Annotated in this window: 60 protein-coding genes and 1 riboswitch (2 of these 61 cut by a window edge); of the genes, 29 read left to right on the forward strand and 31 right to left on the reverse strand. The window is 41.0% G+C overall.

Going from position 1 to position 57,671, the window contains the following annotated elements:
- Positions 1-1,017, forward strand: the 3' portion of a protein-coding gene (locus SD427_RS13320; RefSeq protein ID WP_320558296.1) for an endonuclease/exonuclease/phosphatase family protein. It extends 72 nt beyond the left edge of the window; the window shows 1,017 of its 1,089 coding nt (coding positions 73-1,089); its start codon lies off the left edge, out of view; its stop codon occupies positions 1,015-1,017.
- Positions 1,018-1,164: 147 nt separating this feature from the next.
- On the opposite strand, the gene SD427_RS13325 is transcribed toward SD427_RS13320, so the two are convergent.
- From SD427_RS13325 to SD427_RS13385, 13 genes are all read right to left on the reverse strand, one after another.
- The gene (locus SD427_RS13325; protein WP_320558297.1) at positions 1,165-2,220 is read right to left on the reverse strand and encodes a diphosphomevalonate decarboxylase; all 1,056 of its coding nucleotides are present in this window, start codon (positions 2,218-2,220) and stop codon (positions 1,165-1,167) included.
- Between the two features lie 108 nt (positions 2,221-2,328).
- Positions 2,329-4,098, reverse strand: a complete 1,770-nt coding sequence (locus SD427_RS13330; protein WP_320558298.1) for a long-chain fatty acid--CoA ligase — start codon at positions 4,096-4,098, stop codon at positions 2,329-2,331.
- On the reverse strand, positions 4,095-5,108 hold the full coding sequence (locus SD427_RS13335) for an NAD-dependent epimerase/dehydratase family protein (protein ID WP_320558299.1): 1,014 nt from the start codon (positions 5,106-5,108) through the stop codon (positions 4,095-4,097). Before SD427_RS13335 ends, SD427_RS13330 begins: the two co-directional genes overlap by 4 nt.
- A gap of 269 nt (positions 5,109-5,377) precedes the next feature.
- On the reverse strand, positions 5,378-6,382 hold the full coding sequence (locus SD427_RS13340) for an MvdC/MvdD family ATP grasp protein (RefSeq protein ID WP_320558300.1): 1,005 nt from the start codon (positions 6,380-6,382) through the stop codon (positions 5,378-5,380).
- The gene (locus SD427_RS13345; protein ID WP_320558301.1) at positions 6,375-7,334 is read right to left on the reverse strand and encodes an MvdC/MvdD family ATP grasp protein; all 960 of its coding nucleotides are present in this window, start codon (positions 7,332-7,334) and stop codon (positions 6,375-6,377) included. The genes SD427_RS13340 and SD427_RS13345 overlap by 8 nt, the downstream gene beginning before the upstream one ends.
- Before the next feature lie 84 nt (positions 7,335-7,418).
- Positions 7,419-7,622 carry a microviridin/marinostatin family tricyclic proteinase inhibitor gene (locus SD427_RS13350; RefSeq protein ID WP_320558302.1) on the reverse strand — a complete coding sequence of 68 codons (204 nt, stop codon included), beginning with the start codon at positions 7,620-7,622 and terminating at the stop codon, positions 7,419-7,421.
- Positions 7,623-7,656: 34 nt separating this feature from the next.
- Positions 7,657-7,875, reverse strand: coding sequence for a microviridin/marinostatin family tricyclic proteinase inhibitor (locus tag SD427_RS13355; protein WP_320558303.1), 219 nt, complete (start codon positions 7,873-7,875; stop codon positions 7,657-7,659).
- Positions 7,876-7,890: 15 nt separating this feature from the next.
- Positions 7,891-8,130: a microviridin/marinostatin family tricyclic proteinase inhibitor gene (locus SD427_RS13360; protein WP_320558304.1), complete on the reverse strand. Its 240-nt coding sequence runs from the start codon at positions 8,128-8,130 to the stop codon at positions 7,891-7,893.
- 116 nt (positions 8,131-8,246) lie between these two features.
- Positions 8,247-9,026: an alpha/beta fold hydrolase gene (locus SD427_RS13365; RefSeq protein ID WP_320558305.1), complete on the reverse strand. Its 780-nt coding sequence runs from the start codon at positions 9,024-9,026 to the stop codon at positions 8,247-8,249.
- A gap of 90 nt (positions 9,027-9,116) precedes the next feature.
- The gene (locus SD427_RS13370; RefSeq protein WP_320558306.1) at positions 9,117-9,836 is read right to left on the reverse strand and encodes a pyridoxine 5'-phosphate synthase; all 720 of its coding nucleotides are present in this window, start codon (positions 9,834-9,836) and stop codon (positions 9,117-9,119) included.
- Positions 9,837-9,890: 54 nt separating this feature from the next.
- Positions 9,891-10,121 (reverse strand): hypothetical protein, encoded by a 231-nt coding sequence (locus SD427_RS13375; protein ID WP_320558307.1) that lies wholly within the window; start codon positions 10,119-10,121, stop codon positions 9,891-9,893.
- 11 nt (positions 10,122-10,132) lie between these two features.
- Positions 10,133-10,468 (reverse strand): DUF2085 domain-containing protein, encoded by a 336-nt coding sequence (locus SD427_RS13380; protein ID WP_320558308.1) that lies wholly within the window; start codon positions 10,466-10,468, stop codon positions 10,133-10,135.
- Between the two features lie 85 nt (positions 10,469-10,553).
- Positions 10,554-11,813: a mechanosensitive ion channel family protein gene (locus SD427_RS13385; protein ID WP_320558309.1), complete on the reverse strand. Its 1,260-nt coding sequence runs from the start codon at positions 11,811-11,813 to the stop codon at positions 10,554-10,556.
- A gap of 330 nt (positions 11,814-12,143) precedes the next feature.
- Here SD427_RS13385 and SD427_RS13390 point away from each other — a divergent pair, with 330 nt between their 5' ends.
- From SD427_RS13390 to SD427_RS13400, 3 genes are all read left to right on the forward strand, one after another.
- Positions 12,144-12,290, forward strand: coding sequence for a hypothetical protein (locus SD427_RS13390; RefSeq protein ID WP_320558310.1), 147 nt, complete (start codon positions 12,144-12,146; stop codon positions 12,288-12,290).
- Positions 12,291-12,622: 332 nt separating this feature from the next.
- Positions 12,623-13,114 carry a DUF456 domain-containing protein gene (locus SD427_RS13395; protein ID WP_320558311.1) on the forward strand — a complete coding sequence of 164 codons (492 nt, stop codon included), beginning with the start codon at positions 12,623-12,625 and terminating at the stop codon, positions 13,112-13,114.
- An 11-nt stretch (positions 13,115-13,125) separates the two neighbouring features.
- On the forward strand, positions 13,126-13,644 hold the full coding sequence (locus SD427_RS13400; protein ID WP_320558312.1) for a hypothetical protein: 519 nt from the start codon (positions 13,126-13,128) through the stop codon (positions 13,642-13,644).
- Here the strand turns inward: SD427_RS13400 and SD427_RS13405 are convergent.
- Complete coding sequence (locus SD427_RS13405; protein ID WP_320558313.1) at positions 13,631-14,272, reverse strand: uracil-DNA glycosylase; 642 nt, start codon at positions 14,270-14,272, stop codon at positions 13,631-13,633. The two genes, SD427_RS13400 and SD427_RS13405, sit on opposite strands and share 14 nt — an antisense overlap.
- Before the next feature lie 46 nt (positions 14,273-14,318).
- Positions 14,319-14,831, reverse strand: a complete 513-nt coding sequence (locus SD427_RS13410; RefSeq protein WP_320558314.1) for a GNAT family N-acetyltransferase — start codon at positions 14,829-14,831, stop codon at positions 14,319-14,321.
- 97 nt (positions 14,832-14,928) lie between these two features.
- On the opposite strand from SD427_RS13410, the gene SD427_RS13415 reads away from it, so the two are divergent.
- The 6 genes from SD427_RS13415 to SD427_RS13440 all read left to right on the forward strand — a co-directional run bounded on the left by SD427_RS13415 (position 14,929) and on the right by SD427_RS13440 (position 20,373).
- A complete protein-coding gene (locus tag SD427_RS13415) occupies positions 14,929-17,076 on the forward strand; it encodes an endonuclease MutS2 (protein WP_320558315.1) in 2,148 nt (715 codons plus the stop codon).
- A 6-nt stretch (positions 17,077-17,082) separates the two neighbouring features.
- Entirely contained in the window at positions 17,083-17,574 is a 492-nt protein-coding gene (locus SD427_RS13420) for a YcxB family protein (RefSeq protein WP_320558316.1), read from the forward strand.
- Positions 17,575-17,847: 273 nt separating this feature from the next.
- On the forward strand, positions 17,848-18,126 hold the full coding sequence (locus tag SD427_RS13425) for a hypothetical protein (RefSeq protein ID WP_320558317.1): 279 nt from the start codon (positions 17,848-17,850) through the stop codon (positions 18,124-18,126).
- Positions 18,123-18,785 (forward strand): ATP-binding cassette domain-containing protein, encoded by a 663-nt coding sequence (locus SD427_RS13430; RefSeq protein ID WP_320558318.1) that lies wholly within the window; start codon positions 18,123-18,125, stop codon positions 18,783-18,785. Before SD427_RS13425 ends, SD427_RS13430 begins: the two co-directional genes overlap by 4 nt.
- Positions 18,786-18,815: 30 nt before the next feature.
- Positions 18,816-19,616, forward strand: coding sequence for a hypothetical protein (locus SD427_RS13435; protein WP_320558319.1), 801 nt, complete (start codon positions 18,816-18,818; stop codon positions 19,614-19,616).
- A 63-nt stretch (positions 19,617-19,679) separates the two neighbouring features.
- Positions 19,680-19,867: riboswitch (cobalamin riboswitch) on the forward strand.
- Between the two features lie 122 nt (positions 19,868-19,989).
- Positions 19,990-20,373, forward strand: coding sequence for an acyl-CoA thioesterase (locus SD427_RS13440; RefSeq protein ID WP_056223132.1), 384 nt, complete (start codon positions 19,990-19,992; stop codon positions 20,371-20,373).
- Positions 20,374-20,499: 126 nt separating this feature from the next.
- Here the strand turns inward: SD427_RS13440 and SD427_RS13445 are convergent, their stop codons facing one another.
- The gene (locus tag SD427_RS13445) at positions 20,500-21,090 is read right to left on the reverse strand and encodes an HD domain-containing protein (RefSeq protein WP_320558320.1); all 591 of its coding nucleotides are present in this window, start codon (positions 21,088-21,090) and stop codon (positions 20,500-20,502) included.
- Between the two features lie 169 nt (positions 21,091-21,259).
- On the opposite strand from SD427_RS13445, the gene SD427_RS13450 reads away from it, so the two are divergent.
- From SD427_RS13450 to SD427_RS13490, 9 genes are all read left to right on the forward strand, one after another.
- Positions 21,260-22,600, forward strand: coding sequence for a cytochrome P450 (locus SD427_RS13450; RefSeq protein WP_320558321.1), 1,341 nt, complete (start codon positions 21,260-21,262; stop codon positions 22,598-22,600).
- Positions 22,601-22,810: 210 nt separating this feature from the next.
- Complete coding sequence (locus SD427_RS13455; RefSeq protein ID WP_320558322.1) at positions 22,811-23,140, forward strand: PadR family transcriptional regulator; 330 nt, start codon at positions 22,811-22,813, stop codon at positions 23,138-23,140.
- Between the two features lie 12 nt (positions 23,141-23,152).
- Positions 23,153-24,877 (forward strand): PspC domain-containing protein, encoded by a 1,725-nt coding sequence (locus SD427_RS13460; protein WP_320558323.1) that lies wholly within the window; start codon positions 23,153-23,155, stop codon positions 24,875-24,877.
- Between the two features lie 310 nt (positions 24,878-25,187).
- Positions 25,188-25,784, forward strand: coding sequence for a 1-acyl-sn-glycerol-3-phosphate acyltransferase (locus SD427_RS13465; protein WP_320558324.1), 597 nt, complete (start codon positions 25,188-25,190; stop codon positions 25,782-25,784).
- Positions 25,785-25,854: 70 nt separating this feature from the next.
- The gene (locus SD427_RS13470; protein WP_320558325.1) at positions 25,855-26,280 is read left to right on the forward strand and encodes a PaaI family thioesterase; all 426 of its coding nucleotides are present in this window, start codon (positions 25,855-25,857) and stop codon (positions 26,278-26,280) included.
- 99 nt (positions 26,281-26,379) lie between these two features.
- Complete coding sequence (locus tag SD427_RS13475) at positions 26,380-27,429, forward strand: hypothetical protein (RefSeq protein WP_320558326.1); 1,050 nt, start codon at positions 26,380-26,382, stop codon at positions 27,427-27,429.
- Positions 27,429-28,550: a sigma-70 family RNA polymerase sigma factor gene (locus SD427_RS13480; RefSeq protein WP_320558327.1), complete on the forward strand. Its 1,122-nt coding sequence runs from the start codon at positions 27,429-27,431 to the stop codon at positions 28,548-28,550. The genes SD427_RS13475 and SD427_RS13480 overlap by 1 nt, the downstream gene beginning before the upstream one ends.
- Before the next feature lie 12 nt (positions 28,551-28,562).
- Positions 28,563-29,459, forward strand: a complete 897-nt coding sequence (locus SD427_RS13485; RefSeq protein WP_320558328.1) for an outer membrane beta-barrel protein — start codon at positions 28,563-28,565, stop codon at positions 29,457-29,459.
- 24 nt (positions 29,460-29,483) lie between these two features.
- A complete protein-coding gene (locus SD427_RS13490; protein ID WP_320558329.1) occupies positions 29,484-30,452 on the forward strand; it encodes a chorismate-binding protein in 969 nt (322 codons plus the stop codon).
- Between the two features lie 112 nt (positions 30,453-30,564).
- Here the strand turns inward: SD427_RS13490 and SD427_RS13495 are convergent, their stop codons facing one another.
- The 9 genes from SD427_RS13495 to SD427_RS13535 form a co-directional block, all read right to left on the reverse strand.
- A complete protein-coding gene (locus tag SD427_RS13495; protein WP_320558330.1) occupies positions 30,565-30,762 on the reverse strand; it encodes a hypothetical protein in 198 nt (65 codons plus the stop codon).
- Positions 30,763-30,767: 5 nt separating this feature from the next.
- On the reverse strand, positions 30,768-31,370 hold the full coding sequence (locus SD427_RS13500; RefSeq protein WP_056218868.1) for a MarC family protein: 603 nt from the start codon (positions 31,368-31,370) through the stop codon (positions 30,768-30,770).
- A gap of 44 nt (positions 31,371-31,414) precedes the next feature.
- Complete coding sequence (locus tag SD427_RS13505; protein ID WP_320558331.1) at positions 31,415-33,151, reverse strand: BatD family protein; 1,737 nt, start codon at positions 33,149-33,151, stop codon at positions 31,415-31,417.
- Positions 33,151-33,840 carry a tetratricopeptide repeat protein gene (locus SD427_RS13510; protein ID WP_320558332.1) on the reverse strand — a complete coding sequence of 230 codons (690 nt, stop codon included), beginning with the start codon at positions 33,838-33,840 and terminating at the stop codon, positions 33,151-33,153. Before SD427_RS13510 ends, SD427_RS13505 begins: the two co-directional genes overlap by 1 nt.
- A gap of 141 nt (positions 33,841-33,981) precedes the next feature.
- The gene (locus SD427_RS13515) at positions 33,982-34,989 is read right to left on the reverse strand and encodes a vWA domain-containing protein (protein ID WP_320558333.1); all 1,008 of its coding nucleotides are present in this window, start codon (positions 34,987-34,989) and stop codon (positions 33,982-33,984) included.
- Entirely contained in the window at positions 34,989-35,981 is a 993-nt protein-coding gene (locus SD427_RS13520) for a VWA domain-containing protein (RefSeq protein ID WP_320558334.1), read from the reverse strand. Before SD427_RS13520 ends, SD427_RS13515 begins: the two co-directional genes overlap by 1 nt.
- On the reverse strand, positions 35,974-36,870 hold the full coding sequence (locus SD427_RS13525; RefSeq protein WP_320558335.1) for a BatD family protein: 897 nt from the start codon (positions 36,868-36,870) through the stop codon (positions 35,974-35,976). Before SD427_RS13525 ends, SD427_RS13520 begins: the two co-directional genes overlap by 8 nt.
- A 63-nt stretch (positions 36,871-36,933) precedes the next feature.
- On the reverse strand, positions 36,934-37,797 hold the full coding sequence (locus tag SD427_RS13530; RefSeq protein WP_320558336.1) for a DUF58 domain-containing protein: 864 nt from the start codon (positions 37,795-37,797) through the stop codon (positions 36,934-36,936).
- Between the two features lie 98 nt (positions 37,798-37,895).
- Positions 37,896-38,900, reverse strand: a complete 1,005-nt coding sequence (locus tag SD427_RS13535; protein WP_320558337.1) for a MoxR family ATPase — start codon at positions 38,898-38,900, stop codon at positions 37,896-37,898.
- 251 nt (positions 38,901-39,151) lie between these two features.
- Between SD427_RS13535 and SD427_RS13540 the strand changes: the two genes are divergently transcribed.
- The 6 genes from SD427_RS13540 (at position 39,152) to SD427_RS13565 (ending at position 45,843) form a co-directional block, all read left to right on the forward strand.
- Entirely contained in the window at positions 39,152-39,622 is a 471-nt protein-coding gene (locus SD427_RS13540) for a DinB family protein (protein ID WP_320558338.1), read from the forward strand.
- 118 nt (positions 39,623-39,740) lie between these two features.
- Positions 39,741-40,505 (forward strand): 23S rRNA (guanosine(2251)-2'-O)-methyltransferase RlmB, encoded by a 765-nt coding sequence (gene rlmB, locus SD427_RS13545; RefSeq protein WP_320558339.1) that lies wholly within the window; start codon positions 39,741-39,743, stop codon positions 40,503-40,505.
- 51 nt (positions 40,506-40,556) lie between these two features.
- Positions 40,557-41,609, forward strand: coding sequence for a DUF6263 family protein (locus tag SD427_RS13550; RefSeq protein ID WP_320558340.1), 1,053 nt, complete (start codon positions 40,557-40,559; stop codon positions 41,607-41,609).
- 90 nt (positions 41,610-41,699) lie between these two features.
- Entirely contained in the window at positions 41,700-41,921 is a 222-nt protein-coding gene (locus SD427_RS13555; protein ID WP_320558341.1) for a hypothetical protein, read from the forward strand.
- A gap of 57 nt (positions 41,922-41,978) precedes the next feature.
- Entirely contained in the window at positions 41,979-44,516 is a 2,538-nt protein-coding gene (locus SD427_RS13560) for a YfhO family protein (protein ID WP_320558342.1), read from the forward strand.
- 28 nt (positions 44,517-44,544) lie between these two features.
- A complete protein-coding gene (locus SD427_RS13565) occupies positions 44,545-45,843 on the forward strand; it encodes a glycosyl transferase family 1 (protein ID WP_320558343.1) in 1,299 nt (432 codons plus the stop codon).
- A gap of 7 nt (positions 45,844-45,850) precedes the next feature.
- On the opposite strand, the gene SD427_RS13570 is transcribed toward SD427_RS13565, so the two are convergent.
- The gene (locus tag SD427_RS13570) at positions 45,851-46,372 is read right to left on the reverse strand and encodes a hypothetical protein (protein ID WP_320558344.1); all 522 of its coding nucleotides are present in this window, start codon (positions 46,370-46,372) and stop codon (positions 45,851-45,853) included.
- Positions 46,373-46,647: 275 nt separating this feature from the next.
- Between SD427_RS13570 and SD427_RS13575 the strand changes: the two genes are divergently transcribed.
- Entirely contained in the window at positions 46,648-47,613 is a 966-nt protein-coding gene (locus SD427_RS13575) for a YpdA family putative bacillithiol disulfide reductase (protein WP_320558345.1), read from the forward strand.
- An 87-nt stretch (positions 47,614-47,700) separates the two neighbouring features.
- The gene (locus tag SD427_RS13580) at positions 47,701-48,699 is read left to right on the forward strand and encodes a S41 family peptidase (protein WP_320558346.1); all 999 of its coding nucleotides are present in this window, start codon (positions 47,701-47,703) and stop codon (positions 48,697-48,699) included.
- A 93-nt stretch (positions 48,700-48,792) separates the two neighbouring features.
- Here the strand turns inward: SD427_RS13580 and SD427_RS13585 are convergent, their stop codons facing one another.
- From SD427_RS13585 to SD427_RS13595, 3 genes are all read right to left on the reverse strand, one after another.
- Positions 48,793-50,823: a TonB-dependent receptor gene (locus SD427_RS13585; RefSeq protein WP_320558347.1), complete on the reverse strand. Its 2,031-nt coding sequence runs from the start codon at positions 50,821-50,823 to the stop codon at positions 48,793-48,795.
- 131 nt (positions 50,824-50,954) lie between these two features.
- Positions 50,955-52,133 carry an MFS transporter gene (locus tag SD427_RS13590; RefSeq protein ID WP_414017727.1) on the reverse strand — a complete coding sequence of 393 codons (1,179 nt, stop codon included), beginning with the start codon at positions 52,131-52,133 and terminating at the stop codon, positions 50,955-50,957.
- Between the two features lie 214 nt (positions 52,134-52,347).
- Entirely contained in the window at positions 52,348-54,021 is a 1,674-nt protein-coding gene (locus SD427_RS13595; protein ID WP_320558349.1) for a glutamine--tRNA ligase/YqeY domain fusion protein, read from the reverse strand.
- Between the two features lie 816 nt (positions 54,022-54,837).
- On the opposite strand from SD427_RS13595, the gene SD427_RS13600 reads away from it, so the two are divergent.
- On the forward strand, positions 54,838-54,990 hold the full coding sequence (locus tag SD427_RS13600) for a bacteriocin-like protein (protein ID WP_320558350.1): 153 nt from the start codon (positions 54,838-54,840) through the stop codon (positions 54,988-54,990).
- A 3-nt stretch (positions 54,991-54,993) separates the two neighbouring features.
- On the opposite strand, the gene menC is transcribed toward SD427_RS13600, so the two are convergent.
- Together menC and fbp are read right to left on the reverse strand one after the other, a co-directional pair.
- Positions 54,994-55,998, reverse strand: a complete 1,005-nt coding sequence (gene menC / locus SD427_RS13605; protein WP_320558351.1) for an o-succinylbenzoate synthase — start codon at positions 55,996-55,998, stop codon at positions 54,994-54,996.
- Positions 55,999-57,015 carry a class 1 fructose-bisphosphatase gene (gene fbp / locus SD427_RS13610; RefSeq protein ID WP_320558352.1) on the reverse strand — a complete coding sequence of 339 codons (1,017 nt, stop codon included), beginning with the start codon at positions 57,013-57,015 and terminating at the stop codon, positions 55,999-56,001.
- Positions 57,016-57,329: 314 nt separating this feature from the next.
- Between fbp and SD427_RS13615 the strand changes: the two genes are divergently transcribed.
- Positions 57,330-57,671 carry the beginning of an aspartate kinase gene (locus tag SD427_RS13615; protein ID WP_320558353.1) on the forward strand. Its footprint extends 897 nt past the window's final position, so the window shows 342 of its 1,239 coding nt (coding positions 1-342); it begins with the start codon at positions 57,330-57,332; its stop codon lies beyond the right edge, outside the window.

The raw sequence follows: 57,671 nt of genomic DNA on the forward strand, positions 1-57,671 counted from the left end.
CATTCTCACTGGATATTCCGTACTCCTGAGTTTGGCAAGATACAGATCACCTTTTTTATCCTGCTGACTCTTCTGCTGGGTTTTTTCGCAGACTATCCGGCGGGTTTCTGGTATTATCAGGGATTTCTGCTGCTTTTATTTGTATATCATGGCATTACGCTTATCAAATACACTCCGCTCTACCCTATAAAAAAACACTTCTGGCGCCATCAGTCTTCTAAAAGGCTGAAATTTATTTCTGCTAATGTGTACCAGTTTAACGAGGAGTATGAAAGATTTATCGAACTCATTAGAAAATATCAGCCTGATTTCTTTTTAACCATGGAAAGCAACGAAGGCTGGGAGCAGGCACTACAGGCTTTAGAAGAAGAATATCCATATCAGCACAAAGTAACCCTGGAAAATACCTACGGGATGCATTTTTACTCCAGAACCAAAATCAGGAGTGCAAAAACACACTATTTCGTGGCCGATGATATCCCTTCGATTGAAGCCCACATGGAAACTGATGACGGATTCAGATTTGTTTTTTTCGGCGTCCATCCGCCGCCACCGAGCCCGACAGAAGAGGAAACATCAAAAGAAAGGGACGGTGATCTTCTAAGTACAGCCAAACGTGTAACGGAGATTGACGAACAAGTTATTGTAGTGGGAGATTTTAATAATGTGGCATGGTCTAAATCATCCATTCTTTTCAGGAAAACAAGCCATCTAATAGACCCAAGGATCGGTCGGTCCTTTGTTTCAACTTTCCATGCCAGGTACAAGCTGCTGAGATTCCCTATTGACCTGATGTTCCACAGTGAAAATATTTTCATAGAAGACCTTAAAACCCTGGAGAATTTCGGTTCTGACCATCTTCCCGTGTATTGTGAATTTTATATTGACCATCATAACACCGAACAGGAAGAACGGATCGACACTGCCACCACCGAAGAGAAGAAAGAAGCGGAAGAAATGATTCAGGAGGGCAAAGATGAAGACGGCGAGCGTGATGCAGTAGTGACTGAAGGGTAATTTTGAAGCTGTAATGAGTTGCTTAGGTTCCTGCTGAATGACAAAACAATATACATCAGTCATTCCATAGGAACCTAAGCAATAGAATTAAAGCTTGGTTCCTATGTATAAACTTAAACGGCAATAATAAAAATATTTTGCTTTATTTTAGAAATTCATCACATCCTTTACTACCCCATTGTTCTGGGTATGCTGTAATAATTCGGCTTCAATAAAAGCCTTAATCTGCTCTTCGGAGCCATTATCCGGGAATAAAAGGTGGACATTCGCGCCGGCATCTAGGGTAAAGAACAAAGGCAGGCCCGTCTCTTTTCTGAAGGCCCAGATTTTATTGATCACTTCCAGGGTTCCTGTCTGCATCAGAATGAAAGCAGGATCACTCATCATCATCATGGCATGAAGCGTCAAAGCCTCGTGTTCCACCAGTTTGATAAAGCCTGCCAGATCTCCGCCGGCTAAGATTTCCTTCATCGGCCCAAAGTTTTCCCGGGCTTCCTGAAATCTTCTGTCTGCATAAGGATTGGTATTCATCAGTCCGTGTCCTACCGTTGAAGAAACCGATTTCTGGCCTTCATGGATTAGTAAAACCCAGTCATTGAAATTCCTGAAAACGTCATGGATTTCCTCATTCGGATAAGGTACTGCAAACAGGTCAGAACTTCCTTTGACCTGAGATTCACCCCAGACCACCAGCCCGCTGTATAAGCTTCTGCAGGCACTTCCGCTGCCCAGCCTTGCCAAAAAGGATGCCTTTCTCAATGATTCCTCTCCGCTTGTCGCTCCGGAAAAAGATTCATCCAGATTCATCAGGCATTTGGCAATCGCCCCGAAGCCGGAAGCCGAACTGGCAATGCCTGAACTGTGGGGAAATGTATTTTCCGTTCTGATGATGTATCTGCCCTGCAAAACCCAGGGAAGGTACTGATCAATATTCCTGAAATATTTCTCAATCTTTTCAGCGAATTTCACTTCCTCGTGCCCTGCCAGAAAAGTCTGCACGGAAAACGGCTCATCAGCCAAAAATTCCATTGTGGTATTGGTTTTACAATGGCTTAAAGTATAGCTGATGCTTGGGTTTGCCGGAATCTGGTTGTCATACTTTCCCCAGTATTTAATCAGGGCGATATTGGACGGACAGCTTTCCGAAACGGTCTGATGGTGTAAGGTATATTCTTTTTTTCCTAAAAATTCCTGTGTTGTCATAATGTGGTTTAAAATAGTAAACTTAATGGAGCCAGCTATAAATATAAAGTTTTGCAATCAGCTTAAAACAAAGATCTGAGCTTGTAAATCTGAATTTATCATTGCTGTTTAATACATTTCCTCAATGATCTCCGAATATTTTTTTAAGACTACATTGCGTTTTACTTTCAGTGTAGGGGTAATCTCTCCGGTATTGATATCAAATTCTGCGGGCATCAGCGTAAATTTCTTTACCTTTTCAAAATCCGACAGCTCATTCTGGAGCTCTTTAATCTTTTCTTTATAAAAGTCATGTACGGTTCCGTTTTTTACGATTTCTTTCCAATCGGTAAACGGGATGTTATTTTTTTTGATGAAATCATGCAAAAATTCAAAGTTCGGGACTACCAGGGCAGAAACAAACTGTCTTCCTTCCGCAATCAGCACAATCTGCTGGATGAAATTGTTATTGGTAAGCAGGTTTTCAATCTGCTGCGGGGCAATATACTTGCCGTTTGATGTTTTCATCAGGTCTTTCAGCCGGTCTGTGATGGTAAGGTTCCCTTCTTCATCGATCTTTCCGGCATCACCGGTTCTGAACCATCCGTCTGCCGTAAAAACATTCATCGTATCTTCAGGTTTATTGTAATACCCTTTCATAATTCCTTTCCCTTTTGCCTGGATTTCATCGCCTTCACCGATGCGGATTTCCACACCGGGAAGCGGCTTTCCACTGCTTCCGTGCTCGAAACGGGTTAATGGAAAAAGAGTAAGGGTGGCCGTTGTTTCGGTAAGCCCGTACCCTACCGTCACATGAATTCCTACGGATTCAAAGAACCTGGTGACTTCAGGAGACAGCGATGCCCCGCCGCAAGGCAGGAACCACAGCCTTCCGCCCATCTTTTCTTTTATTTTACTGAATACCAATGCTCCCGCAACGGATTCTTTTATTTTTAACCCTGACGGAACCGGTCTTTCTTTTCTTCTCAATTCGGCGGCCTGCCATCCTGTTTCCAATGCCCAGCTGAAGATTTTTTTCTTTAAAGAAGAACCTTCACCTGCTTTTTCCAGTACGCCGGCATAAATTTTCTGAAAAAACCTCGGAACGGCACACATCATGGTCGGTTTTACTTCTTCCAGTGCCCGGGCTATATTTTTCGGGTCTTCAAGGAAGTATACCCGGGCTCCGCCATACAGGCAAAGCAGGCTCCAGCTCCGTTCGAAAACGTGGCTCAAAGGTAAAAATGCCAGCGAAAGCTCTTCTTCAAAATTTTTAAATTTTAAAAACTCGAAATGGGCATCAAAGGCATTGATAAAATTTCCGTGGGTCAGCATCACGCCCTTAGGTGTGCCTGTGGTTCCTGATGTATAGATCAGGGTAGCGACATCATTGATTTCTTTTTTGCAGTACTCCATTTCCGGAGTGGCCTTGGCAATAAAATCCTCAAGGTAAAAACTGCTGAATTCTTTCTTGATCCAGACTGCCTTTTTAGCAATGATAATGGTTTCAAGACCGGTTTTCCCGGTTTTCAGAATTTCAAGGCAGGCATCATACTGGGCCTGGTCCCCAACCAGAATAATCTTTGCTCCCGAATCACTGATGATGTATTCTGCCTGATCCGCGTTATTTGTCGCGTAAACCGGTACCGTTACTGCTCCGGCAGCCATTGCCGCCAGATCAAAAACCATCCATTCGGAAGAATTATCCGCATAAATGGCCACTTTATCATTTTCATGGACGCCTGCACCTTTCAGGGCATTGGCAGTCTTAAAAATAATTTCACTGAATTTCTGCCAGCTCAGTTCTTTCCATCCCGCATCTTTCTTTTTAAAGCCTATGGCAGATTTTACTGCGTGTTTTTCTATATTCTTTTGAATAATTGCCTCTGCAAGATTCATTTTTTCAGCTTTTTGTCGTTTATATAATTTCTAAGATGAAAGTCCACCGTTTCTTCCAGCGGAATAAACCGGTATTGCAACCTGTCTTTGATCTTCCGGTTGGAAATGCGGTTCATCACGGAAACGGTTTCAATATTTGTCCTCGTTGCCATTCTCAGAGGCGGGATCAGCCATCCCAAAAGCATATTGGCCACAACCCCAAGGTTCAGGTAAGGTTTTGAAAGGATTTTTGCTTCCCGAAGGCCCAGTGATTTCCTGATCTTTTTCCCCAGGTCAGCATACCGCCTGCTTTCGGAAACAATGACGAAACGCTCGCCGAATATATTTTTTTCCATCAGTTCCACGCAAATTACAGCTACATCCCTCACATCGGCATAGCTTGTGCCACCGGAAAAAGTAAAGCTGTTTTTTTCAAAAACAGGAAATATATCCCCGCTGCTGCTGCCCCAGTTTCCGCTTCCGACGATCATCCCCGGATTGACGATGACGGTGTTCAGCCCTTCTGCAGAAGCCCGCCAGACTTCCATTTCAGCAAGGTGTTTGGAAACGGCATAGGCCGAGTGCTCTTCTTTGGGATTAAAATCAGAAGTTTCATCCAATTCGCCGTTTTCATTGGCAAGATCCAGCACTGCAATGGAGCTTACATGAAGAAATTTTTTCACGGCAGAACCGTCACAGGCATACAGAAGGTTTTCTGTGCCCTTTACATTCATGCGGTATATCTCTTTACTGTCTTTAGGATTAAAGCCTACTTTCGCCGCGCAGTGGTATACCTCATTAACTCCTTCTACAGCAGCCTGCAGTGACTGAACATCATTGAAATCAACATCCACCCATTCAATTCTATTAAAGAAACCTTCCGGATTTTCCGTATAAAATGCAAAAGAGTGTTTTACTTCGTTTAAATTGCTCGACGGCCTTTTGGCTGCGCGTACGTCTTTCCCTTTTTTTAAAAGTTCCAAAACAATCACCCTGCCCAAAATCCCGGTAGCTCCCGTTACAAAAACCATCAGTTATTTTTACTAAATTGACTAATTTACGTTCATATTCTATGCCATGCAAATTTGCGATTTTTAAAGGAGATTTCAATTTTTAATTAATGGGAAATGTTAAATAAATTATATTCAGAACTGAATTTATGAGGTATAACAGTACTTTATTTCTCCGCATAACAGTGGATATTGGTCTGTTTCATACTTGCGGTTAAAAGCAAAACGGGCCGGAGCCCGTTTCTGCTGATTTTAAATATGCCGGTAAAAAATTATAAATCCCTGGTTCGTTACGCCAAAACCATATTGTTCCTTCGCGGGGCCTTATCGCACAGAAGGTCTGCAATGCTTTTGGAAATCCGGTTATCTTCTGTAAGGTTATCAAGCCAGAAAAACTCTCCGGCTCCATTGATTTCGATGAAATAATATTCATCTTCAGGAGAAACGATCATATCAATGGCTCCGTAATCCACATGGTAGACATCTAGAAGCTCCAGAAGCTTTGCTTCGATATCCTGCGGAAGCTCTGTGGGTATCCATTTATCAATAAGGTTGACCCCATCTTTCCGCCAGTCTGTTTTTGCAGCTTCAGATTGTTGGGAATCTATTTCAAACGCATAAACATCGCGTCCTACTATGGTTATACGGAGTTCTTTCTTTTTTTCGATTTTTTTCTGGAACTGCATCGGGCAGTACAAAAGCGTATCCAGTTCTTCCAGTTTGTCTTCATTCACCACGTTAGTGAACACCACATTTTCCACTCCGTCTTCATAAATAGCGAAACCGGTCTGCATTTTAGCCACAACATCCCCGTGTTTTATAATAAACCTTTTGGCTTCTTCCGGGCTATTGGTAACAGCGGTTGCCGGAATGTTCAATCCGAGCTTATCTGCAATTTTCAGCTGCTCTTCCTTGCTGTCCAGCCTTCTGTAGACACTCGGTTTTCCTAAAGAGTAAGCATCTACCGACTCCAGGAAACCGAAAAGCGTATTGCGGATTTCACCCATCGCAGCTCCGAAAAACTTGGCATCCAGCTCATCTTTTACACCTTTACCGATATTGTATGCTCTGCGGTACCAGACTGCGCTGATATCATCCAGTCGGTGCTTTTTATCCTGGGTTTCCAGAACCGTAATCCATTTCCCGTCTTCAAAAGTGGTTGACAGTTTATTCTGTAAAGGATAAAGGTCAACATTAAAGCGGATGATCTCAAAGCCGTTCTTATCGATATATTCGGTTACTTTTTCAATGGAAAAGTTATCTCCTGTATGGGTAATTATTAAAATTTTATTCATTGTTTTTTTTCATTCTTTTTATAAGATGATCGGCAATTCTCTGTGCAATCGGGAATCCAAGCTCTTTCTGGAGCATTCCCCACTCGCCCTGCGGATTTACTTCAAGAAAATAATAAATGCCATCTCTCCCTCTGATCATATCAATGGCTCCGATATAAAGACCCATTTCTTTCATCATTGATGTAAGATTCAGCTTTACAGGTTCCGGCAGCTCATAGTCTGACCATGAATAACTGCCGCGGGTAATGCGCCAGTCTGCATTTTCACTGTTGTTGATCTTTCCGGTAAAAAATTCTCCGTCCAGATACACAATCCTAAGTTCGTATGCTTTTTCCAGATACGGCTGAAAAATCATCGGGCAGTAGGCTATATCAGCAATGTCTTCCAAAGATTCCCTATCAATGATCTGAGTAGAAAGCAGGTTTTCGCCGTCCATTGATTTTGAAAGAGCTCCGTGAAGTTTTGCCACCATTTTCCCGTTGCAGTATTTATGAAAGAAATCTGTGATTTTCCCGGCATCATTGGAGAAAACAGTTTTCGGAACCGTTAAGTTATTGTTCCGCGCTGTTTTCAGCTGGAGCATTTTATTGCCGTCAATTTTATTCTCATTTTCAAAAGGATTGATCCACGGAACATGTTCCAGTGCGGTAAAAAGATTATAGCGGAGGCTGGCGTATTCCTTAAGGAAAATTTTCCCGTATGCTTCATCCATTTCTTCCGGAAGGCTGATCTGCCATGATTTCCTGTGCCAGACAGCAGTAATCTGTTCTGAACTGATTGCGTTTCCAGATTCATCAGTGATCTCAAAGCCGCGGTCATTCACACTGATTTTCTGCAAATGGTTGAGACGGTCTGAATTGAGCCTGAAGAAGGGGACATTTTTTGACTGCAAGTATTCAAAAAAGAGATCAATATTGTAAAAATCCTGGGAATGGGTGATACAAAGAATCATTTTGCCGTTTTATTTTATTAAAAAAGGAAACTTAGAGTGTAAGTTTCCTTTATATGATTTTGTTAATTTCTGACTAACAATTCATTATACTGTAGGAGAATCATCATCACCGTCAGAAGGATATTTCATGGTATGCATCATATCCAGCGTCGGCTTTGTTACATTATCTACAATAGGCTTGGTAATGATACCTGTTCCATCACCTCCTTTTACTTTTTCAGGATCCTGAATCTGCTTTTCAAGGAATGATGCGAAAAAAGGCTTCTTTTTTGAATTCTTGTTTTTCATACTATTTTATTTGGATTAAAATTATTTTTTATGCTTATTCCAGAGTACCGGATTCATCACTGTCCGAAGGGTATTTCATGGACACCACATCCTGTCCGGGTGATGTTAAACCGTCCATATGAAGTGAAGTCACACTATCTTTCAATGCTCCGGTTGTCGTACCGCCATCACCTCCTTTTACTTTCTCAGGATCCTGAATCTGTTTTTCCAGGAATGATGCGAAAAAAGGCTTCTTAGTTTTCTTGTTTTCCATAAGATTTAAATGAAATTAATCAAGATCCTGAGCGGCATCGCTGTCGGACGGATATCTCAGCGTAACTGCATCCAGGCTTGGGCCGGTTACATTATCTTTGAGCACACCGGTTACGTTATCTTTTTTGGCATCGGTTACATCGTCTGCAAGCGCTGACGTTATAGGGCTTGTTCCCCCTTTTATCTTTTCAGGATCCTGAATCTGTTTTTCCAGGAATGATGCGAAAAACGGCTTTTTTGTTTTCTTGTTTTCCATAGTATTAATATTTAATGATTTAGAGAAGTCTAAAGTATCAAAAAAAATTCACACCGGGAAGAATAAAATTAATTTTAAGAAAATTTTAACAAATCCGAATCTATAATACCATAATTTTAATGAATATTTAAAAAATGCTTGACTACGTTGGCAAAATCAACAGGATTCTCTGCCTGCACCCAATGCCCTGCATTTTTTACGGTCTCAAATTCTGCTGCCGGAAACTGCTGCTTAATGGCAAACTGATCCTGCGGAAGGATATAATTGGACTTCTGCCCTGCGATAAATAATGTTTTGCCTGTAAATACGCCGAACCTGATGGCATTGGAAACGAAATCATTGTATTTTTCGGAAAGGGTCTTAAGATTGAACCGCCAGTTCAGCTTTTTTGTCTCATCCCAGTACAAATTTTTGGCAAGAAACTGGATGGTTGATTTTTCAGGAATATACTGGCTGAGCACGGCTTCCACTTCGCTTCTTGAAGCCACGGTATTGAAATCTACGGTTTCAAGTGCTTTGATAATCCCTTGATGGTGAGGAGGATATGCTTTCGGGGAGATGTCTACCACAATCAGCTTTTCCACTTTTTCCTGATATTTTATGGCAAACTGCATCACGGCTTTCCCGCCTAAAGAGTGGCCTAAAATATTCGCTTTTGAAATCCCGTAATGATCCATGTAATGAAGGATATCATCCGCAAGATCATCGTGGGACATGCTTTCAGAGTGGAAACTTCTTCCGTGGTTTCTGAGATCGATTAAGTGAACCGGCAGAAATTCTCCAAGGTCTTTCCCGAAGGTTCCCCAGTTGTCCAGCATCCCAAACAATCCGTGGAATACCAGCAAAGGTGCTGATGAAAGGTTTTCACCAAATATTTTTGAATTTAAAATTTCCATAAGTTGTATTTTAGAGATAGAGGCCTGACGAGGGAAGCCGGAAGCTATAAATTCCGTTTAAGCCTTTCGGTTTCCGGTTCCTGCCGCAGTTTACCATTTTGCCAGTCTTTTCAGATAGGCCTGAACCGTATTTTCCAGTCCCATATACAGGGCTTCAGAAATCAAAGCGTGACCGATGGAAACTTCCAGCAGGTTAGGGACTGTATCCGCAAAATATTTTAAATTATCCAGGCTCAGATCGTGTCCTGCGTTTATACCCAACCCAAAGTCTGCCGCAACCAGTGCTGTATCACGGTAAGGCTTTACGGCCGCTTCTTTATCTGATGTATAATTTTTTGCATAGGCTTCGGTATAGAGTTCTATCCTGTCCGCGCCTGATTTTGCGGCATATTCCACCAGTTCCGGATTCGGGTCAAGGAAAACTGAAGTCCGGATTCCTGCATTTTTAAATTCTGCAATGATTTCTTTAAGAAAATCCAGGTGTTTTTTCGTATCCCAGCCGGCATTTGAAGTAATGGCATCATCGGCATCCGGAACCAGGGTTACCTGTTCAGGCTTTACCTCCAGCACCATATCGATAAACGGCCTGTGGGGATTTCCTTCAATATTGAATTCTGTGGTAACAAGCGGCTTCAGGTCGTACACATCTTTCTTGGTGATGTGCCTTTCGTCAGGCCTCGGGTGGATGGTAATTCCCTGGCCTCCGAATTCCTGAATTTTAACGGCAGCTTCCGTTACGCTTGGCGTCTCACCTCCTCTTGCATTTCTAAGGGTAGCGATTTTATTGATATTTACGCTTAATTTTGTCATGGTACAAAAATAAAAAAAACCCAACTTAAAGTGGGCTTTTTTAGTACAACATTTTTAGCTTCCCTGTGTGACCAGCCTTACAATGGTAAGTGCAACATTTACGCCTAATCCGATAAGGGCCAGGTTACAGGCAGATTTGGCCGCCACCGGCTCTTTGTCTTTTTTAACAAAGTAGATAATGGCGCCTGCCAAAGGAATACAAAATGATAAAATTTTCAATCCGATGTGAAGGTCTTCATTCGACTTGTTGGGTTCATTCTGGAAATTCTGATTTAAATCGTTCATAGTTTATTTTATTATGATATTAATGTTTCAATAAATTTATAGGTGTAATAGGTGATCCTTTCACTGAATCCGCTGATGCCGATCCCTGCTAAAAAACCTGTAATACACCGGATCATATTCGTGCTTTCCCGGTTCAGGTAGGCCTGGGTAAGGCCGTCGATAAGCGTGGGAAGAATAAGCAGAATACTTAAAAACATCCCTATCTGATAGAACCACAGCATAGGAATCATTAGGAAGTACCCTAAGTAAATACCTGTACACCTGGCGCATACCGGAAACTGTTTCTTTTTATAAAAGAAAGACCTGGACGGCATCCGGTGGCAATCTACCCATTGAATCTTAGTCATACCGCTAAAATAGGAAAAATATCTATTTTTAACAATTTAATCAGGTCAACTTTACATTAAATCCTTTAAGTATCGCGGTTTCAGTTTATATTTTCACTTGCATTACTTCAAGTTCAAATTGCTTGGAAGCCACCAGCAGATGGTCGAAAATATCGGCCTGAATCTGTTCAAACCGTACCCATTCCGTATCATTGGTAAAGGAATAGATTTCCAGAGGAAGGCCCTGCGGCGTAATATTGAGCTGGCGGACAATCAGCGGTCCTTCTTTATCAAGCTCCGGAATTTTTTCGATGTATTTCTGGGCATAATACCTGAAGACCCCGATATTGGTAAGCTGACGCCCGTTGATGATCTCCTCATTATGCGCCATGTTTTCTTTTTCCTTTCTCAGCTCTACAGATTTATTGCTGAGGTACTCTGAAATAAGGTTGATGTTTTTCAGGCGTTCAATATCTTCATCGGTAAGAAACTTAAATGAGTTGATGTTAAAAAAAATCGACTTTTTAATTCTCCTCGCGTTAGTTTCAGAAATGACCTGGAGGTTCTTGATTTCAGTGGTCATTAAATCATAAGTAGGAATGGTGGAAAAAGTTTTATCAAAATTATTGATCCTTGTGGTCAGCAGGTTGATCTCTGCAATATTCCCTTCCAGATTGTATTTGGGAATGCTTACCCAGTCGCCCACCTTCAGGTTTTTTGAAGTGGCCACATGGATGCCGGTAACAAATCCTAAAATGGTATCCCGGAATACCAGCACCAGCACTGCCGTGATGGCCCCTAAACTCCCTACAATGGTTGTTCCTTTGATACCGAAAACGACACAGATCCCGACTACGGAAAAGATAAAGATCCCCAGTATCTTCATTGTCTCAGAGACCGCATTCAGTGCCATGATCTTATAAAAATCCTGTTTGATCACAAAATAATTCCTGAAAGCCGTCAGCCCGCGGTACAGCATCCCGGCGAAAATCATGACTAATCCTAAGTTGACAGACCTGATCAGAAACTGGGTTGTTTTTACCAGTGCCCCTGAAAATATTGACTCGTGGATACTGCCGACAATCAACAGTGCAAAAAGATGCGCAATGGAATTGGTAACCCTTGATTCATAAACGGAATTGACTATAGGATATTTTTCCTTGTTATGGAATATACGGAAAACGCTGTTGATGATAATCTTAAGAAGGATATCAATAACCAGAAAGATTACCCATAACAAAATTATCTTTACAATGATATGGAAAACCCAGTCCAGACCTGTCGGAGAGATCCGGCTGATGTATCGGTAGAGCGGCTCACTCAATTCCTGCAAAAAATCTTTTGTTTCTTCTAACTGGTCGTTCATTAAAGCAAATTTAAGAAATTTAAGATGGATTTTAAATACAATTCCTGCATCAATTATCATCCCAAAACCCGTGATTCTACAATTTCCGGAAAATTTTCTTAATAAAGAGCAAACAGTAATTACCGCTGACCCTTTATCAGTAATCCAAAATCAATTTCAAACAAAGACAATCTATATATTAAATTTAAAAATAACATTCTTTTATTTAATTTAATATGGATAATTCAGTAATTTAATACGAACTAAACGAATTGAAACCGATAAATTATATGAAAATATTACTATTTTATTTTGTTGTGTGTATTCACGTTTTTAGCCAAATGTTCAGGAATGGACGATCCTGCGCCAGCTTCTGAAAACACGAATGCTACCATTGTGGAAACCGGCAAAGTAATGTCACAAAACGGAACCAGGCCTATGGCGGTACTATGGTTTTTGCTTTTGATGATCAGTATAAATCTATTATACTACTTCTGACGCTGAAGGTAAATTTACGATGCTCCGGCCGGAAATCACACCATTTATATCCAGACCGGTAACGGAAGAAATTTCCGCAACGGTAAAAGACAGTGAAGCTTAAACCTAAATGCGGGCAAGAGCAAAATGAATTAGGTGGTAAAAATGCCCATCAAGCAGCGGCTGTATTTATTACTCCATGTTCCATAATCACGCTTCAGGAAATATCGGGAACGCCGGCGTTATTCTGCAGTATATAATTTTAAACCTTTAATAAAAACTTCAACTTAAGCATGGAGGCAGCTTTTATATAGCTTCCTTTTTTTATATCTTGCATATAAATAAAAAAACAAATGGATACAGCATTAATTAATATTCTCTGCCTCGTTCTCTTATTTCTGGGAATGTTGGGCACTTTTCTTCCGGTACTCCCCGGATTGTTACTGAGCATCTGCGGCCTGTTGATTTATAAGTTCGGTACCGATGCAGACCTGCCGATGATCTACGTGTGGGCATTCGGGATCCTGACTGTGGTTTCAGTGGTGCTGAATTATGTGATTCCCGCAAAAACGAACCAGAAATACGGGGGAACGCGCTGGGGAAGCATCGGCTCTGTGATCGGGACTATTGTCGGGATTTTCTTACCGATTCCACTAGGCTTTCTGGTAGGGATGTTTGCCGGTGTATTTATCGGTGAGCTTCTTCATGACAGCAAAGACATGAAAAAGGCATTAAATTCCACCAAAGGGGCTTTCATCGGATTTATTTACGGAACCGGATTCAGCCTGGTGGTGGGCATGGCTATGTTTTTGGTAGTAATACTGGATATGCTTGCCGTTATTTAAAAGTAAAAATTATGTTTCATAAAATCATTGTATACAGCCTGGGCGTATGTTCTCTTATGAACTGCAATGCCCGTAAAAAATCGGCAGATCCAGGAAAAACATCCGCGAAAACAGAAATATCTGCAGCCCCTGTAAAAGTAAATCCTATTCCCATGAACAGTGAAAAAATCATTTACTTAAAAGAAGGTGAAAACAAATTTCTGAGCGAGTACCAGATGAATGTCACGTTCAAAGGTATTTCAGAGGACAGCCGCTGTCCGGAAGGGGTCAACTGCATCTGGGCCGGTGCTGCCGTTGCACAGGTTGAAGTGATGGGAACCACCACCCGGCCGATGACACTGAACCTTGCAACCATTGACAACAAAGGCCGAAACTACAGCCGGTCTGCAGCTTTCAACGGCTATACCATTTCTTTAACAGAAGTGACTCCTTATCCGAAATCGGCAGAAGGGACACAGGCTTTGACAGGAGCCTACCGGATCGGGATTACCATTACAAAATCAACAGGAGAAACAACTACCACGAAATAGGTTTTTTCCCTTTTGATACAAGGTATTCGTTAATCTTTGAAAAAGGCCTGCTCCCGAAAAACCCTTTGTGAACAGAAAACGGAGACGGATGGGCGGACTTTAAAATAAAATGCTTGGCCGGATTGATCAGTTCGGCTTTTTTCTGTGCAAACGCACCCCAGAGTACAAAAACCACGTTTTCTTTTTTATCTGAAATTTCTTTGATGATAAAATCGGTAAATTTTTCCCAGCCTAAATCTTTGTGTGAATTCGGGGAATGGGCACGGACCGTGAGCGTCGCATTCAACAGCAAAACACCCTGTTTCCCCCAGTCGTCAAGCTCTTTTGATGTTCTTGCCACTCCGGTATCATCCTTTAATTCAATAAAAATATTTTTAAGGGAAGGCGGCGCTGCCACCTGTTCGGAGACGGAGAAGCACAATCCGTTAGCCTGATAGTCGTTATGATAAGGATCCTGCCCGAGGATCACGACCTCAACATCATCAAAAGGCGTCAGTTCCAGTGCTCTGAAGATCTGTTTTTTCGGCGGAAAAACTTTTGTGGCTGCATATTCCTGCTTTACGTTGTCCCAAAGCCGGGTAAAGTACGGTGTATTTTTTATCGGGGCTAAAATTTCTGTCCAGGTCATGGGTTAAATTTGAAAATAAGTTAATCTGATAATTAAGCGTTACAATTTAAATACCATTATATTTTTTGCTGAAAACCAGGCTACCCGGGAAATCTTTATCATTCCGATCCTCCTGCAAGATGAAATTATGCTTTGAAAGAAGCTTTTTTGAGTTCTCATTGGATTGATCGGTCATCGCTAAAATCTTCTGCAAATTTAATTCATTAAAACCAAAATGTAAAACGGCAGTCAATGCTTCAGACATGATACCCTGCCGGTGATACTCCGGCAACAGTTCATAGCCGATTTCCGCTGTTTTCCGGTCTTCGGAAAAATTCCAGAGACAGATGGTCCCGATAAGATGAGCCTGATCTTTTAAAGAAATCCCCCAGTAAAAAGTCTGATGGTTCCGGGTTCTTTCTTTAATGGTTAAAATAAACCCAAGCGCATCATAATTGTTCTTAGGTGAGTTTCTCTGTACAAACTGATTGATCATTTCATTGCTCCGGATCTTCAGAATATCTTCAACGTGGCTTTCGTTGATTTCTTTTAACTGCAGTCTCTGGGTTTCCTGTTTCATATTTCAAATGTAATAAAAACCTGATCATCCAGCATTTTCAAATTCTCAAATTATCTCATTTTCAAATTAACATTCATATTTTCACTAAATTTGTACTGTGTATATAAATAAAGAAGATTTAAACGAATTAGAGTTTCCGCAATTGCTCGCGGAGATCTCTCCTTTTGCCTATTCTCCGAAAACACGGGAAAAAATTCTTGAACTTCGTCCGATGAATATTGACGAGGCTGAGCTTTCTCTGAAAAAAACTTCCGAATACCTGTCGAGTTTTGAAAGTTCCAATGCGATTCCGTTTGATGAATATGAAGATATTGAAACTGAACTGAAACTGATGCTGATTGAGAATTACCGTCTTGAAAACAGTGCTTTCATCAAAATAAAAACCCTTACGGAACAGATCGGGAAACTGCAGAAGTTTTTCCCTGCCATGCCGGACACCTTCCCTACTTTAATGAATGATGCGTCCGTTCTGGAATTCAGAAAAGAGATTATTGATAAAGTGGACAAAGTTTTCAACCGGTTCGGTGAAGTGAAAAGCGAAGCTTCCCCGATCTTAAAAATATTAAGAACTGAAATCCAGGCTGCGAAAAAGGCGATCCAGGAAAATTTCAACCGGGTTCTATTCAATTACGGACAGAGTGATTTTCTGGATGATATCCGGGAAAGCAATATTGAAGACATACGGGTATTAGCAGTAAAATCTGCCTATAAAAAAAGAGTTCCGGGAAGAGTACTGGGACTTTCAAAAACAGGCTCAATCACTTACATTCAGCCGGACAGTGTGGTAAAACATTACTTTAAGCTTAAGGAAAGCGAAGAGGAAGAAAAAAAGGAAATTGATAAAGTCCTGAGGAAGCTGACGGCAGAATTAGCCGAATTCCAGCCCCAGCTCTGGAGATACCAGATGTATATTTTTGATCTTGACCTTACCCGTGCAAAAGCCAAATTCGGAGAACTGGTCAATGGGATCCTACCGAAAATCAATCGTCACAAAACGTTAAGGCTGAGGGAAGCTTTTCATCCCTTGCTGTTTTTGAGGAACAAAGCGGAGAACAAAACCATTTTTCCGCAGACGCTGACGTTAACGGACCATAACAGGATTATCTGTATTTCCGGACCGAATGCCGGAGGAAAATCCATCACCCTGAAAACGGTCGGGCTGCTTCAGCTGATGATCCAAAGCGGGATCCTGATCCCTGCACATCCGAAATCCGAAATGTTTTTCTTTGATAAGGTGATGACGGATATCGGGGATAACCAGTCTATTGAAAACCACCTTTCCACCTATTCATCACGATTAAAGAAAATGGGCGGCATCATCCGTGAAGCGGATGCCAATACCCTTTTGCTGATTGATGAATTCGGGACGGGTTCCGACCCTGAACTGGGCGGTGCCCTCGCAGAAAGCTTCCTTGAATTTTTCTATGATAAGAAAAGTTTCGCTATCATTACTACGCATTACACCAATATCAAACTGGTGATTGAAGAACTTCCCAATGCCCAGAATGCAGCCATGCTTTTCAATGAAGAAACATTAGAACCGCTTTATAAACTTGAAGTGGGACAGGCAGGAAGCTCCTTTACTTTTGAAGTGGCAGAAAAAAATAAGATCCCGAGGTTTATCATCCATTCCGCAAAGAAGAAAGTGGAACATGATATCGTTAATTTAGATAAAACGATTGTCAAGCTCCAGCAGGAAAAATATGAGGTGGAAAAGCTGAAGTCTGATCTGGCTGAACGGAAAGAATCCGTTGAAGACAAACGTGACAATCTGCAGAAACTAAATGAACAGCTTCAGCAGAAACTGTTCAATTTTCAGAAGTTATATGAAGATGAACACCGCAAACTGCAGTTCGGGACCAAGATTGAAGGCTTTATCGACAGCTACATCAAAGGAAAATCCAGGAAAGACGTAGTGAAGGATTTCGTGAAGATCCTGGAGCAGGAAAAATTCAGGAAAGTGGGAGCTGATAAAGATGAAAGCAAGCGGCTTCAGGTAGTCAAGAGAAAGATCACGCAGCAACTGAAAAAGGAGGATGTCATTGAAAAAATTTCTGAAACCAACGAAAAGCTGGAAGAAAAGCGCAAAACCGACCGTGCATTATGGCTGAAAGAAGGCCAGCGCGTCCGCATCACCGGAAGCACCAGTGTGGGAACTATTGAAAAGATCTCAAAAAACAAAGTGGTTGTGAATTACGGGATGTTCAAAACAACAATTGATGCGGATGAACTGGAAAGGATTTAAGGGCTAATGATAACGGTAAAGACACAGATCGCATTCAGGGATTTTTTAATGTTTAATCTGAAAACTTCATTGATCAGGTTTATGGTATTCCCATTGATTGCCCTGTTTGTTTTTATTGCAAATTTTTATAATGCTGAACGTGACGATCATGAAATGTACAGGCAGATTATCATCTGTTGGTTCATTTTTTCCATATTTCTTGTCATACGTTCTTATTTTAGTGTGAAAAATGCTTTTTTTTCCAATAAGAATGTTCAGGAAACAATTACTTATACTTTTACAGAAGAGAAAATCTGTGTGGAAGGCGATACATTTGACACGGATTTTACCTGGGATACGGTGTATAAAGTAAAAGAAAACAAAGACTGGTTCCTGATTTATCAGAGTGCACAGGTCATGAACATGGTCCCTAAAAAATATTTTACCCGGGAACAGATCCCGGAACTCAGGAATATGATCAAAACCAATCATATAAAAGCAAGGCTCAGGAAAGATTGATGGTAGAACTTAATAAATAGTGAAAGAGAGCATCACCGATACTCTCTTTTTTATCTTAATTTTTTTATTTTTACAGGAAACGAATAATGTACAAGACTTTTAAAGTACTTTCAGACATTCCCGAAAAACCGTCCGGAACCGGTGTATAATGTACAGACAAAGAATGAAGAATCGCAAGCGGCTCCATTGATTAAACGGGTAAATGTTCAGGATTAATCAATGAATATCTTGTTAATAAAATAGAATATCCCATTTAAATTACCAGATACCTGAATGATTAAAAAGCTCAGCATCCTCAGGATTTTTTATGTCAAATTACTTATTCCTGCTGTTATCGCTTCCCTGCTGATAAGTTTTTCACCGGGTTTCAGCGCAGGCAGTTTCGGGCTGTGCTTCCTGTTGTTTCTGCCATGCCTGCATTTCCTTATTTATGAACTGCGTTTCAGAAACGAGTATTACTTTTACGCCAATTTCGGGTTTTCAAGACTGTTTCTTTGGATTTTTACATGCTCATTAAGCATCCTGGTCAACAGCATTACCAAATTCTTATGAGCAGACTGTGCGCAGACAGCATTACCAAATCTTTCGGCGGAAAGCAGGTTTTAAGCGACATCTATCTAGGATGCGAAACCGGCACAGTTACGGCATTACTGGGAAGAAACGGTACCGGCAAATCTACCCTGCTGAAGATTATATTCGGTACGGTAAAAGGCGATTCGCAATACATTAGGGTTGATGATAAAATCCTTCAGAACCAAACGGACAGAAAAGGCAGGATTGCTTACCTGCCGCAGTATTCTTTCCTTCCGAAAGGCATTAAGATTAAAAATTTAATTCCGCTATTCTGCAATCAGGAAAATGCCGGGAAACTTTTAGCACTGGAATTAATGAAGCCTTTGCTTAACGAAACCTGCAGGAACCTTTCCGGTGGTGAAAAAAGAATAGCTGAAACTTTACTGATCCTGTACTCGGATTCAAAATTCATCCTGCTCGATGAACCGTTCAGCGGGCTTTCCCCGAAACTGACTGCTGAAATGCAGAGAATTATTAAGGGACAGACGAATTATAAAGGCATTGTTATTTCTGACCACCGTTTTCAGGATGTGCTGGATATTTCAGATGAGGTTTATCTTCTTTCCGGTTCACATTTAAAACAGATTAAAAATTTAAAAGAATTGGAGCAGCATAATTATCTCCCGAAAAGTATTTAATTTATATATTTGAACGGTTAAAAAAATTTCATGATGATTTCCGTAAACAAAACATTGTACCTATCCGTTTTCAGTCTTTTTTCCATGGCTCTTGCAAAAGGGCAGAACAAAGTCCCTTTTGGTGTTGTAAAAGCTGAGGAAGGTTATGCCATGGTGCGGGTTCATAAAGAAGATTACCGGAAAATCATTGATAAGATCCGTATGAAAACAGGCGATGTTTTTATTTATGAAAAACCGGCTCCCGGCGAAACGGAATGGATCTGGATTAAATATCCTGAAAGGGATGATACGGATAAGCCTTTCGTAAGGTATGACAGCATTACCAAAGAAGGCATGGTGAATAAAAACCGGGTAGTCTTTGTGGATAAGCTCCCGCAGTTTACGCCTTCAAAATCCAAAAACGGAAAATCACTGATCTTTACAGATGATTCCGATCCTAAAATTCCGGGAAACCAGAGAACGAAAGTCATCATTGATGTTTATCCTTCTTATGCACACATCAAAAAACAGACAAAAGATGCCGATGGAAATATTTTAACCATTGATAAAGTGAAACCCTGGGGTGTAGGCAAAGAAATTCCGGAAGGCATGACTGAAATTAAATCTGTCAGGGTACAGCAGCCGGGACGCGGCTCTGTTTTCGTAAGGGATGCCATTAAAAACATGTTCCAGCCGACAATGGATTTTAAAAACATCGGCGTAGCCGCCATTGACAATGACCATATTTTCCTTTACATGATCAACGGTTCCGGTGAAAACAGGTATACTACAATCTGGACCATCAAACAGGGAAAGGCGGAAAGCCAGATCATTTATAAAAATCCGGAATAATTCATCCGTAATCATTATTTTTGCAACCGTAAAGCCAGCAGCTTCGGGCTACAGCCTTCTGCTTATGGCTTTTCAGAAACAGGTTCTGCTTAACCGCAGATTAAAAGGGAATCGTGTGAGAATCACGAACTGTCGCGCAACTGTAAGTAACTGAAGTCTTTATTAAGAATCCACTGTTTTATATTCCATAAGATGGGAAGGAAATAAAGATGTTACCAGTCAGGAGACCTGCCTCTTTCTTATATACAAAAAACTTTCGCGCTCTGAAGTTGTATTGATCTTATGGTATGGTATATTTCAGGAATTCCCGGATTCCCGGAATTTTGTTGTTCTGTTCAATATCTCTTCATGTCGCCTTAATTAATAATGAAATATGACTACAGAAGAAAGAATTGAAACCTCGGAAACCAGAATCTTTAAAGCCGTTTTCCCCAATACCACCAATCATTACGATACGCTTTTCGGAGGAACCGCGATGCAGCTGATGGATGAAGTGGCTTTTATTACCGCAACCCGGTTTGCCAGAAAAAGGGTGGTCACGGTAAGCAGTGATAAAATCGATTTTAAAAAACCGATTCCCGCAGGAACCATCGTTGAACTGATCGGAAAAGTTTCCCATGTGGGAAAAACCAGTATGAAGGTGAACGTAGAAATTTATACGGAACAGATGTATTCTTATGAAAGGGAAAAAGCGATTGTAGGCGATTTTACTTTTGTAGCGATTGACGAATCTAAAAAGCCTGTACAGATACTGTAAATCTTCGGGGCGGCCTGCGGCCGCCCCGAAGATACTTTTCTGATTTCTTGTTTTCGGCGGGCTTCGCCCGCCGAAAACAAGAAAATCTCCTTTATAAATCCCATAAGAACCTATCTATCTGTCAAATTATTTCAAAACCTTTTCCGTTTCCAGGTTTTTAAGCAGCAGCAGCTGAAAAGCCTCCCCCAGTTCATCAGAAGCCCTGCTGATCGCATTCTCCAGCATATGGCGGATCTGTTTTTCGGTAACGCCGGCTTCGGTCCAGCTTTTTCCGGAGGTATGGGAATTCAGGATAAACGGCATGATGCGGTCAATGGCGCAGGCGAAAATGGCGTCAGGCGTCTGCTCTTCTTCAAATTCCAGCCAGAGGTCAAAAAACTCTGAGCGCAGGGGTTCATCCAGGATACCGAAGATTTGCCGGGCAGCAATCTGTTCCCTTTCAAATTTCCCGGTCATGGCTGCTTCATCAAATAAAAAAGTGTCTCCGGCTTCTATTTCAACAAGGTCATGGATGGAAAGCATCCTGATCACCCGCAGCAGGTCAATATCAGCTCTGTTTCTGGCGTAGGGAAAAAGAATCTGGGCCAGGATAATAATCTGCCAGGAGTGTTCTGCCGTGTTTTCTCTTCTGCTGTCATCTGCATTGTAGTTTCTGCGCTGTACGTTTTTCAGGGCATCTACGGCCAGGATAAAATCAATTTCTTTCTGTATTTTCATGATTCTGTATATTGTTTATTGCAGGATCGGTGCAGCATTTGCTGTTGATCTGTGATTCAATTTTAAATCTGTCTTATCTTAAATCCATACAAAAATAAGGGTTTTTAAGGTAAACAGACTTTTACAGCCATGTGAGAGATTAGTTGTAATTTTACTAAAAATATAGTATATGGAGCCAAAGTTCAATTATCCCGCAGAAATTAAAGGAAGAAGAAAGCTGTATTCTTTAGTGAACGGCGTAAGCAATCCGCTGGATACCATAAGCGGAAACCACCGCATTGCAGGGGACAGCTACCGCATCAGGGCCAATTTTACAGACAAAAACTTTATCTTTTCTCAGGACAAGGAATTTGTGGAATATATTTTAAAGCAGAATCATAAAAACTATTATAAATCCGAGATACAGTCTGTTACACTCGGTAAATACATCGGGAATGGTTTGCTGACCAATAACGGGAAAGACTGGCTTAAGCAGAGAAGACTGATCCAGCCGGGTTTCAGCAAGACAAAAATCGCCAGTCTCGTTTCGATTATGGAAGATGAAATTGATACGGCTTTTCAGCCGTTCGGTACCGGACAGGAAACGGACCTGTATGAATTTTTCCATTCGCTGGCCTTCAGTATTGTTGCCAAAACCCTTTTCAGTTCAGATATTGATAAAAATACGGTAAAGGAATTAGGGAAAATCATTACGGAAATCCAGGAAGTTTTTGCCAAGGAAGTCCGCCTGCCTTTTTACACCAATATTTTAAAGTTTTTCGGAGTGATAGACCGCAATATCGGGAAAAGCAAAAGAGCAAAAGCAATCCTCCAGAATATCCTTGATAAGCGCAGAAGTTCCGGAGAAGAAAAAAACGACCTCCTGGATATGCTGATCAACGCCCGGTATGAAGATACCCAGCTTCCTATGTCTGATGAACAGCTGGTGGATGAAATGCTGATCCTTTTTATTGCAGGCCATGAGACAACAGCCAATGCATTAAGCTTTATCTTTTTTGAGATCAGCCGGCATCCGGAAGCTGAAGAAAAACTCAGAAAAGAAATTACGGATGAAGGGAACACTCTTTTTTCACCGGAAAGCTTAATGAAAAAATCATATACCTCCAATATCATCAAAGAAGCCATGAGGCTTCATGCTCCGGCCTGGGCCATTGATCGGCAGGCACTGGAGGACGACAGCTTTAAAGAATATTCCTGGCCGAAAGGCACTTTCATTATCCTGTATATCAGCGGGCTCCACAGGAACCCTAAATACTGGGAACAGCCGGATTCATTCATCCCTGAACGTTTTGATAATGAGAACGCCAGAAATTTCGCCTACTACCCTTTCGGCGCCGGTCCAAGGCTTTGTATCGGGGAACATTTTGCTGTGATGGAAATGGCACTGATCATCCGCAAATTTTATCAGCAGTTTAGTTTTATTTCTTCCCATCCTGAGATAGAGAAGAAAGCATTAGTTACGTTAAGACCGGTCAGCGTTAAAGGTAAAATTATTAAAAATCCGGTCTGATTTTCTTCCGTTTTTGAGCTAACTGATTTATATTTAAAAATAATTCAACTGATATTCAAACAGTTGGATTTTTTTATTTTAAAATTTCACTACTTTGTATTGCATATTACCATTTTAATTACATATCTTTGTAATGTAAAATCGGAACAGGTTCAACTAGCTAGGAACTGAATTCTGAAATAAATAACTAATTGACAAAACTTATTAAAGATGAATACTGAAAATACCAAAGCGCAAATGCGAAAAGGGATTCTGGAATTCTGTATTTTAAGTCTCATCAATCACCGTGAAATGTATGTTTCTGACCTGATTGATGCACTGAAAAAGGGAAAACTGGATGTAGTGGAAGGAACCCTCTATCCTCTTTTAACAAGATTAAAAAACGGTGAATTCCTTTCTTACCGATGGGAAGAATCCACCGGAGGCCCGCCAAGAAAATACTATCAGATCACAGAAAAAGGAAAACTGTTTCTGGATGAACTGCAGAATACCTGGAATGAACTGACTGCTTCAGTCAACCAAATCACTCAAAAAAATTAAAAAAACAAAGCTATGAACAAAACACTCTCAATAGGACTCGCAGGTTTTTCTTTTACGATAGAAGAGCATGCATATATAAAACTCAGCGATTACCTGAATGCCCTGAGAAGCTCACTGGACGCTTCGGAAGCTGATGAAGTAATGCACGATATAGAAATCAGAATGGTTGAAATCTTCAGGGATACCATGGCAAAACGTGAAGTGATCAATGATGCGGATGTAGAAGCAGTGATTGCGCAGATCGGGAGCCCTGAAAAAATTGAAGAACAGGAAGAAGCTTACTATTCTGAAAAGAATACCAGAAGAACTTCAACGGCAGGCAATGAGTATTCTGATAAAAGGCAGCTGTTCCGTGATCCTGAGAGACAAAAAATCGCAGGGGTATGTGCAGGTCTGGCAGCCTATTTCGGAATGGATCTTACCGCGATGAGGCTTATCTGGGTTGGGGCATTCTTATTCCTTTGGGTAGCACCGGGATCTTCATTTCTGGTCATCATCCTGTATTTTATCCTTTGGGCCGTGCTTCCGAAAGCTGAAACGGCATCAGATTTCCTGAAAATGAAGGGCAAGCCCCTGAATTTTGATAATCTTAAGGAAGAATCCAGTAAAATTGTACAGTTTGCCAATGAAACCACCACAAGGGCAGGGGAAATTTATATTGAGAACAAACCATATATCAATAATGCGGGCAGCGGAGTCTGGAATGTCCTGAAATATATTGCAGGTGCATTTTTCGCGATCATGGCAGTCAGCAGTATTATCGGTGTGTTTGTCGTGTTCGGGCTGTTCGGGATTGATTCTGATTTCCCGGGAGCCAATGAAATGAAATTTTATTTTGATGATGACGGGTTGTATAATGTTTTAGCGGCACTTATCATCATCGGATCTTTGATTCCTGCATTAATTTTCAGTCTGTTAAGCATTAAAATTTTCTCACCCAAAACAAAGCTGAGAAACATCGGATGGGTTTTAGGGGCGCTGTTCCTTACGATCATCGGCCTCGGAACGTATTTCGGACTGAGTATCGCAAAGAGAGAGATGATCTTTAAAGGACATAAGGAAGATACGGAAGAAGTAGCTATTAATACCGATTCAGATACTTTATATGTTGACTCGAAGCAGATCACCATTCCGCAGAACTTTACAGCCTATGATGACAACCTTTATTCTGACAGGGTATCGGTTTACAGAAGAGACTGGATCCATGTAGATGTTACGAGAAAAGCAAACATCAGGACGCCTTATCTGATCATCAAGAAGGAAGCCAAGGGATATAACCTTCCACTGAACGTAAATGTTCCGGTAGAAGTTGTTAACAACAGAATCATGCTTCCCAACTTCATCAAATATTCTTACGGGCACAGATTCAGGGATTACAATGTTGATTATGAACTGGTTGTACCGCAAAACACAATTGTTCTTCCTGTAAAAGACGATGCCATTAATTTTGACGGCGATTTAAATGCAGACGGAATCAATGACAATGAACAGGAAAGGGATGAAGACGGAAACATTAAAATTGAAAAAAATAAAATTACCGTGAACGGTTCTACCATTGAATACAGTTCGGAAGATGACAATAACGACAGCATCATCATCAACGGCAAAAAAGTACCGAGCAACAAAGCTGACAAGGTAATTGATTCAATGAAAAACAGCATCAGAAAGATGAAGGGTGCCAATATAGACTTCAATGTAGACGAGGATAAAAACGAAATTACCATAAAGACTAAATAACTCACTGGAGAGAGTGGCAAAAGGTGTGGAGGGATAACCCAACCGTTTGAAATTCATACCCTTCTTCTCTCAAAATAAATTAAAAAAAACTCATATTTAATTGAGTATGTAAATAAAAATCTATACATTTGTATAGAAAAAATAACCTAGGACACTTAAAAATATTAAATAATCATGGTACAGTTAGCATTAGAAATTGTAATCAAAATCGCAGATTTAATCAGCGGTTTATTTTAAGAGCAATAATATTTCAATATATTTGTAAAGTATAACCACTTTGGTTATACTTTTTTGTTTTAATCCAAACGATATGAAAAAGCTGCTGGGCAAGCTAATACTGAAATTAATGGGCTGGGAAGTGGTCTTACAGGGTGACGTAAACAGCCTGAACCGATGCATTCTGGTGGTAGCCCCTCATACCCATAATATGGAATATATTCTGGGCAACCTGGCCTACTGGTCTTTAAACAAACCCCTTAAAATCATTATCAAGGATGCCCACACCAAGGCATGGTACGGAAGTGCCGTAAGAGGTCTGGGCGGAATCGGTATCGACAGGAGCCAGAAAAACGACCTGGTAAATTTTGTAGCCCAACAATTTGCCAAAGATGATTTCAGCCTGGTAATCACACCCGAAGGAACACGCAGCTGGGTCCCGAAATGGAGAAAAGGATTTTACCACATGGCACTGGCCGCAAAAGTCCCGATTGTTCTGGCAGCCGGGGATTTTAAAAGGAACAGGGTGTATCTGGGATATACCATTCCTTATGAAAGAATTGCTTCGGTACCGTTCACGGAAATCATGCAGGAAATCCAGGATTATTATATCAAAAATGATATTGTCCCGAAAATACCGGAAAACTGGAACCCTAATATCATGGGGAACGAAACGGAGGCACGGGGTTGAAATTCAGGTTGACAGGGCTGCGTACGCCTGCTTATTATTATTTACCAATTGCTATTTATCACTTATAAAAATGACAGGAACCAAAGAGGAAATACTGGCTTTCATCAACAGCTGGGGCGAAGAGACCTTTGCCAAAACACTGGATATACAGTTTACAGATATTGATCTGGAGCATGAAACATTAACGGCTACCATGCCCGTTTTACCGAGAATCCATCAGCCTTTCGGGATTATGCACGGCGGCGCAAGCTGTGTTCTGGCTGAAACCATGGGATCCAGCCTGTCCAATATCTTTATTGACGGCGAGAAGTATTACGGCGTAGGCACCAACATCAATACAAACCACCTGAGAAGCAAAAAGAGCGGAATGGTAACCGCCGTTGCCAGATTCATCAGGAAAGGGAGAAGCATGCATGTTTCTGAAATAGAAATCCGTGACGAGAAAGACCAGCTGATCAGCCACACCACGATGACGAATACAATTATCAACAAATAATATCCATTAAAAAATACGGGCTCAAAAAAAATTTGAGCTTTTTTTGTATTTAAGCTGCAACCTTTTATTTTTTCTGCATCTTATAATAAAATAATCACCATGAAAACTCTTATTTTGTCTCTCTTATTATTGCTGATATCAGCAGTTTCCTGTAAAACAGACGATTCCGACATTTCAGACAAGATCGCTGCTTATGATGTTTATGTAGGTGGTGTAGATGAATTCCATGCCTGTTATTGGAAAAATGGTCATAAGGTTTTACTTCCGGGAGGAGAAAACCTGCAGGGAACTTATATTGCAGTTGATAATGGGAATGTGTACATGATAGCCAATAATATTGAATCGCTGGGCGGTAACCATACTGTTGCGGCGTGGTATTTCTGGAAAAACGGAGTAAAACATAATGTAGCAGATTACCTGGGCGTGCCTCAAAATACAATAACACAACCTAACAATATCGTTATCCATAATAACATGACTGTTAGAAATGGCGATATTTACTTTAATGGAATCATAAAAAACCCTGTTCCTACATCCGCGTCTGATCAATATCTTTTTTGCTCCTGGAAAAATGGGGTTAAGACTGTTTTAGAAACTAATGAAAATCCAACGGGCTTGGGCTTAGGCAGCTATGGATTTTTTAATAATGATATCTATATCTCAAAACGTTATTTTGGGACACCGGGTAACCTGACAAATTGGGAGGTTGGGTTTTATAAAAATAACAGTTACCATTTTCTTGCAAATAATCTTTTACCCCGCAAATTCATCTCAGACAATTCAGTACTTTATCTGTCGCTGATTGATATAAATAAAAATTTTTATCTAAAAAATGTCATTACCAATTCCAATGTGACGATTCCTGCAAATATATCCCAAAGTGGCATTACAGATTTTTCACTGGATGGCTCAGATAAATATTATATCGGAAATAATTTTTATTATTTAAATAATAATTTATTCACCATAAATGATCCGGATGGATTTAATTCAATAAGACACTTTTTAGCAAAAGATCAGAATATATACATGACGAGAACCAAAAACTCTATGGTTAAGTTTTACATAAATAATGTAGAGATTATGAGCCTTCCCGATACAGCAAGAGGTTGTTTTAACTCTATTTTTGTCGTTCCCAACTCATTATAATGCAGCAAAACAGCAACTTAAACTGGCAAAAAGTATACAGCAATTATTCCCCGAAACTATTGGGGATCTGCCGCAGGTATATACCGGATATTTACACAGCGGAAGACATTGTGCAGGACAGTTTCATTACTGCCATACAGAAAGACCATCAGCTGAATGATGAGAAAGCACTCTTTGCCTGGCTGAAAAAAATTGTGGTGAATAACGCTTTACAGCACATCCGTAAACAGAGCAGAGAAACGTTTGTAACTACCGAACCCTCAGAAATCCCAGATATCCCTTCAGAAATGGAACATCATTTTCCGGAAGAAAAAAATGCCTTCATTTACGATTTTACCAATGAAGAACTGCTGTCTTCCATAGACCATCTTCCTTCCCATCATAAATCGGTTTTCAATCTGTTTTTTATTGAGAACTATTCCCATACGGAAATTTCTGATGTACTGGGAATTACGGTAAATACGTCTAAATCGCATCTTCTCAGGGCTAAAAAATCGGTCCAGAATTATTTGCTGAACCACATTGTCAGGGCTGATACCCCGAAAAAGAAAACGGCGCAGCTGCTGGTGATTTTCGGACTTGGCGGACTGCTCTGGGCACAGACCTTTCAAAGCAAATTTTCAGATTTCACGGTTCAGCCTTCCAGGACCCTGCAGATTCCCCCGGATATCAAAATATCTCCTCCTTCATTTTCCTTATCAAACCCGGCATGGAAAAAGAAGACCTTTATAGGAGGAACTGCCCTGGTGATTATCATTAGTTCGGTTTTTTTATCAAATCCCGGTAATGCTTTTTTCACAAGAAATCATTCAGCGGATTCTTTAAAGTTATATCAGGAAAAACAGCCTGAATCCAATTCCAGTTCATCTTTCGAAGACGGAAAAAGCAAAGGCCTGATCCCAGCAGACCAGATGAAAGATGAAAGCCTACATCACGGCAGTTTTGCAGAAGATCCACAAACAGACATGTTAAAAACCACTACTGCTACAGTACAAAAAGATATTGAGTCCGGAAAGAACCCCGGAAAAACAATCCTGAAAGACTCCGTAAAAGAAACACCGGAAAAAGTAATTGTGGTAAAGAAGATCATTAAAAGAGATACCGTCTTTATAGAAAGATAAATGCGCCTGAACATGTTTTCAAGAAAAATAATACTCTTTTTAGCTTTTGTCACCATAAGTTTATCCTATGCACAGAAAAGAAAAAAAGTGGACACGGTATATGTGTATGAAAATATTACCGTTTATGATACGGTATACCTTATTAAACCTGTGAAATTCAGACACAATGAAGTTATTCTTCCGGACATGGAGATCCGGGAGAAATTTTTTGTCCGGAATATCTATAAGGAGGAAATAGATAAACAGCGGGCTGAAAACAGAATCAGCAGACAGAAACGTCCACTTTTTGAATATGGTATAGAAGGCGGAATGGGATTGAAAAACAGCACCTGGGCACAGGAACTTTCATCGGACCGTCAGCAGTTTGGCGGGCATTTCGGAGTTTGGGTTTCAAAGACTGTTTTTACGCCTCAGTTATCCGTCATGCTTTCCGCCAGTCTCTACCGCTGGAATTCTACGCTTGATCTTGATTCCAATAAAGAGGATACTTACCTGAACGGATTTTATTTTACGAAAGACAGTCAGCCACTGTTATTCCAGCGGTTCAATAATAAACATTTTGAATACGCACTTCAGATTAAACTGCTGTATGAATGGAAAAATTTCCGTCCGTTTGCCGGACTTGCGGTCAACAGAAACAGGTATACCCTGCAGTTTCTGACACCTGAAAATATGATGCTGAATAAACCGGAGGATTTCAAAAGCCACCGTGCCAATCTCGGGTTTTCTTTAGGCACCCAATACAGGCTTTACAGACGTATCCTTCTCTCTTTGGAATACCAGCAGCATACCCTGAAAAATCTTTCCTTAAAAAACAGCAGTTTTGATTTTGACGTTTTTAAGACTAATAATACCTTTGCAGAAAGAAAAATCAGTTTCGGGATTTCCTATATGATTTCCAGGCCCTGATTTGTATAACCTATTTATTTCCGCATGATTTATTTCAAATTCCCATTCGATGAAAAACTGTATTCCACAGATGAAAGCTCACAGGACAGCCAGATAAGTTTCTACTCTTTCGATGGCCTTCATCAGATTAAATGTCAGGGGAAAATTACTGAAATAAGTCCTGAAGCTTTTGACAATGCTGCCATCAGCAGCGAACTTCTGTCAAAAGACAATAACGGTTACACCGCGGAAACAAAAGAAGAATATATACAGAATTTACACAAGGTCATTGATATCATCAAAGACCATAAATTACCCAAAATGGTGTATTCAAGAAGGAAGATATTCGTGGATTTTAATGAATTGAATGTAAAAGAAAGCTTCAAAAACCTGTGCAGATCTTATCCCAATGCCTTCAGGTACCTTTTAATCAACGGTGATAATTCATGGATGGGTGCCTTTTCTGAAGTCCTTGGAAAGTTTAATAAACATACCTGTGATTTTAAAACAATGAGCCTTGCAGGTACGCTTCCGGTTTCGGAAGACTGGTCGGAAAAAGAAATTGAAGAGCAGAAACCGGTAACAGACTATATCAGGGATATTTTAAGCCGACATTCTGAAAGACCAGAAGAATCTGCTACCCATGACCACATTTCAGGGGGCATCAAGCATCTGAGGACAGACTTCAAGGTAAAAATAAAAGAAGAAGACCTGGATTCTATTATTCAGGAACTGCACCCTACCCCTGCCGTATGCGGTATCCCGAAAGTATTCTGTAAGGAACATATTCAGAAGCTGGAAAAATTTCCACGGGAACTGTATGCAGGCTATATTAAAATCGAAACCGAAGAAACCGTGCAGTATTTTGTTAACCTGCGCTGTTCCAAATTGTACCGCAATTCCGTTCATGTATTTGTGGGCGGCGGCATTACAGTTCAAAGCAGCCCGGAAAAAGAATGGGTTGAAACAGAGCTTAAATCCGAAGCGGTTCTGAAAAATTTAGCGGTTTCCTGATAAATCGGTCAGACACTTTTAACGTAAATGTTCTGCCAGCAAATCATGTTTGAAGCACTAAAAAACCTCCTTCGCATGGAAAGAGGCTGTAATAAATTTATGAGATTTAAAATTATTTCTTTACACCGATCTTACTCCATGTATTCATAATAAAAAGTAAAATAAGGCCGATAACCGCGCAGGCGATTGAAAACACAAACTTCAGGTTCTCTTCTTCCGCCAAAATATCAGTCTGCCAGTCGATAGCATAAAGATTGATGGCGATAAAAACGATAAACACTACTAAAAATACTTTATAAAACTTCTGCATCTTGTTTAAAAATTAATATAAGTCTGCACCAGCTGGGCAAAATTTGCGGTAAATAATTTAATGGAAATCGCTAACAGGATAATCCCGAAAACTTTCTGAAGGATAGCCAGTGTGGCCTCGCCCATTTTCCTTTCCAGCCACTTTGCTGATTTCAGCACCAAATATACGAAAATTGTATTGAGGATAATCCCAAAAATGATATTTATATCATGAAATTCAGCCCTTAGTGACAGCGTTGTGGTCAGTGTACCTGCCCCGGCAACCAGCGGGAATGCAATAGGTACAATAGACGCAGCCTTAACTTCAGTGGTTTTATGGATTTCTATACCCAGGATCATTTCAAGTGCAATCACAAAAATGACAAATGCCCCGGCTATGGCAAAGGAATTGACATCCACTCCGATCAGTTTCAGGATTTTATTTCCCACAAACAGAAAAACGATCATGATCAGGCCGGCCGTAATCGAAGCCCTGCCGGCCTCGATCTGCCCGAATTTCTGCTGTAACGTTACTACAATAGGAACAGAACCGATGATGTCAATCACCGCAAAAAGTACCATAAAACAGGTAACAATTTCCTTAATGGAAAAATCATTAAATACTTCCATGTATTCTTAATTAATAATTTCGCAAAAATATGAAATTAAACTGATTATTTGCTAATGCGTGAATACAAATTAACAATGGCCCGTAAAAGTTCTTCAATTCCTTCAGCAGATTTTACCGGCATATATTTCCCGATCTGAATTTTCTGTGAAAGATCTGTATATTCCGCGGCAGTTGCAGCTCCCTGATGCCTTTCCAGAAAATCCCTGAAACCCTCTGCAGAACTTTGTGAAAACTGTTTCCTGACTTCGGTTTCCAGCTCATCATAAGTTTTGAAAAATGTATCATAATCCTGATTATCTTTCAGATTTTCCAAGTAACTGAAATAATCATGGATATCGGTTTTATGCTGTTCCCTTATTTCTTTTTCCGTTTCCGATACGGATCCTAAAGACTTTGAAGGTGCAGTATTTTTAATTAATGAACGTTTTTTTTGCCAATTTTTAAATATCAGATAGGCTAAGAAAAGTCCGGCTAAAATAAAAAAATTGATCAACAGGATATTCCAGTGGAATTTGCTTTTTTCTTTTACTTTAAAAGAAGTAGTCTTAAGTACCGGCGTATTTACCGTTTCCAGCAGGGTATTGGTATATTCGTTCACCTTTTCCACGGTAGTCCTGGCATCCATGATTTCTTCATGAGAAAATGCATTGACAGATAAAGTTTTTTCACCAAGATCTACATATTCTCTGCTCGACGGATCAAAGAATGCGAAATGTTCCGTTCTGATGGCAATTTCTCCGGCCTTTTTAGGAATAATAATATAATTGGCTGCAATCTCCCCTTTCATTCCGGTCAGGCCGGCCGTAACCCGGGAAGTAATTTTCGGCGCAAAAACTTCGTAATCAGGTGAAGCTGCAATTTTCGGCAGTTCGAGGTTTTTTAAATTCCCTTCCCCGCTTACTTTTACCAGCACATTCATCGGCTTTTTGATTTCAGCTTTTTCTTTTGATGTATTCACAAAGCTTACTTTAAAATTTCCGACCGCATTTTTAAAACAATCCGGTGCATCTTCCGGAAGCTTTTTAACACTGATCTTAACTTTATTGGAAACAATTTTATTTTTACCGGAAAAAGAGTTTACCGATGCGGAAACACCCGGCACATCCACATAACCTGATTCATTCGGGAATACCATAAATACCGCCAGGATCTGTGAAGCCATATTTCCGTAGTCTGAAGACGGGTCAATTTCAGATTTCGCAAAGCTGACCGGATAAACGTCAAGGTTATCCTGCTTGGGAAGACGGATGTTTTTGACTCTTCTGAAATTGTCCATGTTTTTGGAGTATACTTTCAGGACTGCAATAGCAGGCTGGTCCTGGTAGACCTCGCGGTCTTCAATCTCCATATTCAGGTAAACATCTTTTGAATTGGCTGCTACGGTTTTCTTTTCAACATCTTTTATAAAAACTTCAAACGGTTCGGTTTTATAGATCTTATTGTTAACAGTCACCAGGAATGAACCTACTTTTACCTTTCCTTTCTGTTTCGGCTCAAGAGCCAGCCTGGTAATGGATTGCGAAATAACGGTGTTGGTTTCGGGATCTACATAACCGTTGCTTACGGATCCGCTCCCGATGATGTTGAATCTTGACAGATCCGGAGAGCGCAGAGGCGTCTGCTGGGTATATTCCCCGCCGTTCATTTCAAGAACGATCGTCAGGTTAATGATCTCTTTTCCGCTGTAGCTTGTCTTATCAGGATTTACAGAAATATTTACCTGTCCGTAAGAAATTACGGATAGAAAAAGGAATAGTATGTAAATTGTCCTGTTCTGCATCACCAGTCTTTCTCGTTGCTTTCCGGCATCGAATAAGAATTTTTGTTTAAAATTCTTTTGGCGGTTTCTTTCTCTTTGTCGCTTACTTTATTGAGGATTTGATTTTCAAGCCCTTTCGGGATCCTGGTCTCATTGTCAGATTTCCGGTTAGGGTCATTCCCCTGGCCTTTGCCCTGGTTCTGCTGCCCCTGTCCCTGATCTTTCTGATCTCCCTTCTGATCATCATTCTGCTGCTGATCTTTACCGCCGCCTCCTTTACCGGAGTTATTCTGCTTCTGCTGTTGCTGTTGGTTTTCTTTCTCCTTCAGCTTTGCAATTTCATAATTTTTCCGGGTTGCTTCGCTGTAGGGGTTCTGTTTCAGGGACTGCTTATAAAATTCAGCTGCCTTTTCGGGCTGTTTCGTCTGCATGTAGGCATTCCCCAGGTTATGAAGTGCCGCAGACTTGTCTGAAAGGTTCTGTGAAAACCGCTGTGCCTTTTCAAACTCTGCCTTAGCTTCTTCATATTTCTTGCTTTTGTACAATGCATTGCCCAGATTGTAGTGAGCAGTAAAATCTTTGTCATTGGCTTTGATGGCCTGCAGATATTTGGCAGAAGCCCCGTCGTAATCTTTTCCGTTGAATTTTTCATTGCCTTCGTACACAAGGGTCCTGTAGTTTTTCTGCCCAAACAGAAAACCTGAACTCATGAAAGCAATAATAAACGACAGAAAAAAGATTTTAATATTCATCCGATGCAAAATTATTCCTTTATATGTTAATAAACAGTGCCTTATTTGTTAAAGTTGGGTTAAAGTAATGGCAGGTTATCCGGTTTATACCACACGATATTACACATTTAAATCCTGTTTGGGATTGAACAGATAGATCAGCGTAAAGAAAAATATGGAGACGATCAGAAAATACTGATAGTAATGATTGGCATTCTGTGATTTTACTAATGTTTCAGAGGACCCGGACTTCTTTTCCAAGGCATCAATAATCCTGTCCGGGGCTTCATTGATATTATTTCCGTCAATATAGGATCCTCCCGTTGCTTCAGCCATTTTCCTCAGTGCGGCAGTCTGCCTTTTTGAAACAACGGTCTGCCCTGAGATATCCGTTTTGTAACCCATCAGCTGGCCGAACTGGTACTCGGGAATCGGTGCGCCTTCATCGGAGCCTATTCCTACGGAGGTAATCATGATCCCTTCTTTTTCTGCAAGATTTATCGCTTCCTCATCATTCCCTTCATTATCTTCCCCATCACTCAGCAACACCACTTTCCGTGCGTTTTTACTTACGTTTTTAAATTTCCCCACCGCAATTTTCATCCCGTTCAGGAAGTCCGTTCCCTGGATCTGCATGGAGTTGGTCTCAATTCCTCCGATATAAGTTTCCGCCGAATTATAATCTGTGGTCAAAGGCATGATTGAGCTTGCCTCCCCCGCAAAAATAACAATCCCCACCTTATCGTTTTTCATTTTCAGCATCGTCTGGATCATCAGGTTTTTGGCCTCTGCAAGACGGCTTGGATTGATGTCTTCCGCATTCATCGAATTGGAAACATCCAACATAAAGATAACATTGTTCAACTTCTGGTTGGTTTTGATTTCTTCCGAACCGCTCAACAGGTCAATAATGGAAAAAATCAAGAACAGCGTCCCCATGATATACAGAGTCGGGAAAAACTTCGTGAAGCCCGATCTTTTTTCAAACAGATGCTCATGAAACCGGTTATCTGCAAAAATATGCTTCTTTTTATTTTTCCACTTCAGGTAACGCACTAGAAAAACAGCCAGCAGCGGTAAAAGCAACAGCAGCAATAAATACCAATAATTTCCCAAATACCAATCCATCAGCTTAAAATTTTATAAAATACCCACCTCAACAATGCATCCATAAACAGAATACCCAAAGCAAACCATAGGAAAATCTTGAAATACTCCTGATAATTGAACAGCCTGGAAACTTTCACATCTGATTTTTCCAGCTGGTTGATTTCATCATATACTTCTTCCAGACTGCTGTTTGAGGTGGCCCTGAAATACTTTCCGCCGGTCATCTGCGCTACTTCCTTTAACACGGGCTCATCAATTTTCACTTCCGTTTCCGTAAAAACCAGATCCCCGAAAATATCAGTCTGGGTTGGCATCAGAGCGTACCCGTTGGTTCCGATACCGATCGCATATACTTTAATACTGTTATTCTTTGCAAGCTCCGCTGCAATCGCAGGAGGCATTGCATTCTCAATGGTGTTGACACCATCAGTCATCAGGATGATGATCTTGCTTTTCGCCTTGCTGTTTTTAAGGTGGTTAACAGCTACCGAAAGCCCTTCACCGATAGCTGTGCCGGGCTGTAATTCCAGAGGGTTAAGGTTTTGCAGTTCATCAACCACCACCTGGTGATCAGAAGTTACCGGAACCTTTGTAAATGCCTCACCTGAGTAGGTTACTAAACCAATCCGGTCATTAGGCCTTTTCTCAACAAATTTTATCGCAATATCCTTCAGGGCTGTCAAACGGTCCGGGGTAAGGTCTTTTGCCAGCATACTTAACGACACATCTACGGAAAGCATGATATCAATACCTTTCGTGTCATCCCTGTCCTGGGAAACCGTAAAGGTCCTTGGCCTCGCCATGGCGATAATAAGCGCTGAAAGTATAAGGTATTTGGAGATTCTGAGGAAAAACATCACCACACGGATACCGCTGCTGTCAGCCATATTCTTAACGGTAGGCACCTTAATGCCGTTCCTTTTCTGTCTGCTGATGTCCCTGAACAGCAATGGGATAAACAGTGCAAACAGCAGCAGAAACCACGGACTGTAAAATTCAAAATTAAACATCTTTCCTCAGGTTTTCAAATTCCAGATCTTTTGACGATCTTTTTACAAAGTTTCTGATGTCTGCAAAGTCTTTTTCCATGGTCTGCTGATCCGGGAATGTTTTTGCAAACTTCACCAGGTCGCCTCTTACAAACACATCTTCCACTACTTTTTCGTTTTCCTGAGAAATGGTATTGTTTTTCTTCATCAGGTCAACCAGGTCATCCGTCAGCAGGACATCGGCCGGCAGCCTGTATTGTCTGGCTATAAATTTTCTTGAAATATCGATCAGCTCTACATAAAATGAACGGTAGTCACCGCTTTCCACATATTTTTTCTTCTTGAGGGAATCCAGTTCTTTCAATGTCTGGTTGGTTGCAACAACCGGCGAGTCTTTGGATTTCCTGCCGTACTTTACAAACATGAAAATGACAATAATCAGCGCAATTAAAGCAATAGCGGCCAGAATGTAAAACTTATACAGCTGCCAGTAATCCGTTACTTCAAGCTTTACCTCTTTGTTGTTCATGATGTCATTGATCTGATCAGTCTTCTGAGCCGTATTGATTACCTCGATTTCATAAGGAATTGTTTTTAACACTCTGCCGCCGACCTTAAACTCAAGTTCAGGAATGGTAAATTTCCCTTCATCAAAGACCGCAAAATCAATCCTCCTGTAATATACATCCTGAGTCTGGGCAATGCTGTCCTTTACCTCTTCAAAATGAAAAGGCAGCAACTCATTTTCAGGAGCTGCGGAAACTTTTTCGTTATTAAGGTTATTGATCGTTACAACGATATGATTCACCTCACCCAGAGCAATGGTCTTCTTCTCAACACTGGAAGAAAGAATCTGTGAGAAGGCATTCGCACAGAGTAAAAAACAAAATATAAATAATAGTTTTCTCAATTGTATTGTCCCGTTTTTACCTTGCATCTGTCATTTATTCTAAATAGCGGATGCATTTTTATATTATTTTTTCCGGAAGTAATTATACAGGAGCCTTGAATAATCCTCACCTGTATTAATATTTATAAAACTTGCCGAACTGTTGGCAAAATCTTCTTCCAGGGTTTTTAATTTCTGTTTCTGCGCCTCGGCAAACGTATACCTCCAGCGTGCGCTTGACGTATTCGCCCAGACCTGTTGTCCGGTTTCAGCATCATAGAGCAGTGTATATCCTACATCAGGAATTTCATTATCTTTTTCGTCAAATATCCTCATGCCCAACAGTTGGTGTTTTTTGGAAGCCACCCTCAGCATTTTGGAATCATAGTCATCCTCAAAATCAGAAAACAGGAAAACAAGTGACTTTTTTTTAAAAACACCCATCATATATTCCAGTGCCTTATCAACCTTGGATTCTGCCGGCACGTAAGATGCAGTGAGAATATTGCTGATGATGGAAAGGATATGCTTTCTTCCTTTTTGAGGCGGAACCACTTTGTATACCTTATCGGCAAATAAGATCAGCCCTACTTTATCATTGTTTCCGGCTGCTGAAAATCCCAGGCTTGCCGCAATTTCCGCTACATATTCTCTTTTAAGCTGATTTTTCGTCCCGTAATCCATTGAAGCAGAAATATCCACAACCAGCATCATCGTCAGCTCCCGCTCCTCCTCCATGACCTTTACGAACGGCTCGCGGAAACGGGCAGTCTTATTCCAGTCGATTCTCCGGATTTCATCCCCGAACTGGTACGGCCTGACTTCTGAAAAAGTCATTCCCTGCCCTTTGAAAGCACTGTGATATTGTCCCATCAGAGACGCTTCCGTCTTCTTTCGGGTACGGATTTCTATCTGCTTGACTTTTTTTACAATATCTTTTATCTGCATGATTTAAATGTAAAAAGGTGAGAATATAACCATGTAACCACTAATGTTCCCGTGTCTAAAGAGGCAGATGGTCACCCCCTATTAAACTATTACCTTAATTATGGAGCCTGGATTTTCGCTAAAATCCTGCTGATGATTTCTTCTGTAGAAATATTTTCGGCTTCTGCCTCGAAAGTTAAACCGATCCTGTGTCTCAGCACATCATTGGCCAGTGATTTTACATCCTCGGGGATAACAAAAGCCCTTCCTTTAAGGAATGCATACGCTCTGGAAGCGATTGCAAGGTTAATGGAAGCTCTCGGTGAAGCGCCGAAACCGATATAATTTTTAAGCTCGGCGAGACCGTAGTTTTCAGGGTAACGGGTGGCAAACACCATATCCAGGATATATTTTTCTATTTTTTCGTCAAGATAAATCTGATTGATCAGTTCTTTGGCTCCTACAATATGCTGCAGCGATATCACAGGTTTTACAACAGGCTGGTGCGAAGTGGAAACCATTCTCATTACCGTTCTCTCATCTTCAAATTTCGGATAATCAATGGTACATTTCAACATGAAACGGTCGCTCTGGGCTTCCGGTAAAAGATAAGTTCCTTCCTGGTCAATCGGGTTCTGTGTGGCCAGCACCAGAAAAGGCTTCGGAAGCTTCATGGTCTCATCACCAATGGTGACCTGCTTTTCCTGCATCACTTCCAGAAGGGCCGACTGTACTTTCGCCGGGGCACGGTTGATCTCATCGGCAAGGACGAAGTTTGCGAAAACCGGGCCTTTTTTTATTGAAAAATCATTGTCTTTAATACTGTAGATCATCGTTCCCACCACGTCTGCAGGCAGCAGGTCCGGGGTAAACTGAATCCTGGAAAACTCACCGTCAACAGCATCTGCCAGTGTTTTTATTGCCAGTGTCTTAGCCAGTCCGGGAACGCCTTCCAGCAAAACGTGCCCATTCCCGAGAAGCCCTACTAAAAGCCGGTCTATCATGTATTCCTGGCCGATAATAACTTTGTTGATTTCCTGTCTGAGACGGGAAAAATAATAGTTTGCCTCCTTTATCTGTTCCGTCAGTTGACGGATATCTTCAGCCTGATTGATTTCTGACATAGCTTGATTTAAAATAATGGGTAAATTTCCAATAAATCCCTGCATTAATCAACACAATTAATGCCATATTTGAGTTAAAGTTTGTTAAATATTCCGGTATGGATGCAGGATTCAGAATCATGCCTTTTCTTTACATTTAGTGGTCATGCCCTGCTTTTTCATAAAAAATATATAAATTTGATTTCATTACGGGATTAAAAATTGTCATATCCAGTTTATTAAACTATTTTTGGTGATTAAAATTTCGCAGAATGAATTATCATTTTCAGGCGCACAGACAGGTAAGAAGTAACCTTCTGGATATTTTACAGAATACTTCGCATGAAGACCTGCTCCTGATCCCGGACGGCTTTAATAATAATATGTACTGGAATATTGCGCATACGGTTGCTACCCAGCAGCTGCTGCATTATTACCTCAGCGGAAACCCTTTCAGAATTGACAAATACTGGATTGAAACCTATAAAAAAGGCACACTGCCGAACCTGAACGTCCAGAAATCAGAAGTGGAGGACCTGGAGTTTCTGCTGACTGAAACATCAAAGATCCTGATGAAAGATTATGACAGTGATTTCTTTTCAGATTATACGCCTTACACTACAAGCTTCGGGATGGACCTGAAAAGCATTCAGGATGCTATTATTTTCAACAACATGCATGAATGCCTGCATTACGGATACCTTTTGTCTCAGAAAAGAGCTATTTTAGGGGAAAAATATTAATAACAAACAGAAGAAAAAACTTAAATGCAAAGCTGCCATTTCAGAGCAAAGCTTCATTTTCACAAAAAAATATTATTTACGGGGATTATTCCGGAAGACAATTTATAAAAGAATATTAATGGATAACAACGATAAAAAGGACGATTTTATTTTCGGGCTGCGTCCCGTGATCGAAGCTATTGAAGCGGGAAAGACAATTGATAAAGTATTTGTGCAGAATGCTTTGCAGGGAGATATTTATGCTGAGCTTAAAACCATCCTTGCCAAGAATAAAATCCGTCCCAACTATGTTCCGGTTGAAAAGCTGAACCGTTTTACAAGAAAAAACCACCAGGGTGTGGTTGCCTTTATTTCGGATGTTCCTTTTCACAAAATAGAAGATATCGTGCCGCAGCTTTTTGAAGAAGGGAAAACTCCTTTTTTATTGATCCTTGACCGGCTGACCGATGTCAGGAATTTCGGAGCCATCTGCAGAACGGCGGAATGTGTGGGCATTGATGCCGTAATTATCCCGGAAAAAGGAGCGGCCCCAATTAATTCGGATGCCATTAAAACATCTGCGGGAGGTCTTTACAATATTAAAATCTGCAAAGAACCCAACCTTGCCCATGTAGTAGACTTTCTGCAGCAAAGCGGAATTTCTGTGTTTGCCGCCAGCGAAAAGGCCCAGAAGCTGGTTTATGATATAAATCTTACGGAGCCGTGCGCTATCGTAATGGGTAATGAGGAAACGGGGATTTCAAAAGAGGTCCTTCACCATGCGGATGAGAAAATAAAGTTGCCGATTGAGGGAAAAACACAGTCGCTGAACGTTTCCGTAGCCTGCGGAGCCATTTTATACGAAGCGGTACGACAGAAAATGACGGTTAATTCCGGCCTTTGATATCAATCTGGAAATTCAGTACATTAAAAGCAATACAATTTAAAAAATCAAATGAAAAATATAGCAGCGTTAGCGCTTATCTCAACCATAGCTTTAGTTTCATGCAATAAGAAAGAAACGGCAAAAATTACAAAAATAGACCCTAAAACAGGAAAGACAATTACCGTAGAAGTTCCGGCGGATTCGGTGGCAAAAGTGGAAGCCAACCCGGCCATTAAAGATTCTGCAGGCATTTACACCCAGACTTTTAAACTGGAAAAAGGAAAAACCTATCCCCTGACCACTTATCAGAGGGATACCAAAACAATGACTGATCCCAAAGGCAAAACCCTTAACGGAACCAGTGAATCTACGGACGAAATGTCTTTTACGGTTAATGATATTAAAGGGAATGTGTATGACATGACTTTGAACCTGATTGCCAAAAGAAATTCCCAGTCAGCCGACGGAAAAACAATTGTGGTGGATACCAAATTACCGATTCCTAAAGAAGACGACCTGAAAATGATCTGGAACATCAATAAGGCCCTGACCGGAAATAAGCTGAATATGAAGATGGACACCAAAGGGAATGTGATCTCCATTACCGGCTTTGATGCTGTTTACACGAAAGTTTCCAATGCAGTCGGCACTTTGATAAAAGATGCCAACCAGAAAGCCAGCGTCGTGGCAAGCTTAAAAGAGACGTTCAATGAAAAAGTACTGAAAGACCAGCTTAATAAAAACCTGACCATTATTCCTAAAAAAGGAGTAAAAGTAGGAGAAAAATGGAGCAGCAGCGAAAATGCCGATGCGCAGGGGAAAATCAAAGTTACTTCAAATTACGTCCTGAAAAGCGTAGGAAACGGCATTGCTGAAATTGCCGTAACCGGAGGGATTCCTAAAAAAGAAGAAAAGCAGAACCAGGGAGAAGTGACGCACAGCTTAAGCAGCGAACTGGCACAGAACGGAACCATTAAGTTTGACCAGAATACAGGCTGGATCAACAACCAGAATATTTCTGTAAAAACAACCCAGATCGAAACCATCTCCAACGGAAAAGAATCCCAGTCGATGAAAAGTGTTTCCAACTCCTCCGTAATGGTAAACCCTTCTTCAAAATAGAAGATAACACCTTATCAGAGTTAAAAAGGAATGAACTGAAAACCATGCTCCTGAACTTTAAGTTTCAAACCTGTAAACAATTTATTTATTATGAAGTACATTTTTGAGTTCGTACTCGTTACGATCATTATTTATTTTGTATGGAATATTTTAAAGAGGATTTTCTTTAAAACCTTTCACAATTATGTGTTTGGCAATAAAAACAACAGCGCCAGACAGCAGGACATACAAAACACGGATCAGATCAATAAAAAACTCAACTGGGACGCTGAAACGGTGGACTATGAAGAGATCAAGGAAGATAAAAAATAAATAGCCCGGCCCTTTCAGCGTTATCATGCTGAAAGGGTTCTCAAATTAAAATGCATTATGCTTAAAACAAATAAAAACCTGATTTTCATTCTGGCAAGTTTTGTGGTTTTCATTATTCTTGCTTTCGTCTATGCCAATCCTGTAATCAGCGGAAAGCAGCTTTTCCAGCATGATATCGTTCAGTACCGTGGCGGTGCCAAAGAACTGCTCGATTACAGAGCCGATACGGATAATGAAACCTACTGGAGCGACTCCATGTTCGGAGGGATGCCTACGTATCAGATGGGAAGCCAGTTTAAAGGGGATATCATTAAAAAAATCGATTCTAAACTGAATATCCTGCCCAGGCCGGTTAATTACCTTTTCCTGCTTTTTGGCGGGTTCTTCCTTTTAGGGATGGTCGTCGTCAGAAACTGGAAATACGCATTGCTGGGAGCCACTTTTTTCGGGCTTTCCACCTATTTCTATATTGCGCTTGCGGCAGGACACAACGGTAAAATCAACACCATCGAATATTTTGCGCCGCTGCTAGCCGGGATTCTGCTGGTATATATCAGAAAACAGTACATCTGGGGATTTATTGTCACTACCCTTTTTATGGGTCTTCAGATCGCTGCCAACCACCCGCAGATGACCTATTACCTTTTCCTGGCCTTAGGAGTTTTATTCCTTTCCGAACTTATCCGGACGATCCAGAAAAAGGTTACGGTAAAGCATTTTTTAATTTCATCGGGCATTGTTGCCGCTTCATGTTTAATCGGGGTGGGTATGAATTCACAAAGGATCATGGCCAATTCCGAATACATTAAGGAAACCGTCCGCGGGAAGCAGATCTTAACGAACGACAGCCATACCGGAGGAACTTCAGGAATGGATAAGGAAAGCATGCTGATGTGGAGCTACGGCAAACTGGAAACCCTGAACCTTTTCATCCCGAGATTAATGGGCGGCGGAAGCCAGGAGCCGGAAGGAAAGGAAATGATGGAAAAAGTGCAGGCCATGGTTCAGGAAAACGTAGGCTCACAGGCTGAAATGGACCGGATTTCAAAAGGGTTCGGCAACCTGACGTATTGGGGAGACCAGCCGGGAACTTCAGGACCTGCCTATCAGGGAGCCATTGTATGTTTCTTAGCTGTTTTAGGGTTCTTCTTTGCCTGGAAAAAATACCGTTACTGGATCCTCGGAGCTTCGATACTGACTGTTTTCTTAGCGTGGGGAAGCAATTTCATGCCTTTGTCAGATTTCTTTATTGATTTTGTTCCTTTTTACAATAAATTCAGGGCACCGTCTTCCATATTGGTTGTGGTGGAATTACTATTCCCTTTAATTGCCATCATCGGGCTTTACCGGTTCTTTACTGATGAAACGTTAACTGAAGAATATAAAAAGAAGATTCTTCTGTATGTAAGCGGCGGGACTTTAGGCCTTGTGCTGGTTCTTCTTCTCTTTGGAAAATCTTTATTAGGTTTCCATACCGATAATGAAAAAACGTACCTGCCCCCTTTCCTGCTGGATTATCTGGTGGACGAAAGATTCAAGCTCTTTAAAACCGATGCCATTAAAGCCTTTATCTATGTGGCCATTGCAGCGGCAGTCCTGTTCTTAAGCCTGAAGAAAAAACTCAGCCAGAACATCGCATTAATCATCATCGGCGCAGTAAGCCTTTTTGATCTGTGGACAGTAAACAGACGTTACCTGAATGACGAAAATTATGTGGATAAGGTTTTTGCAGAAAATCCTTTCCAGACGGAAAGCTCAGATCTTCTGGCGGAAAAAGTCCAGGGCAACCCCAACCTGGAACCGATCCTGGCCAATGTAAACGTTAACAAAACCCTTGAGACCATTGCTGAAAAAGACAAGACCCATTACAGGATCTTCAACAATATCTTAGGTACATTCAGTGAAACCAATACATCTTATTTCAAATCTTCCATCGGCGGATACCATGCGGTGAAGCTGAGAAGGTATGACGATGTAATCAACGAATATTTCAAAGTAATGGATTCCGTAAAAGTTCCGAACATCCTGAACCTCCTCAATGCAAAATACTGGGTAGTGGGCGGACCTGAGCAGCCGCAGGCCGTTCCGAATCCGAAAGCCAACGGAAATGCATGGTTCGTAAGCGACCTTAAATTTGCAGATTCCCCCAACCAGGAAATTAAAGCAATTGGCGTTATCGACAGTAAAAATACAGCGGTTATCGCTTCTTCTGATAAAAATTATTTTAACGGAAAAACGGTTCAGCCGGATGCTTCAGCATTCATCAACTTAACCCGTTATCAGCCGAACGAGCTGGAATTCAAGTCCCAGTCCAAGACACCGCAGCTTGCTGTCTTCTCCGAAATCTATTATCCTCACGGCTGGAAAATGTTTGTTGATGAAAAAGAGGTTCCTTACATCAAAGCAGATTACTTACTGCGTGCCGTACACGTCCCGGCCGGAAGCCATACGATCAGAATGGTTTTTGCACCTCAGGTTATCGAGACCGGAAAATGGGTTTCTCTTCTCTGCTTCGGATTGTTTATCCTGCTGAGCGGTTTAGGGCTTTATTTGATGTACGGTAAAAGAGACAGAAGCAAAATTGAGAATATCTAATATTCAAAATTTTTAGTAACGTTTATTTATGAATGTTTATAAAAAAATAGTAATCATCACCTATTACTGGCCTCCTGCGGGAGGCCCCGGTGTTCAGCGGTGGCTGAAATTCGCAAAATATTTACCTGAATACGGATGGGAGCCCATTATTTATACGCCGGAAAACCCAAGCTATCCCTTAACGGATGAAAGCTTAATAAAAGAGGTGCCTGAAGACATTGAAATTGTAAAGACAAAAATATGGGAGCCTTACCAGCTCGCCGAAAAGCTTAACAAAAGCAATAAAAAATTTAAAGCCGGGCAGTTTGATGTCGGGAAAAACCAGAGCTGGAAATCCAGGCTTTCCATCTGGGTCAGGGGAAACTTTTTCATCCCGGATGCGCGGGTATTCTGGGTAAAGCCATCGGTTAAATTTTTAGAAAAATACCTTAAAGAAAATAAGATTGATGTTGTGGTTACTTCCGGGCCTCCGCATTCGCTGCACCTCATCGGTTTAAACCTGAAAAAACAATTACCGGATCTTAAATGGATTGCCGATTTCCGTGATCCCTGGACCGAGATTTCCTATTACAAACACCTGAAACTCACCCGGAACTCTGATAAAAAACACCGGAAGCTTGAAAGTGAGGTTTTTAAAAATGCAGATATTACCCTGGCAACAAGCTATATCGATGCCGAAAATTTCCGGAAAAGCGGTGCCAATGCGGTATGCATCACAAACGGTTTCGACGAAACAGATGCCCGGACAAAGACCTCAAATGGTGGTGCCACGGAAGAAAAATTTACCCTGAGCTACATCGGAGTATTGGAACAGCTGAGGAACCCGGAAAACCTTTGGCAGGCACTGAATGATCTGGTAGAAACAAATTCTGATTTTGCCGGAAACTTTATCCTGAAGTTTGCAGGAAGGATTGATGATAAAATCTTAAGTTCTCTTGAAAATTCCGCTTTAAAAAGCCATATTTTGAATTTAGGATATCTTTCCCACGACAAAGCAGTGGAAGAAATGGAAAAATCTTCACTGTTAATTATCACCAACTTCCCGAATGACGCCTCAAAAGGGATCATTCCCGGGAAAATCTTTGAATACCTGGCTACAGGAAAACAAATCATCTCTTTCGGGCCCCGTGAGGCAGATGTATCAACCATCCTGAATGAAACGAAAGCCGGAAAGCATTTCAGTTATCATGATGCTGAAACCGTTAAAGCTTTTATTTTAAAGGAATTCCAATTGTGGAAAAATGGTGAGCTTACAAAAAACAGCCAGGATATCGCCCAGTTCTCCAGAAGGAACCTGGCCAAACAGCTGGCCGGGATTTTAGAATAAATCAGGCTTAAATTGTCCACTGGTCATTGACAATGCCCACCAGGTAATAAGTGCCCTGGTGTTTTTCAAAGACCAGGCGCAGGCAGTTCCAGTCCGTTCCGGTATCCGGCCCTGGGCCTTTGATGAAGTTTTCCGTGAAATCTGCGTCAGGATAGATTTTCTTTAAATTATTCAGTGAGTTCCCGCTGCCCTGAAATTCATTGAATGAAACCTGCCCTGATGCAAAATCTTTTGAGTATACCCATTTCGTAAGATAATTATTAATAGTTGCCTGATATATATCTCCAGAACCGTCCATAGTGCCCCAGGTAAAAATAGTCCCGGTTGGCTGGAATTTCAGGAACTCCGACTTTGAAAAAACCTTATCTTCCTCGGGAACGATAAAAGCATACATGGAAAACCTAACGCCTTTTTCAGGATGTATAAAATTGGCCAGTTTACCGTATTTTTTATCTTTGAGCAGCTGGACAATCTGTTCATTGCTGTGTTTTAGAGCGGCTTCTTTATCTTCAATATTATTTTTACTCACATTACCTTCCGGATTTTTTCGGGTGGAATCTGTTGTCGTATCGTTAACGAATTTATCCGGATTTTTTTACATCCGATTATACCCAGAATGAGCATCGAAATAAAGATCTTTTTCATGTCAATGTTAATGGACTAAAATTAACCAAATCCGATGCCAGTTTCATATGATGAGATTTCCATGATTCAGATGATCAAACAGCAATGAACAGGAAATAAAACTTTTAACCGTTATGCAGCATTAGCCTTGCTTACAGTCTTTTTGACTAAATTTGTTATATGGAAATTTTGGATATTCTTATTATAGGAGGCGGACCGATAGGGCTGAACTGTGCACTGGAAGCAAAGCGTAACAATCTTAGCTACCTAATTATCGAAAAAGGGACAATTGTTAATTCACTGTACCACTATCCTTTATATATGAGATTTTTCTCCACTGCGGATAAACTGGAAATTGCCGGAATCCCGTTTATTTCCGCAGCTCCCAAACCCGGAAGGCAGGAAGCCTTGGAATATTACCAGGGCATTGCGAGGCAGAAAGAAATTAACATCCACTTGTACGAAAAGGTACTGCACATCACAAAAAAAGACGGGACTTTTGAAATTGAAACCACAAAATCAAAATACCGGGCAAAAAATGCCGTCATTTCCACAGGGTTCTATGATATTCCGAACCTGATGGATATTCCCGGCGAGCACTTACCTAAGGTAAAACACTATTATACGGAGCCTTATCCTTATGCCAGGCAGAAAATAGTGGTTGTGGGATCCAGCAATTCTTCGGTGGATGCTGCTCTGGAAACGTATCGTAAAGGAGCGGAGGTCACGATGATTATCCGTCATTCAGAAATTTCAGGGAATGTAAAATACTGGGTGAAGCCGGATATTGAAAACCGGATTGCCGAAGGAAGCATCAAGGCTCATTTCAATTCGCAACTGTTGGAGGTTAGGGAAAATTCCGTTATATTCAAAAATGAAAAAGGGGAAATCAGTGAAATCGAGAATGATTTTGTACTGGCCATGACCGGCTACCTTCCCGATTTTGATTTCTTAAAAAACTCCGGCATCGAACTGCAGGGCGACTGCCTGAATCCGCTGTATGACCCTGAAACCATGGAAACCAATGTAAAAAACCTGTATCTTGCCGGCGTGGTCTGCGGCGGAAAAGACACCCACCTCTGGTTTATAGAAAACTCAAGGGTCCATGCTGAAATGATTGTTCAGCATATTGTTTCTTCAGACTGACATTGTGTCATTTTTTCAACCGGGATTATCTGTATGCCTTAACCGGTTTACTTAATAAAAATTATCTTTACAACCTAAATTTTCCTTATGAATACATTTTTAACTACGCTCACCTTTACTTCCATACTGCTTTCATCCCAGGCCACGGCACAGAAAGACAGTATCCGGCGGTATGTTACCGATGCGCTGGATATTATGCATCATAAATCAGTCAATAAAGCCAAAGTAAACTGGGAAGAGCTGTACCGCGTAACGCTGAACAATGCCTCGGAATCAAAAACCATCAAAGATACCTATCCTGTTTTAGAAAAAGCATTGAACTCGCTGGATGACGCGCATTCTAAATTTTATCCTGAAGAAGCTGTAAGAGCCTACACATTAGGCTATGAAGCGACGGGACAGAAGTTCCCGGTCATTGAAAGTAAGCTGCTGGAAAACAGGTATGCTTATATCAGCCTGCCGGACATCGGATCATTCAATAAGGACGACTGGAACTTATACATCAATACTTTTTATTCAAAAGTAAACGAACTTCAAAAGAAGGACCCGAAAGGCTGGATTGTTGACCTGAGAGACAATTACGGCGGCATGCTTTATCCCATGTATGCTGCCGCTGCCCCATTCTTCGACCATAAAAGTATCGTGGGAACGAAAGATGCGGAAGGAACTGTTGCATATTTCAACTATAAAGACGGGAAGTTTTATGAAGGAGCCACGGCAACCCAGTTCTTCCGGTTAAAAGAAAAACAGCCGAAACGGATAAAGACACCCGTTGCCGTCCTGATCAATAAAATAACCGGCAGTTCGGCTGAGTTTATCACAGCGGCATTTGCCGGACAGAAAAATGTGAAGCTGATTGGTGTCAACACCCAGGGCCTGACCTCCGGAAACCAGGAATATAAATTATCAGACGGCTCTTTTCTTGTACTGACCACCGGAAATATTGTGGACCGCACAGGAAAGGAATATGCCGAAATCGGCAAAGGGATTTCACCGGATATCAGGATTGAAAAAACGGATGATAAAACAAAAGCCAACGAAACATATCTGAATAAAGCATTCAGATATATTGACAGCAGCCGGTAGGTTGCGTATATGCCTGTTTAAGTTATATCAAAAGAAATTAAACCGGATTTTGATGATCACAGAGATTTTCAGGAGCATTTGAATCTGCCCACTTTAAAAATCAGCTTTTACGCCAAAAATGAAATTCCTTTTTGCCGCAGGATTATAATACCGGTTCCCGAAAGCATTAATATCAAAACCTAAGACATAGTTTTCGTTGTACAGGTTCTGGATCTGTAATGAGACTGTCAGTTTTGTTTTTTCAAAAACTACCGGATACCTGAGCTGGATATTCCCGACCAGGCTGGATTCTGACCAGACGGAATTTGCATCGTTCAGAGGGATCCTCGACGTATAAAAATGTGAATAGTCTACCATCAGCTTCCTGAAAAAAGTGAAATTCAATAAGCTGTTGACGGTGGTTTCAGGAACACCGGTCAGGTCATTGCCGGAAAAATCATTGGCATTCTGCCGGTAGTTTTCAAAAGTAAAATCATAAAAGCTGCCTGAGAAACGGAATTTGAAATTGCTGAAAATATTATTTTTCAGATTAAAATTTTTAGATTCCAGAAGCACTTCAACGCCTTTCTGCACAGTTTCTCCGGCATTGACGAAATACTCCTGCCCTGCTTCATTCTGCCTTCTTACAATCGCATCCTTCATCCTGAAATCAAAATAACTTCCCTCCACAAAAATTGAATTCCCGAACTGTTTTCTGATGCCCGCTTCTTTGTTCCAGCCGTATTCAGGCTGAAGGCCGGTATTAAATTCCTGATCAGACGACCGGATTTCCTCATTGGTCGGGGCCGAATTTCCTTTTCCGATCTTGGCCCTGACAAAAAACCCTTTATCAAACAGATAGGTAACGCCAATATTCGGGAGCCACTGGTTTTTAAAACGGACATCCCCTGTTTCCATTCCCGGATACATCCTTTCCCATTCGTAGGAATTTGAATTTAAGCTTAAAGAAATATCAGTAAAAAGCTTTTCATCAATATTGAGTTTCTGTGAAAGGAAATAAAACCCGGAAATATTTTTAAGCCGGTCGAAATTCTGCGGGTTCCCTTCCGTTCCTCTATTGTTATCATAATTTCTAATCAGGATATCATTGATTCCGCCTTCAAAACCGACCCGGTAAGCCAATGAAACACCTCCCCATTTTTTTTCGTAATTAAAATGGGTCCTGAGTGCAATGTTTTTTTCAAAACGGTTTTCAAAATTGGTAATGAAAGGATTTTCAAAATCTACATAAGAGCCCTGGACCAAAATAAAATGAGAAAAATCAGGGTTGAAATTGAATTCGTGGGAAAGCCCTGCGAGGACCATTCTGTTTCTTATCCCGGCGTCCTGTTCTTTAGCGCCCGGAACGGTTTTGGTTCCCGGCCTTGCCTGCTGCCTGTTGGCCTGCATCTGTTCAAGGGTCAGCCCGCCCGGCGTCTGGTAATCCAGATCGGTATATAAAAGCATGGCTTTCAGCAGCCCCTTTTCTGAATACTGAAAGTTGTCTTTGAGAAATACCTGTTTCCGCTTTACTTTTGCCTGCTCGCGGTAAGAATCGGTCTGGTAATAGTTCTGGAAGACCTCAAAAAAATGCTTCCCCAACTGCCTGGACAGCCCGAAACTCTGGTTAAATGTCCCATAGCTCCCGATGGATGCCGCAGCTGAAGTGTGTTTTGCATTCCGGGTCTGAAGAAGGACGGTCCCGCCCGTTACCGCTCCGTAATCCCCGCTTTCCGGACCTTTATAAACTTCCATCCGCTGGATCAGTTCCGGAGAAATGACATTGAAGTAGGTGTTGCCTGAAGCATCGGATAAAATAAAATCATCCAGGTATACTTTTACATTCCGCACTCCGAAAGGTGACCTCAGCGTGCTCCCGCGCAATGAAATCCTGTAGCTTCCGGGAGAACGCTCCTCCATTCTTGCTCCCGGAACCTGGTTGAAGGATTCCAGCAACCGCTCAGGTATATTCTGGCTCAGAAGATTCTCAGAAATTACGGCAGCTGATTTGGTAGAGGCCATAAAAGGAACCGGCTTCTTATAAGCATCAATCTTAACTTCTGAAATCAACGTGGCAGAATCTCTTTGCTGAGAAAATATAAGGGAACCGGAAAAAACAGAAAGTAGAAAATATAGTTTTATCATCGCTAAAGCTTAGCAAAAACCGTACTTCTTTACCAACCGGCATGATAATTTATCAATACTTTTTTTCATGTAAAATTACGCAGAGCATATAAAGCTGTCTGAACGCGGCCATTAATTTTCTCTATGGGAACTTAATGCATCACTTCCGTACTGTTTTTTTCTCTGATCATCCACGGCACAATAAAATAAAATGCAGCCGCAACACCGGCTGCTATAATTCCGGTTCCGATCCACAACACGGTAAAGCCGAACTTTTCAGCAATTAAAGTCCCTGCATACGGAGTAACGATGAAGGCAATGGAGAATGATATCCCGTTAAGACCCATATAGGCTCCTTTGTTGTTTTTCCCGGCCCGTAAAGCAGTAATGGTGGACATAAAAGGCAGTGCCCAGATTTCACCTACACACAGGAAGCTCATGGAAACCACCAGGGTTAAAATATGATGGTCAAACCCCAGCATTGCATAAGAAAGCCCGCAGATGAGCGTTCCTAAAAACAGGGTGGTGGCCAGACTCAGATATTTTTCTGCGATCTGAACCAGCCCCATTTCCAGCAGAACCACTAAAAATCCACTGTATCCTAAAATATACCCGATATTCTGCTGGCTTAAGTGCGCGCTATCTTTATAAAATATGGTTAACGTACTGAACAGCTGGAAAAAACAGATAGAAAACAGCATACAGAAGAAGCAATAAGTTAGAAATTTATAATCCCGATACGGCGAATTTCCTTTTTTGATTTCTATAGCTTCTTTTGCTTTCTTCGCTTTTATTTTTGCCAGCGTATTGCGTTTCCTGAAAAAGATAATGTACATAATTCCGGCCAGCAATGCGGCTAATGCATTACTCAGAAATAGGAATTCATAAGAAATGGCTGATAAGATCCCGCCCAGAGCAGGCCCGATGGAAAAACCCAGATTCACGGCCATACGGTTCAGTGAAAAGGCTCTGGTGATATTTTCAGGCTTTGCATATTTCGTTATGGCTACCGAATTGGCAGGACGGAAAGCATCGCTCACAATACTCTGAAGCAGGATAATAGCCGCAACGCCCGCTTCCGTTTTAAAAACAGGAATTAAGCAGAACAGAGGTACGCTCAGTAACAAACTGGAATACTGGACTTTATATTCCCCTATTTTATCCGTAACAAACCCGCCCAGCCAGGAACCGATTACGGATCCGATCCCGAAAAAGCTAAGCACTATGCCTGTATTTTCTATGCTGAAATGCAGGTGGTCCGTCATATAAACCCCTAAGAACGGCAGAACCATGGAGCCGGACCGGTTGATGAGCATGACAAGTGCCAGCATCCAGCTTTCCTGCGAAAGCCCTTTAAAGGAATTGGTATATATCTGGATCAGTTTCACAACTTATTGATTTTTAGTTAATTTTTTAATCTGATGATTTTTTATCACCCTTTCTTTAAGCTCATAAAAGTGCTTCATTGCCATATGCCTCATGATGACACAAAAAAACAGGGCTTAAAAATTAAGCCCTGTTCATTTATATGGATATAAATAAATTTTACTCTGGCTTATAAGAGTCTTTTAAGGTTACTGTCCTGTTGAATACCAATTTGGCATCCGCAGAATCCTGGTCTTTAGTAAAATACCCGATTCTCTGGAACTGAAGCGGTTCTCCTACGGCAACATCTTTCAGCCCCGGCTCAGCAAACCCCTGAATGGTTGATACGGATTCCGGGTTGATAAAATCCAGGAAATCCACCTCTTTCTCCGCGTCAGGTTGTTCCACAGTAAATAACCTGTCATAATTTCTGACATCCACAGGAATCGCATGTTTTGCAGAAACCCAGTGAATGGTTCCTTTCACTTTTCTTAAGCTTTCTTCCGTACCGCTTCCCGACTTGCTTTTCTCATCATAAGTTGCATAAATGGTGGTAATTTCACCGTTTTCATCTTTTTCCACCCTTTCACCTTTGATGATATACGCGGATTTCAGACGGACTTCACCGCCCAGTTTCAGTCTGAAAAATTTATTATTGGCTTCTTCCTTAAAGTCCTCACGCTCGATATACAGTTCCCTTGAAAAAGGGATTTCCCTGGTCCCTGCATTTTCCTGCTCAGGATTATTCTCGGTTTCCAGCCATTCTTCCCGGCCTTCAGGGTAATTTTCAATGACTAATTTAATGGGGTCTACTACCGTCATCACACGTTTTGCGACTTTATTTAAATCTTCACGGACGCAGAATTCCAATAACTGGATTTCAATAAGGTTTTCCCTTTTTGCCACTCCGACTCTTTCAATAAAGTTCCTGATAGCGGTTGCCGTATATCCTTTCCTTCTCATTCCGGAAATGGTAGGCATCCTCGGGTCATCCCAGCCATCCACTACATTTTCTGCAATCAGCCTCTGCAGCTTTCTTTTAGAGGTAATCATATAGGAAACGTTCATCCTTGCAAATTCCCTCTGTTTCGGTGCTATTTTGGATTCATCGTATACCTGTTCCAGATACCAGTTATACAGCGGCCTGTGATTTTCAAATTCCAGGGAGCATAAGGAGTGTGAAACCTGCTCCAGGTAATCAGATTCGCCGTGTGCCCAGTCGTACATCGGATAAATTTTCCATTCAGTGCCTGTTCTGTGGTGAGGCCTTTTCAGAATCCTGTACATCACAGGGTCACGCATATTCATATTGGGAGAGGCCATATCGATTTTTGCACGAAGCGACATGGTGCCTTCTTCAAATTCACCATTCTTCATCCTTTCAAATAAGTCTAAAGACTCTTCAACAGGACGGTTCCTGTAAGGAGAGTCCACTCCCGGCTCTACAGGTGTTTTTCTTTGTTCCGTAATAGTTTCGGAAGGCTGCTCATCTACATAAGCTTTCCCTTCTTTAATCAGCTGAACGGCCCAATCATAAAGCTGCTGGAAGTAATCTGAGGTATACAATATCTTATCCCATTTGAAGCCCAGCCATTCCACGTCTTTGATAATAGAATCTACGAATTCCTGCTCTTCTTTTTCAGGGTTCGTATCGTCGAAACGAAGGTTTACGGGAGCATTGTATTTTTCACCCAGACCGAAGTTGATGCAGATCGCTTTGGTATGGCCTACATGCAGATAACCGTTTGGCTCAGGCGGAAAACGGAAACGGATCTGGTCCTTTTTTAACCCGTTTGCCAGATCATCTTCGATAATTTGCTCAATAAAATTGAGTGATTTTTTTTCTTCTTCCATTAATTTCGCTTTAGAATGCCGCTTGACACGGCAATTTGCAAATTTAGGAAAATTTAAAGTTTTACGGAAATTATAAATTATTTCTCCGATCGCTGCTTATTCAGTATTTTTTCTATATCTTAGGAAATAACTAGAATCATTAAACCCATACCATGAATATGACTTACTTCATTAACAGCCAGAGAATTAAATTCCATCAAGATTATCAGGATCTTATTTTTCCCATTACAAAAACTCCGTTTTCCGTTTAAGACTGTAAAATACCGTTTGATACCCTGTAAAAGAAACATTGTCTACCAGTACCAGTACTTAAAAAATTGCTGTGCGCTTATACCGATTTCCCTTCAGAGGTAGAATCATAACGAAATATTTTAAAACAGGTTCTTAAACAGGCATTTAAATCATCTGATAAAAAACATTCCGGATGAAACACAGTATAATATCTGATTATGGCACAGAGATTGTAAAGGCATTAATCAAAGAAACACTAAATTTTATATCATGAAAAAGGTTAAAAGCAGGTTTTCTTCTTTGTTGGAATACATTAAGAAAGCAATTTTCGTAAAAGACGTTATTTAAAAACGCAATACTCATCCAATCATAAGCACATCATATTATCTATCCGACGTACTGTTACTCTTATTTTTACCGTTTCATATAAATTGATCTGAATAATGCAGGGTTTATCGATAAGCTCTGATTTTCCTGTACAGTATTGTTCAGCACTTCCTCAATTTAAGTTATGTTAATTAAGTTAAAATTATTGTATATCACAAAAAAGTGATTCATATTTACATAACCAAAACAAAAGTCATTATGAAAAATCTAAGGAACCTGAACAGAAGTGCATTGAAAACCATCCGCGGGGGTGCCGCTCCGTTAGGCTGCAACAACTGGGACCCGAGAGCCCGATGCTGCAGAGCATGGGATGCTGAATACCAGAACAATCCAACATGCCCCACGCCTTAACATTTAATTTTTAAAGTACAGCAATTCTCCTTTCAGATCCAGGTCTGATTCGAAATTATTGGTAAACAGAGCTCCGGTGCCCAGACCTTGAGGCATCGGATTTTTTTTGATAAAAGTATACTGGGCAATTGCATTCAGGCCGATGTTGCTTTCCAGTGCGGAGGTGATCCACCAGCCGATGTTCTGCGCTTCCGCAATGGATATCCATTCATCAGAACCGGAAAAGCCGCCGACTAACGACGGTTTGAGAATAATATACTGAGGCTTCAGTGTTTCCAGCAGTGCTTTCTTATCATTAAAATCTACAATTCCGATAAGCTCCTCATCCAAGGCAATGGGAATGGGTGTTTCGGTACACAATGCTGCCATTTCCTTATGCTTTCCGGCCTTAATCGGCTGTTCGATGGAATGGATCTGTAAATCTGCCAGCTGCTGGAGTACCGTTTTCGCTTCCTCTGCAGTAAAACCGCCGTTGGCATCAACCCGCAGCTCCAAAACATCTTCTGAAAACTTTTCCCTTAACTGCTGAAGCACTTTATATTCGGCATTCCAATCAACCCCGATCTTCAGTTTGATGCAGTGGAAACCCTGGTCCAGCTTATCCTGGATCTGTTCCTGCATATAATCAACATTTCCCATCCAGATCAGCCCGTTAATGGTAATGGGTGATTTTCCCTCTGTAAATTCACTTGGAAAATAAATTTTCCCTCCATGCTTCAGGTTAAGGACAGCCTGCTCATACCCGAACCAGATGGAAGGAAACGCTGTTAATTCGCGGTGTAAAAATGCTGCATCCATCTGAATGTTTTCACAAAGCCACTGCAGTTTTTCCTCATAATCCGGACGGTCATCAATACTTAGCCCACGGAAAACCGCGCACTCACCCACTCCTTTTTTACCACCATCGGAAATTTCAAGGATAAAGGTTTCTTTTTCACGCAAAACGCCACGGGATGTTCCACCCGGGCGTTTGAATTCCAATATATGTTTAAAATATTCAGCTTTCATTTATTTTACGCTGTCGATCCGCATAAATTCTTCTGCTTTCTCCACCATATCCACGCTTCCGCAGAAAATAGGTACCCTTTGGTGCAGTTCCGTCGGTTCAATTTCCAGGATCCTCCTGAAGCCGTCTGTTGCCTTTCCGCCTGCCTGTTCGGCCAGGAAAGCCATTGGGTTGCATTCGTACAGTAACCTCAGTTTTCCGTTAGGTGCCTGTGAATAAGACGGGTAGATATAAATGCCGCCTTTCAGCATATTCCTGTGGAAATCAGCAACCAGTGAACCGATATACCTTGAGGTATAAGGCCTGTCGCCTTCTTCCATCTGGCAGTATTTAAGATAGTTCTTAACGCCCTGAGGAAATTTGATATAGTTCCCTTCATTAATAGAGTAAATCTTCCCTGTTTTCGGGAACTGCATATTCGGATGGGAAAGATAATACGTACCCAGTGAAGGATCCAGTGTGAAACCGTTCACCCCGTTCCCTGTAGTATACACAATCATGGTTGAGGAACCGTAAATTACATATCCCGCAGCAATCTGGTTGACTCCTTTCTGTAAAAAATCCTCCAGCTGAACCGGAGTTCCCGGTTCTGTCACCCTTCTGTAAATGGAAAAAATAGTTCCTACAGAAACATTAACATCAATATTTGAAGATCCGTCAAGCGGATCAATCAGTACGACATATTTGCTTAAATGGCCGTTTTCGCCACATTTGATATCAATAAAATCATCATTTTCTTCTGAAGCGATACCGCAGACTACTTCCCTCTGAGATAGGGCTGTAATAAAAATATCATTGGCGATTACATCGAGTTTCTGCTGTTCCTCTCCCTGAATATTTTCATTTCCGGCCTGCCCGATAATATCTGCAATCCCGGCTTTGTTCACTTCCCTGTTTACCACTTTTGAAGCTAACCTTATAGCACTGAGCAGACGGGAGAATTCCCCTGTGGAATACTGGAAATCATCCTGCTTATCAATAAGGAATTCTCCTAGAGTCTGTAATGGCTGATCTGACATATTTTTATTTTTACGATTTCTCCAAATTTCGTAAAATTTATTACATTTAAAAAGAATTATTACTAAAAGAGTTAAACCCTGACAATCAATACTATATAGAGTTATACCTTTAAAAACGCCTTACCTTATCATAAAAAGCAATGCCCAAATTGTTTAACAGATCATAATAATTATCCGCTGCATCCTAATTTTAATGAAATCTTAAGCCTCTCCGGCAACTGGACTATTTCATATCTCGTTGTAAATTTATAATTTTGTACCCCGTAAAATATTCCCCCAAAATTTTATCTAACAATTTTATTACTAACAATTTAATGAAAATTTTCAAGTTTGGAGGAGCATCAGTAAAGGATGCTGACAGTGTAAAGAATGTATCTATGGTATTACAAAGCCAGGGATTTGATAAGTGTCTGCTGGTTATTTCAGCAATGGGAAAAACGACCAATGACCTGGAAGAAGTGGTAGCGCTTTATTTCAGAAAGGATAATTATCAGACTGAAATTGAAAAGATAAAACGGAAGCATATTGAAATTGCCCAAGGGCTTTTTCCAGAAAACCACGCTGTTTTTGCTGAAATTAATTTATTTTTCGATGACATTGATTCTTTTTTAAGAAGAAACAAATCACCGAACTACAGCTTTGTGTATGACCAGGTG

The sequence above is a fragment of the Chryseobacterium sp. JJR-5R genome, from assembly GCF_034047335.1.
Taxonomy (GTDB): Bacteria; Bacteroidota; Bacteroidia; order Flavobacteriales; family Weeksellaceae; genus Chryseobacterium.

Excerpts from the sequence above, each read along its gene's own strand:
- SD427_RS13410 (WP_320558314.1), bottom strand. The coding sequence starts at position 14,831 with ATGAAACAGGAAACCCAGAGACTGCAGTTAAAAGAAATCAACGAAAGC.
- SD427_RS13455 (WP_320558322.1), top strand. The coding sequence starts at position 22,811 with ATGAATACTGAAAATACCAAAGCGCAAATGCGAAAAGGGATTCTGGAA.
- SD427_RS13445 (WP_320558320.1), bottom strand. The coding sequence starts at position 21,090 with ATGAAAATACAGAAAGAAATTGATTTTATCCTGGCCGTAGATGCCCTG.
- SD427_RS13560 (WP_320558342.1), top strand. The coding sequence starts at position 41,979 with ATGCTTAAAACAAATAAAAACCTGATTTTCATTCTGGCAAGTTTTGTG.
- SD427_RS13490 (WP_320558329.1), top strand. The coding sequence starts at position 29,484 with ATGATTTATTTCAAATTCCCATTCGATGAAAAACTGTATTCCACAGAT.
- SD427_RS13565 (WP_320558343.1), top strand. The coding sequence starts at position 44,545 with ATGAATGTTTATAAAAAAATAGTAATCATCACCTATTACTGGCCTCCT.
- SD427_RS13440 (WP_056223132.1), top strand. The coding sequence starts at position 19,990 with ATGACTACAGAAGAAAGAATTGAAACCTCGGAAACCAGAATCTTTAAA.
- SD427_RS13600 (WP_320558350.1), top strand. The coding sequence starts at position 54,838 with ATGAAAAATCTAAGGAACCTGAACAGAAGTGCATTGAAAACCATCCGC.
- SD427_RS13505 (WP_320558331.1), bottom strand. The coding sequence starts at position 33,151 with ATGCAGAACAGGACAATTTACATACTATTCCTTTTTCTATCCGTAATT.
- SD427_RS13355 (WP_320558303.1), bottom strand. The coding sequence starts at position 7,875 with ATGGAAAACAAGAAAACTAAGAAGCCTTTTTTCGCATCATTCCTGGAA.
- SD427_RS13360 (WP_320558304.1), bottom strand. The coding sequence starts at position 8,130 with ATGGAAAACAAGAAAACAAAAAAGCCGTTTTTCGCATCATTCCTGGAA.
- SD427_RS13465 (WP_320558324.1), top strand. The coding sequence starts at position 25,188 with ATGAAAAAGCTGCTGGGCAAGCTAATACTGAAATTAATGGGCTGGGAA.
- SD427_RS13470 (WP_320558325.1), top strand. The coding sequence starts at position 25,855 with ATGACAGGAACCAAAGAGGAAATACTGGCTTTCATCAACAGCTGGGGC.
- SD427_RS13375 (WP_320558307.1), bottom strand. The coding sequence starts at position 10,121 with ATGAACGATTTAAATCAGAATTTCCAGAATGAACCCAACAAGTCGAAT.
- SD427_RS13430 (WP_320558318.1), top strand. The coding sequence starts at position 18,123 with ATGAGCAGACTGTGCGCAGACAGCATTACCAAATCTTTCGGCGGAAAG.
- SD427_RS13480 (WP_320558327.1), top strand. The coding sequence starts at position 27,429 with ATGCAGCAAAACAGCAACTTAAACTGGCAAAAAGTATACAGCAATTAT.
- SD427_RS13370 (WP_320558306.1), bottom strand. The coding sequence starts at position 9,836 with ATGACAAAATTAAGCGTAAATATCAATAAAATCGCTACCCTTAGAAAT.
- rlmB (WP_320558339.1), top strand. The coding sequence starts at position 39,741 with ATGGATAACAACGATAAAAAGGACGATTTTATTTTCGGGCTGCGTCCC.
- SD427_RS13520 (WP_320558334.1), bottom strand. The coding sequence starts at position 35,981 with ATGTTTAATTTTGAATTTTACAGTCCGTGGTTTCTGCTGCTGTTTGCA.
- SD427_RS13475 (WP_320558326.1), top strand. The coding sequence starts at position 26,380 with ATGAAAACTCTTATTTTGTCTCTCTTATTATTGCTGATATCAGCAGTT.
- SD427_RS13325 (WP_320558297.1), bottom strand. The coding sequence starts at position 2,220 with ATGACAACACAGGAATTTTTAGGAAAAAAAGAATATACCTTACACCAT.
- SD427_RS13530 (WP_320558336.1), bottom strand. The coding sequence starts at position 37,797 with ATGCAGATAAAAGATATTGTAAAAAAAGTCAAGCAGATAGAAATCCGT.
- SD427_RS13550 (WP_320558340.1), top strand. The coding sequence starts at position 40,557 with ATGAAAAATATAGCAGCGTTAGCGCTTATCTCAACCATAGCTTTAGTT.
- SD427_RS13595 (WP_320558349.1), bottom strand. The coding sequence starts at position 54,021 with ATGGAAGAAGAAAAAAAATCACTCAATTTTATTGAGCAAATTATCGAA.
- SD427_RS13390 (WP_320558310.1), top strand. The coding sequence starts at position 12,144 with ATGGACGATCCTGCGCCAGCTTCTGAAAACACGAATGCTACCATTGTG.
- SD427_RS13385 (WP_320558309.1), bottom strand. The coding sequence starts at position 11,813 with ATGAACGACCAGTTAGAAGAAACAAAAGATTTTTTGCAGGAATTGAGT.
- SD427_RS13400 (WP_320558312.1), top strand. The coding sequence starts at position 13,126 with ATGTTTCATAAAATCATTGTATACAGCCTGGGCGTATGTTCTCTTATG.
- SD427_RS13395 (WP_320558311.1), top strand. The coding sequence starts at position 12,623 with ATGGATACAGCATTAATTAATATTCTCTGCCTCGTTCTCTTATTTCTG.
- SD427_RS13335 (WP_320558299.1), bottom strand. The coding sequence starts at position 5,108 with ATGGTTTTTGTAACGGGAGCTACCGGGATTTTGGGCAGGGTGATTGTT.
- SD427_RS13495 (WP_320558330.1), bottom strand. The coding sequence starts at position 30,762 with ATGCAGAAGTTTTATAAAGTATTTTTAGTAGTGTTTATCGTTTTTATC.
- SD427_RS13435 (WP_320558319.1), top strand. The coding sequence starts at position 18,816 with ATGATGATTTCCGTAAACAAAACATTGTACCTATCCGTTTTCAGTCTT.
- SD427_RS13420 (WP_320558316.1), top strand. The coding sequence starts at position 17,083 with ATGATAACGGTAAAGACACAGATCGCATTCAGGGATTTTTTAATGTTT.
- SD427_RS13460 (WP_320558323.1), top strand. The coding sequence starts at position 23,153 with ATGAACAAAACACTCTCAATAGGACTCGCAGGTTTTTCTTTTACGATA.
- menC (WP_320558351.1), bottom strand. The coding sequence starts at position 55,998 with ATGAAAGCTGAATATTTTAAACATATATTGGAATTCAAACGCCCGGGT.
- SD427_RS13540 (WP_320558338.1), top strand. The coding sequence starts at position 39,152 with ATGAATTATCATTTTCAGGCGCACAGACAGGTAAGAAGTAACCTTCTG.
- SD427_RS13350 (WP_320558302.1), bottom strand. The coding sequence starts at position 7,622 with ATGAAAAACAAGAATTCAAAAAAGAAGCCTTTTTTCGCATCATTCCTT.
- SD427_RS13365 (WP_320558305.1), bottom strand. The coding sequence starts at position 9,026 with ATGGAAATTTTAAATTCAAAAATATTTGGTGAAAACCTTTCATCAGCA.
- SD427_RS13485 (WP_320558328.1), top strand. The coding sequence starts at position 28,563 with ATGTTTTCAAGAAAAATAATACTCTTTTTAGCTTTTGTCACCATAAGT.
- SD427_RS13380 (WP_320558308.1), bottom strand. The coding sequence starts at position 10,468 with ATGACTAAGATTCAATGGGTAGATTGCCACCGGATGCCGTCCAGGTCT.
- SD427_RS13585 (WP_320558347.1), bottom strand. The coding sequence starts at position 50,823 with ATGATAAAACTATATTTTCTACTTTCTGTTTTTTCCGGTTCCCTTATA.
- SD427_RS13500 (WP_056218868.1), bottom strand. The coding sequence starts at position 31,370 with ATGGAAGTATTTAATGATTTTTCCATTAAGGAAATTGTTACCTGTTTT.
- SD427_RS13535 (WP_320558337.1), bottom strand. The coding sequence starts at position 38,900 with ATGTCAGAAATCAATCAGGCTGAAGATATCCGTCAACTGACGGAACAG.
- SD427_RS13510 (WP_320558332.1), bottom strand. The coding sequence starts at position 33,840 with ATGAGTTCAGGTTTTCTGTTTGGGCAGAAAAACTACAGGACCCTTGTG.
- SD427_RS13575 (WP_320558345.1), top strand. The coding sequence starts at position 46,648 with ATGGAAATTTTGGATATTCTTATTATAGGAGGCGGACCGATAGGGCTG.
- fbp (WP_320558352.1), bottom strand. The coding sequence starts at position 57,015 with ATGTCAGATCAGCCATTACAGACTCTAGGAGAATTCCTTATTGATAAG.
- SD427_RS13330 (WP_320558298.1), bottom strand. The coding sequence starts at position 4,098 with ATGAATCTTGCAGAGGCAATTATTCAAAAGAATATAGAAAAACACGCA.
- SD427_RS13580 (WP_320558346.1), top strand. The coding sequence starts at position 47,701 with ATGAATACATTTTTAACTACGCTCACCTTTACTTCCATACTGCTTTCA.
- SD427_RS13515 (WP_320558333.1), bottom strand. The coding sequence starts at position 34,989 with ATGGATTGGTATTTGGGAAATTATTGGTATTTATTGCTGCTGTTGCTT.
- SD427_RS13450 (WP_320558321.1), top strand. The coding sequence starts at position 21,260 with ATGGAGCCAAAGTTCAATTATCCCGCAGAAATTAAAGGAAGAAGAAAG.
- SD427_RS13405 (WP_320558313.1), bottom strand. The coding sequence starts at position 14,272 with ATGACCTGGACAGAAATTTTAGCCCCGATAAAAAATACACCGTACTTT.
- SD427_RS13425 (WP_320558317.1), top strand. The coding sequence starts at position 17,848 with ATGATTAAAAAGCTCAGCATCCTCAGGATTTTTTATGTCAAATTACTT.
- SD427_RS13590 (WP_414017727.1), bottom strand. The coding sequence starts at position 52,133 with ATGCTGGCACTTGTCATGCTCATCAACCGGTCCGGCTCCATGGTTCTG.
- SD427_RS13345 (WP_320558301.1), bottom strand. The coding sequence starts at position 7,334 with ATGATTCTTTGTATCACCCATTCCCAGGATTTTTACAATATTGATCTC.
- SD427_RS13555 (WP_320558341.1), top strand. The coding sequence starts at position 41,700 with ATGAAGTACATTTTTGAGTTCGTACTCGTTACGATCATTATTTATTTT.
- SD427_RS13340 (WP_320558300.1), bottom strand. The coding sequence starts at position 6,382 with ATGAATAAAATTTTAATAATTACCCATACAGGAGATAACTTTTCCATT.